Consider the following 42715-nt stretch of genomic DNA (forward strand, 5'->3'; position numbering starts at 1 on the left):
GAATAACCGGTAACTGTCAGATCAGGTCTGAGCTAATACACTTTATCCAACAAAAAATCAAGTTCCATCTGAATACCTCTCTCCTTTTTCTGTTTTTACTACCATTCTGTAATCGTTACTGAACCTCAGGATCAGCCAACTTTGTGTTTGATGACAGGACTGTTAGTCTCACGCATGAGAATTACCTCGTATTTTGTATAAGGTTTCGACACCCATATCACAACCGGTAACTTTCGGCCTTTCAAGACCACATGTCAGATCACGTCGCAACTGATACACGTAAGCGTACGGTAAACCCATTTATCAACCAGTTCCGTCAAGTTTGATTAAAGGCAGAGATTTGATTACTCCTGCATATTTTTTATGAAAATCACTTTGTCTTCATTGATAGCATAGTAATTGCGTATTCTTGCCTCATTGATGAAACCTTGCTTGCTATAAAAGGCACGAGCCGCGTTAAAATCGATAAGGCTCGATGTCTCCACTAATAATAATCTGGCATGTTTATTTCGCAATTCTTTTTCGATCCGGTTAATCAACGCCTGACCAACGCCCTGACGCTGATGGGAAGGACTGATCCATAGCATCAATAGATTCCAGACATCACTGGTCATTACTTCCGGTGCGCAATATGCAATGCCCGCTAAGCCTTCTTGTTCGGCGCTAAACCATAACTCATCTGATTCACCAGAGAAATAATTTTTGAGAGTGTCCCGTACATGTAATAACCCCTCATCATCAAACTGACCACTTTTCTGTAACATGTCGAGCAATGGTTCTACATCAGAAGGTTCGACTGGACGAATAATCATAGAAATTCCCTTTTACACAATAGAATTAAACGATCAGTTTCAATTGTATAGCAGATTGATGCCAACTTGAGTTAAACAGATTATCCGACACAAAATCCATACTCCAGCACTGATCGATATGGCTCAGGACCGGACGTTGCTGGCGATGTGCTGCACTGACATGTCTGCGGGGGCGCTTTCTGCGCAGGTTGAGGCCTTCCAGACAGTAAATCCNCCCGCCGCAGCTGGATATGAATACGCGGACAGCCATAGCGTATCCGGGTTTCCGCGATCTCCCGGATACGCAGGGTTATTGCTCTGTCATCAGCCAACTCTGCCAGTGGTATACGGTTCTGCTCTGCATCAATAGCCCGCATCCCCGGCGAATGCTTATACGATAAGCCTCCCGCAGGAAATGCACCGCCTGGCGCTTCTGAGCCGGCCTCAGAACTTTTGCTTCAGTACCTCCTGCAACATCTCCTTATCCAGACTCAGATCGGCCACCAGTTTCTTCAGCCGCTGATTTTCATCCTCCAGATCTTTGATTCTTTTAATATCGGCCGCTTCCATCCCGCCATACTTTGCCTTCCAGTTGTAATAGCTGGCTTCCGAAATAGCGGCCTCACGGCACACATCCTTGACGGTACGTCCTGCTTCGACGGACTTCAATACGGCGATGATCTGGTGTTCAGTGAATCGGATCTTGCGCATAGCGATCTCCTCAGGGGACATAATCAGTATGTCGGAAGATCTCTAAAAGTGAATGGTTCGTTTTGCCGGGATACTTACACTCCACAATGACGGGCATAGGCTGATTTACTCATTGATGTCATTTAAACCTCATATAAGGGGAATTTACTTAAGTAACATGGGCAGAAAAATGTTGAATATTTCAGCCTAACTATATAATTTCTTTCTAGTTATAGATTTTCTATTATAAGCCAAAAGGACTACTTATGATACTGACAACTTCGGAAAATAGCTTCAATGATGGTTTTACTGATGATTCAGATTTATTTAATAGAAAACCACTATTTGAGCAAATAATGAGAGTTACACTACAAGCTCCAGATGAAAATCTTGTATTAGCTTTAGAGGACAAATGGGGTAATGGAAAGTCAGCCTTTGTTAAAATGATGACTTCAGAAATAAATTTACGGCACGATGATTTAAATATTATATATTTTGATGCCTACGAAAATGATTATCAAACAGATCCTTTCATATCGTTATCATCAGTAATATATGAAATGATTGAGGGCGAAAAAACACTCGCCCCTAAGCTTGGTGAAAAACTATTGAATGCCAGTAAGAAAATAGGTGTCTCAGTACTTTCTCACTCTGCAAAATTTGCTATTTCCGCAGCCACAGCTAATCTTTTGACAGCCACAAGCTTAGAAAAAGCAACAGATGCATTAACTGATTCGTTATCAAACCCCGTAGAGGAATACATAGCAAATAAAATCAAATCAGCCAAGAATGAAAGAAACAACATCATTTATTTTAAGCAAACCCTAGAGGAATTCTTCACTAAAACAAATAAAAAAAACCTAATTGTGATTGACGAACTCGATAGAGCAAGACCAGATTATTCATTAGATTTACTGGAAAAAATAAAACATATATTCTCTGTGAAAGGATTCGTTTTTCTCCTTGTCGTTAATCGGGATCAATTTGAGAAGAGTATTGAGTGCCGTTACGGAAACATCGATTCCAGACTATACCTTAACAAATTCATTCATTACTGGTTTAGCTTACCTAAAGTCACACGTAATAATGAAAGAGTAAAAGAGGGATATCAACAGTCAACAATGGAGCAGTATTTACTGTCTATAGATAAAAAACAAAGACTTCTAACAAGAGGAGGTCCTCTCGTCAATACGTTATCCATGCTTCTGGAAAATAACGGATGTTCTCTCAGAGAGGCTGAGCGTTGCTACTCAGTTTTTTCCGTGATTGATAATAAACATTTGATAACTGAAATGCCAGGAACAGTTTTTCAAGTATCCTTGGCATTGGTATGTTTCCTTAAAGTCTGCAGCCCTGCATTACTCGAAAAATTGATTAAAAAAACAATCACAGCTGAAAGAGTCATATCATCCATAAACATCCCTCAGAATGAAATAAATAAAAGCGAGCATTTTTATAAATTAAATTGCATTATTAACTATCATCTACTGACTGATGATGAAATGCGAGAGAGAAGACGAATTCCTAACCCGAAAGATTCCTTACTGCAGGAAATCGAAGGCAGCAGAAGCAGACGAATAGAATATATTGACAGTATTTACACTTCATTTAACAACATGACTATTTCTGACTTTTAACAACTCCCCCCCATTAGAATGGGGGGAGTATTTTATAGCGAACTTTTTTTGCCCCCTCAATCTCCGCCTAACAAACATCATCATTTGTGAATGTATACTGTAGGTAAACATATCCCTGTGAAGAACTGTTCGCTCTGGCTTCGATAGAAATAGCACCAATATTATTTTTTAGCGGCGTTTCTTTTGTTCCCTTCCAGATGGCGAATAGGAAGCGCTCTTTTTTATTTAGCCCCATCATCCAGTCCTGAGGCTCTTTCCAGATAGAACAGCATATACCCCCGGATATACCCCCAAAATGATGTAGATTAGGGGTACTTCGCTAGACCTCAAAATAATGAGAAAGGGCTTGAAGCTAGAGTATAGAAGGGTTCTTGAGGACTTGAGTAGACTTTGAGAGATGCTTAAATGGTGCCGGTAATAGGAGTCGAACCTACGACCTTCGCATTACGAATGCGCTGCTCTACCAACTGAGCTATACCGGCTTTCAGAAACGCTCACGAACGTGAAGCGCGGTGTAAAAGGTTAAGTAAAAGCGGGTGATGCGTCAATGGCTGCCTGATTCAAGCGGCTATTTTTACATCACCCGCCATTCCGTTAAGCACGAATGGTGTTATCGCCGAAACCGATCCACTTGTAAGTGGTCAACGCCTCCAGCCCCATCGGGCCTCTGGCGTGCAGCTTCTGGGTACTGACCGCCACTTCGGCGCCAAGGCCAAACTGGGCGCCATCGGTAAAGCGGGTTGACGCATTTACATACACCGCCGACGAATCCACCTCATTCACAAACCGATCGGCATTGCGCAGTGTGCGGGTCAGAATCGCATCCGAGTGCTGGGTACCGTGTTCACGAATATGGGCAATGGCCTCATCCAGTGACTCCACCAGCCTGATGTTCAGATCCAGCGACAGAAACTCATCGTCATACTCATGCGCCTGTACCGCAACCACCTGCGCCGGCCCGCCCGTCAGGCGCGCCAGTACGTTTTCATCGGCATGCAGGGTCACACCGCTCGCCGCCATTTGCTGGCTCAGCGCCGGCAGGAAGCTATCCGCCACGCCCTTGTGCACCAGCAGCGTCTCCACGGTATTACAGGTACTGGGGCGCTGCGTCTTGGCATTGACGATAACCTTCAACGCCGGCTCAATTTCCGCTGTTTCATCAACAAAAATATGGCATACGCCGATACCGCCGGTGATCACAGGAATGGTCGACTGCTCACGACACAGCTTGTGCAGGCCAGCGCCGCCGCGCGGAATCAGCATGTCGATATACTTATCCATGCGCAGCATCTCATTCACCAGCGCCCGATCCGGGCTTTCAATCGCCTGCACCGCGCCGCCGGGTAAACCGCACTCCTCCAGCGCCTGCTGGATAACCTTTACCGTCGCGGCATTGGTGCGCCAGGTCTCTTTACCGCCGCGCAGAATCGCCGCATTACCGGTTTTCAGGCACAGCGCCGCAACATCAACTGTCACATTGGGCCGCGCCTCATAGATAACGCCAATGACCCCCAGCGGCACGCGACGGCGCTCAATACGCAGACCGCTGTCCAGCAAACCGCCATCAATCACCTGCCCCACCGGGTCCGCCAGATTACATACCTGGCGCACATCGCCGGCAATTGCGCTCAACCGCTCGACAGTCAGAGACAGACGATCGATCATCGCCTCGCTCAGGCCATCGGCGCGGGCCTGCGCCACATCCTGGGCGTTAGCCTGCAGAATCTCCGCCGCCTGCGCTTCCAGATAATCAGCGATTCTTTCCAGCACGCGGTTCTTCTCTTTCGCGGAGAGCTGCGCCAGTTGATAAGAAGCCGCTTTCGCCGCTTTGCCCATTTGTTCCAGCATTGGCCCGCTCCTTAATTCACAATCATGTCGTCACGATGGACAGCCACCGGACCATATTCGTAGCCCAGAATAGCATCAATCTGCTGCGAGTGATGCCCGGCGATACGCCGCAGCGCATCGCTGTTGTACCGGCTGACGCCGTGGGCAATATCCCGCCCTTCGGGACTGCGAATACGAATCACCTCCCCGCGGGAGAAATTCCCCGTGACGCTTTTAATCCCTTTTGGCAGCAGAGAGCTTCCACGCTCAACAATCGCAGTACGGGCGCCGTCATCCACCACCAGTTCACCGGCAGGCGGCGCGCCAAAGATCCAGCGTTTACGGTTTTCCAGCGGCGACTGCGGCGGATGGAAGCAGGTACCGACGGAGATCCCCTCCATCGCATCGCAAATCACCTCCGGACGGCTGCCGGCGGCAATGATGGTTTCGATCCCGGCGCGCCCCGCGACATCCGCAGCCTGCAGTTTGGTGCCCATCCCGCCGGTCCCGAGTCCAGAAACGCTGTCGCCGGCGATGGCGCGTAAGGCATCGTCGATCCCATAAACGTCTTCGATCAGTTCCGCCGTGGGATTGGTGCGCGGATCGGCGGTAAACAGCCCCTGCTGATCGGTCAGTAGCAGCAGTTTATCGGCGCCGGCGAGGATTGCCGCCAGCGCGGAGAGATTATCGTTATCCCCCACTTTGATTTCCGCGGTCGCGACGGCGTCGTTTTCGTTAATCACCGGCACTATCTGGTTGTCGAGCAGCGCGGTCAGGGTATCCCGGGCGTTGAGAAAGCGCTCGCGGTCTTCCATATCGGCGCGGGTCAACAGCATCTGACCAATATGAATACCGTAAATGGAGAACAGCTGTTCCCAGAGCTGAATTAACCGGCTCTGCCCTACCGCGGCCAATAGCTGTTTAGAAGCGATGGTCGCCGGAAGCTCCGGGTAGCCCAGATGCTCACGCCCGGCGGCAATCGCGCCGGAGGTCACAATTACAATCCGATGCCCGGCGGCATGCAGGCGAGCGCACTGGCGAACTAACTCCACGATATGGGCGCGATTCAGGCGCCGCGAGCCCCCGGTTAATACACTGGTTCCCAGCTTCACCACCAGCGTCTGGCTGTCACTCATGATTTTCTGCCGTTTCAATACACAAAGAGTAAAACGCTCTCCTGCGCCCCGGCGGATCCAACGCGGTAGCCGGCAAAGCGCAGAGAACAATGTCCAGATGACGTTGTAACAGGACTCGCCCTGCTTGCCAACTGGCGCGAAAAAAAAGCCCGGCAAAAGTAAAAAAACCGCTTAGCGTAGCGGCAAATGATGACTTTCCGATGACTGTTTCACTGAATGACAGATATTTCATCATTTTCTCAGTTTGTCATAAATAGTTCATTCCCGGCCGTTAAAACACCAGGTGAAATTTTCGTGGGCCGATGGCCCTGATGATTAGCGCGTTAGTAAATACAAAACGGAAACCCGAAATGAAAAAGCAGACTCTGGCATTAATGGTGATGGCTCTGATGGCGACAGCGCCGACACAGGCCGCGGAAGTGTTTAATAAGAACGGTAACAAGCTCGATTTATATGGCAAGGTGAAAGCCATGCACTATATGAGCGACGATACCGGTAAAGATGGCGATCAGACCTACGTACGCTTTGGCTTTAAAGGCGAAACCCAGATTAACGATCAACTGACCGGCTACGGCCGCTGGGAAGCCGAATTTTCCGGCAACAAAGATGAGAGCAGTTCTACCCAGAAAACCCGCCTGGCGTTTGCCGGCCTGAAACTGGCTAACGTGGGCTCCTTTGATTATGGTCGTAACCTCGGCGCGCTGTACGACGTCGAAGCCTTTACCGATATGTTCCCGGAACTCGGCGGCGACTCCTCGGCGCAGACCGACAACTTTATGACCAAGCGCGCCAGCGGCCTGGCCACATACCGTAATAATGACTTCTTCGGTCTCGTGGATGGCCTGAACCTGTCGCTGCAATATCAGGGTAAAAACGATCGCGCCTATAACAAAGCCAACGGCGACGGTTTCGGAACCTCGCTGAGTTACGATTTTGGCGGTAGCGATTTCACCCTGGCCGGCGCTTACACTAATTCGGACCGCACCGACGTTCAGGAAGCCAAAGCGCTGGGCAAAGGGAAAACAGCCGAAGCCTGGGCCACCGGCCTGAAGTATGACGCCAATAATATCTACCTGGCGGTGATGTACTCCGAAACCCGCAACATGACGCCGATTAACGGCAGCAGCGCGGCGCTGCAGGGCGCGGCGAACAAAACCCAGAATATTGAGGCGGTCGCTCAGTATCAGTTCGACTTTGGCCTGCGCCCTTCTCTGGGTTACGTGCAGTCAAAAGGGAAAAATATCGAAGGGGTCGGCGATCAGGATCTGGTGAAGTATATCGACCTTGGCCTGACGTATTACTTTAACAAGAATATGTCAGCATTCACGGAATACAAAATTAACCAGATTGATAAAACCCAGACCACCAAAAACATGAAGATCAGCGCCGATGATATTGTCGTCGTCGGTATGACCTACCAGTTCTGATCGAAAAGGCCCTTCAGTCTACCTGAAGGGCCTCTCTGTGCCGTCCCAAAACCCATCCCACTAAATAATGGCGCGAATGATCGATTTCAGGCGCGCAGCTTCACCGGCTGGTCGACATCCGCCGCCGGCAGTAAGCCTAGTTCCATTGATGCCAGCAGGCTGCGCAGGCGTTCGTGGAAATCCCGCAGCGTCTGAGCCAGTTTATCGTCGACCTCTTTATCCTTGATCGTCGTGGCTTTCCAGTTGCCTTCTTTATCAAACAGGCCGAACTGATAAACATAGGTGAAGTGTTTTTCCTGAGCCTCCAGCTCCATCCACCATCCCCAGAATTCGCGTTTTTCCGGCGCCGGCTTTACGTTCACACAAACCGCCAGGCAATCGAAGAAGAAACGGTTGTTTTCACACTGCTCCTCCCGAATGTAGGGGCCAAGCGCGTGGAATTTTTTCATCAGTCGGCTTTTCGGATGTCCACCTGGTAACGTCATTGCGATCTCCTGTTGTGAAGCAAATGTTTTACCAAACCCATAAAATTTATCAATCTATTAACTTAAATGATATTTAAGCCAGGAAGCAATCTCATTCAATGCTTTGTCAAAATTCTTATACACTGGCTGGAACGGAATCGATAGCAATTTACCGTCTGAAGATGACGAGGTGATTAAGCGTGATTCCGCTTCCGGGCTAAACGGATCGTTGGCCCAGTAGCCGGACAGCATTGGCGTCGGGCAGCGACGGCCCAGCAGACCCTGAGTCTTCAGAGAGTAGCGATTGAGCTCCACCCGTAGCGCATTGTCGGAGGCATCCGTCATCCCCAGACGGCTGGCCAGCACGTCAAGGTACATTTCCGGTACCCGCCCCTGCTGTAAAGGATCATTTAATAAACTGTGCACCACCGGCCCCAGACAGGCCACCGCCCTGAGGCGTGATGCTTCCAGATAGGCCAGCCGTACCGCCACATTCGCCCCGAAGCGAAAGCCGAAGGCCGCGACACGGGTATGATCGACCCATGGAATATCCGGCAGCGCATTCAACACATGCTGGTGTAACAGACTGGAATCCTGGGTGAGCTTCCACTTCACCGAATAACCCACCGATGGCATATCTATCGTCAGCATCGCAATGCCGGACGGCGCCAGATAGCGCTCAAACAAGGTGTGATAATCGCTCTGCAACGCATCCAGACCGCCGCATACCAATACCGTCGGACACGGCCCCTGCACGCCGGCGGGCAGATGCAGAAATCCGGTAATCGCCACGCCGCCAGGAATCGGAAATTCCAGCTGGCGCAGCTCGCCGGCCAGCCGCGGCGCGGCCTCTTCGTAGGCCCGATTGGCCAGCACCTGCGCCTGATCGGCCAGTTCATCGCCCTTGAGGTGTGGATAAGCGGCGATACTGTACAGGTTGGCCGCCATCAGCCAGTATTTACCACGCAGGGTTTGATCGTCTGTCTGATTAGCTTTCTGTTGCCAGGACATGGCCTGCTTCGACCACTCAAAAATCCAGTTGCCGCTGCGATAGCCGATTACCGTATCGTAGAGATCGTCATCGGTACGCTCCGCCGGGCTGCAAACGATACGCGCCTGAACATCCATGATTTCCCGGGGATCGACCCCGCGCCAGATCCACAGTAAACGGTTGATCAGCCGATACCAGTGGGGCACGGTTTCCCCGTCCAGAGTGGATTGTATCTTCGGCGTCCCCTGAGGTTGAAAACGGCGCACCAGCGTCGAAGTTTCCGGGTGCCTGAAACGGGGCTTGAACAGGGTTTCGCTGAGGTTTGCTTTGGACATCGTTTTCCGCCTCTATCAATACATCATCGTTGTATTGTACCTGCCCGGCGGCCAAAAAAAATAAACGCCCGGCACTGCCGGGCGTTTATCGCATTTATCATCCTGCTTAGCGGCCAGCCAGCGGCGGCACAAAGCTAACGCCCATATCCCAGGGCTGCTCAATCCAGGTGTTCTGCGGAATATCGATCACATAGTCATCAACCAGCGGCTTACCGGCCGGTTTGGCGAAAATCGTTACGAAGTGGGCTTTCGGGTACATTTCGCGGATAGCCACCGCGGTGCCCCCGGTATCCACCAGATCGTCCACGACGATAAAGCCTTCACCATCGCCTTCAGCGCGTTTAATCACATTCAGTTCGCGCTGATTATCATGGTCGTAGCTGGAGATACATACGGTGTCCACATGACGAATACCCAGTTCGCGCGCCAGCAGGGCGCCGGGCACCAGGCCCCCGCGGCTGACAGCGATAATGCCTTTCCACTGTTCAGCAGGCATCAGACGACCTGCCAGTTTACGGGCGTGAATCTGCAACATGTCCCAGGTGACAACGTATTTTTCGCTCATGTAAATATCCCAGCCTGTTAAAAACGGCTTAAAAAGTGTTCAGGGGAAACCAGGTTGCGCGAGATTATAGAGATCTGAGGGCGTAAAAACCAGTGTTGCGCAATCGCTGGCAGGGTTTTTACATGCCCCCTGGTCCATGCCCGGCAATAAAGTGGTATCCTCAAATTCATCGTACAAGCGTGGCTTGTGGTGTGTTTCATTCTGCTAACTCAGTGACCTGCAGCCCTGTTTTGCAGGCAAATCCGGGAGACTTATCGTGTCTGAACTGTCTCAACTATCTCCGCAGCCGCTGTGGGATATTTTCGCTAAAATCTGCTCCATCCCTCACCCGTCCTACCACGAAGAACAGCTCGCCGCGCATATTGTCGGCTGGGCGCAGGAAAAAGGTCTGCACGTAGAGCGGGACAGCGTCGGCAATATCCTGATTCGTAAGGGCGCCACCGCCGGTATGGAAAACCGCAAGCCGGTAGTATTACAGGCGCATCTGGATATGGTGCCGCAGAAAAATAACGATACTGTTCACGACTTCACCAAAGATCCTATCCAGCCTTATATCGACGGCGAATGGGTCAAAGCGCGCGGCACCACCCTGGGCGCCGACAATGGCATCGGCATGGCTTCCGCGCTGGCGGTGCTGGCCGATGACAGCGTGGCCCACGGGCCGCTGGAGGTGCTGCTCACCATGACCGAAGAGGCCGGTATGGACGGCGCCTTTGGCCTACAGGCCGGCTGGCTCCAGGCCGATATTCTGATCAACACCGACTCTGAAGAAGAGGGTGAAATCTACATGGGCTGCGCCGGGGGGATCGACTTTATCACCACCCTGAAACTGGAGCGCGAAGCGGTTCCGGCAGGCTATCAGGCTTTTAAAATCACCCTGAAAGGCCTGAAAGGCGGCCATTCCGGCGGTGAAATCCACTTAGGACTGGGCAATGCCAACAAACTGCTGGCTCGCTTTCTGTTCGACCATGCGGCAGAGCTGGATGCCCGCCTGGTGGACTTCAGCGGCGGTACGTTGCGCAACGCCATTCCCCGTGAAGCCTTCGCAACCCTGGCAGTGCCGGCGAACAAAGCAGCACAGTTGAAAACCCTGGCCAGCGCCTATCTGGACGTTCTCAAGAACGAACTGGCGGAAAAAGAGAAGAACCTGACGCTGCTGGTTGAAGAAGGCGCGGCGGACAAACCGGCGTTGAGCGCGAAAAGTCGCGATACCTTTATCAACCTGCTGAACGCCACGCCAAACGGCGTGATCCGCAACTCCGATGTCGCCAAAGGGGTGGTGGAAACCTCTCTTAACGTCGGCGTGGTGACCATGGATGACGGGCAGGCGGAAATCATCTGCCTGATCCGCTCGCTGATCGACAGCGGTAAAGATTACGTAGTCGGTATGCTGGAATCCCTCGGGCGTCTCGCTGGCGCGAACACCGCGCCGAAAGGCGGCTACCCGGGCTGGCAGCCGGACGCCTTTTCGCCGGTGATGCATCTGGTGCGGGAAACGTACCAGCGTCTGTTCAATAAAACCCCGAACATCCAGGTGATTCACGCTGGCCTGGAGTGTGGTCTGTTCAAGAAACCCTATCCGGAGATGGATATGGTGTCGATTGGGCCAACCATTACCGGTCCTCACTCCCCGGATGAGCAGGTGCATATTGAGAGCGTCGGGCACTACTGGACACTATTAACGGAACTGCTAAAAGCCATTCCGGCGAAGTAAGCGCTTAAGCGCTAACGAAAGCCCACCTGACGGTGGGCTTTTTAATAGATGATTATTTCACAGGTGTGAACCCTTCACCGTGAAATATCCGCTGCGGATTACCGCGCTCAATCTGATGGTGAAATAATCTGCGCTGCGCCTTCAGCGCCGCCTGCTGCTCCTGCCGGTGTTGTTCCAGACGATGCGCAATCAGCATTAACGCCAGCCTTTTATTGGCGTGCTGGCTACGCTCGCTTTGCACCCTGACGCTAATACCGGACTCAACGTGAGTGGCGCGAATCGCCGACTCGGTTTTATTCACGTGCTGGCCGCCAGGACCGGAGGCGCGCAGCGTGTCAAACCGAATCGTCCCATCCGGACCCTCTGCCGCCGGTGAAAACGCCGCCGCGCCGATAAACCAGTTTTTCCGCTGGCTTCCCGGTCGGTAAGGACTTTTGCACACCCAGAGCAGCGAGCCACACCATACCTCAGCCAGGTACTGCGCCTTAGCGCCTTCCAGAACCACCAGCGCCGAACGGAGCGTTCCCGACACCCGGCCGGGCAGTTCTTCCAGCACGGTTATCGCCACGCCATGGGTCCGGGCTTCCAGGCTCAGCCGCGCCAGCGCTTTACTGACCGCCAGACAGCACTCATCCGGCCCCTGGGCAGAAGAAAGTTGCAGTAATATCATGCACTTCTCTCCCCGCTGGTTTTCCAGGTCAGCAGCGGCCTGAGGCGCGCCACCGGCTTTGCCAGACCGGCCTGTACCAGGCAGTCCAGCACACTGTCCACCGACTTATACGCCTGAGGCGCCTCCTCATAAATCAACTGGCGATCGCGGCAGATAACCCGGCTACCCAGTGCGGTACGGCTAAGCTGCTGCGGCGAGAATTTTGCTGACAGCCGGCCTTTGCATTCGGTACGCATCCATTTTCGACCAGCGCCGTGCGCCAGCGACCACAGACTTTGTTCACAGGCTGTGGGCTGGAGCAGATAGCTATAGTCACCGCGCGACCCCGGCAGAATCACCAGTCCCTTATCAGATGGCGTAGCGCCTTTGCGATGTAAAATGCCCTGAATATCGCCCAGTTGGGCGGGCTCAAGCAGATTATGAAACAGATCGAGTAACCGCTCCCCCTGCGCCCGGAACTGTTCCAGCAAACGTCCGGCGATAAGCTGGCGATTCAGGCGGGCAAACGCCAGCGCGGCATCATGATCGCGCAGATACCGCTGCGCCTCCGGGCTACCGATTTCCAGCCCGTGGTGCGAAAAACGGGTTATATGATGCTGCAGGATATGCTGCCCGACGCCGCGCGATCCGCTGTGCACCAGCAATAACAGCTGGTGCACCTGCACCCCGGCCTGACTGGCGACATCGCTATCAAGCAACGTCTCAACCTGCTGGAACTCGGCAAAATGATTGCCGCCGCCGATAGAGCCCAGCGCAGCGCGAAACGGATGCCGGTAAAAATCGTCTTCCAGGCGTTCGTCAAGCCAACTGCTGGCGGCGATATCCGCCATCCCCTGCAGACGCTTTTCCAGTTTATCGAGGTTCAGCCGTCGCGCGACCAGGTCCGTTTGCCACAGCCCCATGCCGCAGCCGATATCATTTCCCACCAGCGCAGGATAAAAACGGCCAGCGGAAAAACAGGCCGCGCCTATCGGGTATCCCCGACCGGGGTGCAGATCCGGCATGCCAACCACGCGCAGCATGCCCGGTAAACTGGCGGTGTGATTTAGTTGTTGAAGTGCGGAACTTTCGATCCACAGATTTTCTGACGCAATCCAGGAGGCGACGTCAGATAAAGGACGAATAATATTGCCCATATACCAATCCATGTAAGGAATAGAGTGATAACCAAAGAATTGGCAGATTCTGCCAGGGCAATAGCGAAGCGAATTACTGCTGGCGAGATCTGCAAAGGGAAATCAGGTCATGTGTCATCATGGTGAACCTCCTTTGCTGTTGAATGGAAAGATAAAAAGTGCGCGTATAATAATCATCGCCCTGGTGAAAGGCAACCGCTAATCGCCGTTACGCTACAGGGAAGCCTTTTTCCATCGGGCATGGCCGGATACCACCGCCAGTGCTCCTCTGAGCGCGAAAATTTCCTCTTATAGCCCCAGCACCAACTGACGCTCAAGCTGTGGATCGAGCAGCGTCACGTGCAGACCAACCAGACGCACGCCCCGACCGGCGCGCCGCTCTTGCCAGGTTTTATAGGCAGTCGCCAGCAGGTCGGCTTTATTGAGTCGCGGCCAGACGTGCTCCTGGGTGGTGAGTTGAAAATCATTAAATTTCAGTTTTACCCCCTGGCGGGCGATCAGCAAGTCAGGCCGAAGCTTCGCCAGACGGCGTTCCAGCTCCGGGTAGAGCCGTTCAATCAGCGCCTCGCACTCCGACCATGAGTGAATATCCTCGGCCAGAGTACGCTCCACGCCGACCGACTTGCGCAACCGGTCATTATGCACTTCGCGTTCGTCAATGCCGTGGCAGCGTTCCCATAATATCCGCCCGAACTTGCCGAAGCGTTTCAGGAGCAAAGCCAGATCGCTCTTCTGTACATCGCCGCAAGTGCGCAGCCCGAGGTTCTCCAGTTTTGCGGCGGACACTTTGCCGACCCCGGGAATCTTCCCCAACGGCAACGTCTGAAGAAATGCCGGGACCTGCTGCGGAGTAATCACATACTGACCATTTGGCTTATTCAGATCGGAGGCAATCTTGGCCAGAAATTTCACCGGCGCCACCCCCGCAGAGGCGGTGAGCTGTAACTCCCGCCAGATACTCTGGCGAATCTCCGCCGCAATCAGCGTTGCCGAGCCGTGGCAATGTACGCTGTCGCTGACATCCAGATAAGCCTCATCCAGCGACAGCGGCTCAATACGCGAGGTATAGCGGGAAAAGATATCGCGGATATGGCTGGAGGCCTCTTTGTAGGCATCAAAGCGCCCCGCCAGCAGGGTAAGATGCGGGCAGAGTTTAAACGCCATCGCGGTCGGCATGGCGCTACGCACGCCATATTTGCGCGCCGGGTAGTTAGCGGTACTGATCACGCCGCGCTGCTCCCGGCTGCCGCCTACCGCCAGCGGGATATCACGCAGGGCCGGATTATCCCGCATCTCCACTGCGGCATAAAAGCAGTCCATATCGACGTGAATAATTTTGCGCATTCCAATCGGCCCGGAAAATAAACTGTATGCATATACAGTATAACGTAAATAATCGCCGCGACAATCTCCCCATAGTGCATTAACTGTCACATCGCTGTGTTACATCACAAAGCATGATTTTCAGGGCATATAAAACAGGAGGTTATTGATGAAATTTATTCTTGCACTATTAACAATGGTTGCCAGCTATTGTTCCGCGGCGCCCCAGCTTATCGCCCACCGCGCAGGCACCGCCGACGCGCCGGAAAATACCCTGCCGGCCATTCGCCTGGCGCTGGAAAACGGCGCCGACGCCATCTGGGTCACGGTCCAGCTCAGCAAGGACGGCGTGCCGGTACTGTATCGCCCCGCCGATCTCAGCGCTCTTAGCGCGCAGCGCGGACCTGTCTCCGGCTTCAGCGCGGCGCAGTTAGCCAGCGTCGACGTCGGTGAGACATTCACCGCCGACAGTCAGTCGTGGCGCGGTAAAGACGCCACTATTCCAACTCTCGACAGGGTACTTCGCGAGTGGCCGGAAACCTTTTTCTATCTCGATATCAAGTCTCCTGACGCAGACCCGCAGATGATGGCGAGCAGATTGCTCGACGTGCTGGAACAAACCCACAGCCTGAAGCGGGTCAGGGTCTATTCAACGGAGGATAAATATCTGCAGGCGCTGGCGCCATCAATCCCGCGCTTTGTCACTCGTAGCGAAACCCGTACCCGGCTGGCGGATATTTCCCTCTCCCACCATTGCCAGGCGCCGGCGACAGCGCAGACTGACTACTGGTATGGGCTGGAACTGAACCGTAAGGTAACGCTCGTGGAAAAATTCACGCTTGGCGAAGGCGCCTCACCGGCGACCCTGACCTGGGATAAAGAAGCTATGGATTGTTTTCGTTCGCAGGGCAACGCCCATATCCTCTTCTTTGGCGTCAATAGCCCCGGGGATTACCGCCGGGCCATCATGTTAGGGGCCGATGGCGTGATGGTGGACTCTCCACGCCAGTTTGCCGATCGCGCCAGATAAACTTTTTCTGGCAATTAAAAAGGCCGGGTGTTTCCACCCGGCCCTGACTGAATAACGCCAGTAATCACAAAATGCGATTGTGCTGTAACTTCGCCTGGCGTTCCGCCTCCGCCATACGCGCTTTACGCGCATCGCAGGGCTCCGGGCAATCACAGACTTTTTCCATACCCAGCGCCGAGATACCGCCGCAGCTCCCCTGAATACTTTTACGCTTTATCATCCAGCCAAGCGACATACCCAGAATCACCAGCAGAAAAATGACAAAGGTTGCCAGGAATACGGTCAGCATTGTTGCCTCCATCAGCCGCCAAAGTCATCGAGCATGATGTTTTCATCCTCCACGCCCAGGTCTTTCAGCATCTTGATCACAGCAGCGTTCATCACTGGCGGCCCACACATGTAGAATTCACAGTCTTCCGGCGCCGGATGGTCGCGCAGATAGTTCTCATACAGAACATTGTGGATAAAGCCGGTGTACCCTGTCCAGTTATCTTCCGGCAGCGCATCGGAAAGCGCGATATGGAAGGTAAAATTCGGGTTTTCCCGCGCCAGTTGCTCAAACTCATCTTCATAGAACATTTCACGTAGCGAACGCGCGCCGTACCAGAAGCTAATCTTCCTGTCGGTCTTAATACGTTTGAGCTGATCGAAAATGTGCGAACGCATCGGCGCCATACCGGCACCGCCGCCGATAAACACCATTTCCGCCTCCGTCTCTTTGGCGAAGAATTCGCCGAACGGCCCGGAAATCGTTACCTTATCACCGGCTTTCAGCGACCAGATATAGGAAGACATGATACCCGGAGGCGCATCCGGCGCCGAAGGCGGCGGCGTAGCGATACGCACGTTGAGCATGATCATGCCCTTTTCTTCCGGATAGTTAGCCATCGAGTAGGCGCGCACACACGGTTCAGTCACCACCGATTTATAACGGAACAGATTATATTTGTCCCAGTCGCCGCGATACTCTTCCGGCACATCAAAGTCGGCATAATCGACGGTATGCGGATCGCACTCAATCTGAATATAGCCACCGGCGCGGAACGGCACTTCTTCCCCTTCCGGAACGCGCAGTTTGAGCTCTTTGATAAAAGTGGCTTTGTTATCATTGGAGATAACCTCACATTCCCACTTTTTCACCCCGAAAATTTCTTCCGGCAGCTCAATTTTCATATCCTGTTTTACCGCCACCTGGCAGGCCAGACGGCAGCCTTCTTTCGCTTCACGCTTCGTGATGTGAGAAAGCTCGGTCGGCAGAATATCACCGCCCCCTTCCAGGATTTTCACCCGGCACTGGCCGCAGGAACCGCCGCCGCCGCAGGCGGAGGAGATAAAAATCCCCTGCCCGGAAAGGGTGTTGAGCAGTTTGTCCCCCGCCGGAGCGCGGAACTGTTTGTCGGCGTCGTCGTTAACTTCAATTAACACGTCGCCAGAGTTTACCAGCTTCGATTTGGCAAACAGGATCAGCACCGAAAGTGCCAGAACAATCAGCGTGAACATGGCCACGCCAAGCATAATTTCCATAACGTTCCGCCCTTATAGCTGCACACCGGAGAAGGACATAAAGCCCAGCGCCATCAGACCAGTGGTGATAAAGGTTATCCCTAAGCCGCGCAAACCTGCCGGCACATTAGCGTACTTCATCTTCTCGCGAATACCGGCCAGCGCCACAATCGCCAGCAGCCAGCCGATACCAGAGCCGACGCCATAAACGATGGATTCGCTGAAGTTGTAATCGCGCTGAACCATAAAGGAGACCCCGCCAAAAATGGCGCAGTTCACGGTGATCAGCGGCAGGAAGATCCCCAGGGCGTTATACAGCGCCGGGAAGTAGCGATCGAGGATCATCTCCAGAATCTGTACTAACGCGGCAATGACCCCGATAAACGTAATGAAGTTCAGGAAGCTCAGGTCAATCCCTTCAACTAACGCGCCATCGCGCAGGATCAGGTTGTAGACCAGGTTGTTAACCGGGACGGAAATCCCCAGCACCACCGTAACGGCAATCCCGAGACCGAATGAGGTCGCCACTTTCTTCGATACGGCGAGAAACGTACACATACCGAGGAAGAACGCCAGCGCCATGTTTTCGACAAACACCGCGCGCACAAACAGGCTAAGGTAGTGTTCCATCGATTACTCCTTTTCCTGCTGTGCGGGTTTGTAGGTACGAACCGCCCAAATCAGCAGACCGATAATAAAGAACGCGCTGGGCGCCAGCAGGAACATACCGTTCGGCTGATACCAGCCACCGTTTTGCACGGTTTCCATGACGGTGATACCGAACAGCTTGCCGCTGCCAATCAGTTCGCGCAGGAAGCCGACAATCAGCAGAATCACCCCATAGCCCAGACCGTTACCGATACCGTCCATAAAACTCGCCAGCGGAGGCGCTTTCATGGCATAGGCTTCAGCGCGCCCCATGACAATACAGTTGGTGATGATAAGCCCAACGAAGACCGACAGCTGTTTGGAGATCTCATAGGCATAAGCGCGCAGGATCTGATCCACCACAATAACCAGCGAAGCAATGATCGCCATCTGCACAATGATACGCACACTGTTCGGAATATGGTGACGAATCAGTGAGATAAACAGGTTGGAGAATGCCGTTACCACGGTCACCGCAATGGTCATTACAAACGCGGTTTCCAGTTTGGTGGTTACCGCCAGCGCCGAACAGACCCCAAGGATCTGCAGGGTGATGGGGTTGTTGTCCACCAGCGGGGAGACCAACACCCGCTTAATTTCTTTCATGTCGCCCATTTCAGCCATTATTGAGCACTCCTTCACGTACCTGCTTCAGGAAAGGACCAAATCCCATTTCGCCCATCCAGAAATCAAAACTATGCTGAACGCCATTTGCCGTCAGGGTCGCGCCGGAAAGCCCGTCCACGCCGTACTCATCGCCAGCGCGCGCACCGCCTTTCACCAGTTTCAGCGCCGGCATCCCCTGGTCATCAAGCAGCTTTTTACCCACCCACTGCTTACGCCAGTTGGGGTTTTCAATTTCACCACCCAGCCCCGGGGTTTCCCCCTGGTCATAGTAGGTAATGCCTTTCACGGTACGGCCATCCGGTTCAAGGGCCACAAACGCATACATCATGGACCACAGACCGTTACCGTATACCGGCAGAACCAGCTCCTGCACACGCTGTTGTTCATCGCGCACCAGGTAGATTTCGACGATATTGCTGCGCCGCTTAATGCCGGCGACATCCTGATTGCTGCTCAGGGCAATGCTTTGCTGCGGATCTTTCAGCGCCTGCCCCTGGTCGAACTTAGCGGGATCCTCATCCAGCAGAGCGCCGCTCTGCAGATTCACCAGCCGCGAGGTAATACGCGAATTGAAGGTTTCGCGTACCGCTTCGCCGCTCATTCCCGGTTGCAGCAAACCAGCGACATCCAGGATATTGCGCTGTTTATCCAGCAGTTTTTGCTCCTGCTGACGCGCTTTTAGCCCAACCGCCGAGCCAGCCACCACCACGGAGCAGACCAGGCAAAGTATCAGCACCACCAGCAGGGTTTTGCCGATGCTATCGTTACTTTTCATCTCAGCCACGCGACATCCTCCGCTTGATATTGGCCCGCACCACCAGGTAGTCAAACAGCGGTGCAAAGAGGTTGGCGAACAGAATCGCCAGCATCATCCCTTCCGGATAGGCCGGGTTGACCACACGAATCAGTACACACATCACGCCGATCAGTGCGCCATACCACCACTTTCCTTTATTCGTAAAGGAGGCGGAAACCGGGTCGGTCGCCATAAACATCATCCCGAAAGCAAAACCGCCCAGCACCAGATGCCAGTACCACGGCATCGCAAACAGCGGATTGGAATCGGAACCAATAAGGTTGAAGAGTGTGGCTGTCGCCACCATCCCCACCATCACCCCGGCCACAATGCGCCAGGAGGCCACGCGACCAAAGATAATGATGGCGCCGCCGATAAGGATCATCAGCGTGGAGACTTCGCCAATCGAACCCGGGATATTACCGAGGAAGGCGTCCATCCAGCTCACCGACTGCCCGGTGACTTCGTTGATCAGGCTGGCGCTACCGCCGCTGGCCCACTGGGAGAGAGGCGTCGCGCCGGAATAGCCATCCGCCGCGGTCCACACCAGGTCCCCGGAAATCTGCGCCGGATAAGCAAAGAACAGGAATGCGCGCCCCGCCAGCGCCGGGTTCAGGAAGTTACGCCCGGTACCGCCGAAAATTTCTTTGGCCACCACCACGCCAAAACTGATGCCGAGCGCAGCCTGCCAGAGCGGCAGAGTCGGCGGAACGATCAGCGCGAACAGAATCGAAGTAACAAAGAAACCTTCGTTAATTTCATGCTTGCGGATAATCGAAAACAGCACTTCCCAGAAGCCGCCGACCAGGAACACGGTCAGGTAGATGGGCACGAAGTAAATCGCCCCCAGCGTCATCATGCTCAGCCACCCGGCGTCCGGCGCGAAGCTGACGCCCAGCATCTGAGCGACGCTGTAGTGCCAGTCGCTACTGATAACCTGCTGTAACTGCTCCGCGCCGTACATTTTATTCAGCGCCGGAATCGCCTGCAGGCCCACGTTGTACATGCCCCAGAACATCGCCGGGAAGACGGCAAACCACACCAGGATCATCATACGTTTCAGATCGATGGCGTCGCGCACATGGGAAGCGCCGCGGGTGACATGCCCCGGGGTGTAGAATACCGTATAGGTCGCCTCAAACAGCGGGTAATACTTTTCCAGTTTGCCGCCTTTGGTAAAATGCGGCTCCAGTTTTTCAAACAGATGCTTTAAGCCCATCAGTTATCCTTCCTGCTCGATGCGGGTCAACACCTCACGCAGTACCGGACCATACTCATATTTTCCGGGACAGACATAGGTACACAGCGCCAGATCTTCTTCATCCAGCTCCAGACAGCCCAGCGCCTGAGCGCTGTCGGTATCACCGGCCAGCAGATCGCGCAATAACATCGTGGGCAGAATATCGAGCGGCATCACTCTCTCGTAATTGCCGATTGGCACCATGGCGCGCTCCCCGCCGTTGGTATCCGTAGAGAAGTTAAACAGTTTATGTTTCAGGAAATGGCCGACAGTGGTGCGGGTGACGGAGAATTTCTCGGCCCCTGGCATCACCCAGCCCAGCAGCTCTTTGTCGCGCCCCTCTTTCAGCGCTGTCACCTGCAGGTGGAAACGCCCGAGATAAGCATGGGGACCCGCGGCGCAAGTGCCGCTCAATACCGAACCGGAAATCACCCGGTTTTCCCCTTCAAGAAGCTCGCCGGCAGTCAGCGCTTCCAGCGATGCGCCGATACGGGTACGGATCAGGCGTGGATTTTTAACCTGCGGCCCGCCCAGCGCGACAACACGGTCGGTACACAGAATCCCTTCGACAAACAATTTGCCAATGGCGATAACATCCTGGTAATTGAGATGCCACACCCGTTTGCGCGGCCCCACCGGCTCCAGAAAATGGATATGGGTACCGACAAGCCCGGCCGGATGCGGACCGGCAAATTCATTGAACGCCACCTGGCGAATCGGATGGCCTCCGAGCTTACCGCCGCCGGCCTGACAAACGTGAACTTTACCTTCGGTGAGACGCGTCAGCACCGTTAACCCGGCATCGAACATGGCGCGCCGGGCGGCGATGATCGGCTGCGGATCGGCGGCCAGCGGATTGGTATCCATGGCATTGACGAAAATAGCCGCCGGGCGGGAACCTGGCGCCGGCGCTTTACTGAACGGCCGCGTGCGCAGCGCTGTCCACAAGCCAGAAGAAATCAGTTGCTGCTCGACAACTTCGGCGGACAGCGTCGCCAGCGATTCAGGAGCATGGCGGGGAAATGTTTCCTGGTCATCGCCTTCAACGGCGATAACCACCGACTGCAGCACCCGCCGCTCGCCGCGGTTGATCTCCGCCACTCGCCCGCTGGCGGGCGCGGTGTAAATGACCCCAGGGTTCTTTTTATCTTCAAATAGCGCCTGCCCTTTACGAACCAGGTCGCCTTCGCGAACCAGCATCGAGGGGCGCATACCCACGTATTCCTCACCCAGTAAGGCTACGCGATCAATGCCAGGCCCATCCTCGATATGCTGCGCGGGCACGCCAGATATTGGCAAATCCAGCCCTTTCTTTATTTTGATCATAAGGTTAGCACATTAAAAATTAGCATCATTAACGCCGGTCACTGTCGCACCGGCACGCGAGAAGATGAGCTGCTTGAGTTCACGGGAAGAAAGGCATGGCGTTCATTACATGGACTGATGGTCGCGCCCCGTAACACTTGCTCACAAAATTACGAAGGATAAGCGTCCTTTCCTGAAATTTTCCGCAGATCATCATCGGCCGGTAGTGTAGCATTATCGGCCGCCGGACGGGATATATCCGACAAATTCATCCGCGTTTCTGAGAACAGCCCCGCACTTTCGGAAACGTCGCCGTGTCAAGCGGTGTATAAAGAGTAAATGTAGTCTGTTTTATGCACTATTCACTTGCGAAAATTAACAGCGATGCTAATGTGAGCGCATCGATCCAGACTAATCTTATTGTAGGTTGCAGGGTCTCTATTTTTCGCCGTTCTGGCATTGTTACAGATTTATCAAGGATCAAGCAGTATGCGTAAAATCGCACTCCTTATTGCGATGCTTTTGATGCCGTGCCTGTCATTTGCCAGCCTGCTGAATGGAGGCAGTGTCAGCAGTTCGCCCTCAGTCAGCCCACAATTGAAACAACAGTTAATGGGCTCACCGGTTTATATTCAAATATTCAAAGAAGAACGTACCCTTGAGTTATTTGTAAAGGTCGGTGAACAATACCAATTACTCGACAGCTACCGGATTTGCAATTATTCCGGCGGGCTGGGGCCCAAGCGCCGCCAGGGCGACTTTAAAAGTCCGGAAGGCTTCTACAGCGTGGATCGCAGCCAGCTGAAACCTGATAGCCGCTACTATAAAGCGATCAATATCGGTTTCCCGAACGACTACGATCGCCAGCACGGCTATGAAGGTAAATACCTGATGATCCACGGCGCCTGCGTCTCAGTCGGCTGCTATGCCATGACCGATGCCGGTATTGATGAGATTTTCCAGTTTGTCACTGGCGCGCTGGTGTTCGGCCAGCCGCGGGTCCATGTCAGCATCTATCCGTTCCGCATGACTGACGCCAATATGGCGCGCCACAAGTACTCTTATTTTATCGATTTCTGGAAGCAACTTAAGCCGGGATACGATTACTTTGTCCAGCACCGCCAGCCGCCTGCGGTATCGGTTGTGAATGGCAGTTACGTCGTCAATAAGCCTGGCAGCAGCGGAGGTTTCCTCCAGTCGCCGCAACTGGCGTCAAACTACACGCTCTCCGAGACAAAATAACGCCCACTCGCCCGGCATGATTTTGTTCCAGCTCTCATTGCCGGTCAGCGGTTGAGTGGCGATAACCGAAACCACATCATTCGGCGTGGTTTCGGTCTGAAAATCAATTTCCACATCTCTGTCGAGTAGTTTCGCCACCCCGAACGGTGCCCGCCGCGTAATCCAGTACAGATTTGTCGAGCAAAACGCCATCACATAGCGGCCATCCGACAGCAGCATGTTAAACACCCCTTTGTTTCTCAGTTCGCCCGCCAGCGCCGCGATATAACGGAATACGCCCGTCATGTTGCCCGGCGTACGCGGGTAGCGCTGATTGAGCTGGTGCAACAGCCAGCAAAATGCAAACTCACTGTCGGTTTCGCCGACCGGACGAAAACGACCGGTATCAAGCGATTTATACCCTTTCAATTGCCCGTTATGGGCGTAGGTCCAGTTCCGCCCCCACAATTCGCGGGTAAAAGGATGGGTATTTTCCAGCGCCACCTCGCCGCGGTTAGCCTGGCGAATATGCGCGACTACCGAACATGACTTGATCGGGTAATCCTGGACTAGTCGGGCGATCGGTGAATTGAAACTGGGCTGCGGATCTTTAAACGTCCGGCACCCTTTGCCTTCGTAAAACGTGATCCCCCAGCCGTCTTTATGGGGACCGGTTCCTCCCCCCCGCTGTACCAGCCCTGTAAAACTAAAGCAGATATCGGTAGGCACATTGGCGCTCATCCCAAGCAGTTCACACATTTTTACCTCCGCAATGTGGCTGGCATCAGACGTTATCAGGGGGCACGAGGATGCCTGGCGGCATCCCCGGAAGAACAATCAGGCCGCTTTCGCCATCTCTTTTTCGATAAGCATGATCAGAATGTGGATCACTTTAATATGGATCTCCTGAATCCGATCGGCGTAACCAAAATGCGGCACCCGGATTTCAACATCGGCGCTGCCGGCCATCTTCCCGCCATCTTTACCCGTCAGGGTAATCACCTTCATGCCTTTAGCGCGAGCAGCCTCAATGGCTTTGATGACGTTGCCGGAGTTGCCGGACGTGGAAATCCCCAGCAGCACATCACCTTCGCGTCCTACTGATTCGACATAGCGGGAAAAGACGTATTCATAGCCAAAGTCATTACTGACACAGGACAGGTGGCTCACATCAGAAATAGCAATCGCCGGGTAGCCCGGACGGTTTTCGCGATAGCGCCCGGTTAACTCCTCGGCGAAATGCATCGCGTCACAGTGGGAGCCGCCGTTACCGCAGGAAAGCACTTTGCCGCCGGCCTTGAAACTATCAGCCAGCAGAACCGCCGCGCGCTGAACAGCGTGAATATTAGCGTCATCTTTCAGGAAGTTAGCCAGCGTTTCTGCGGCTTCATTCAGTTCACTACGAATCAAGTCCTGGTACATGAGGATATCCTTCAGCATTTAGGCAATAGACGTCAGGCAGTGTACCGGATCGTGAATAAAGCGAGAAGCATTCTGCCGACGAATCCTGGCGACGATTTCGCGTTCAGAACATTAACTCTGTGAGCCAGGTTGTAATTATTTTGTAAATACATTGCTAAAAGAAATGACATCCACTACAACCATATCATCACAAGTGGTCAGACCTCATACAAGTCAGGGAGCTTTTCTTTATGATGATTCTGAGTCTTATTGCAACCGTTGTTCTGCTCGGCGCGCTGTTCTATCACCGGGTCAATTTACTTTTCAGCAGCCTGATTTTACTGGCGTGGACGGCGCTGTTGGGCGTCACGGGTATCTGGTCGGTTTGGGTCCTGTTGCCGCTGGCGATCATTCTGCTGCCCTTCAACCTGACGTCGATGCGTAAATCGCTGATCTCTACACCGGTTTTCCGCGGTTTCAGAAAAGTGATGCCGCCAATGTCGCGTACCGAAAAAGAAGCCATTGATGCCGGCACCACCTGGTGGGAAGGCGATCTGTTCCGCGGCACGCCGGACTGGCAGAAGCTGCATAACTATCCGCAACCGCGACTCACCGCCGAAGAACAGGCGTTCCTCGACGGCCCGGTGGAAGAAGCCTGCCGGATGGCCAACGATTTCCAGATAACCCATGAACTGGCCGATCTGCCGCCAGAGCTGTGGGATTACCTGAAAGAGCATCGCTTCTTTGCGATGATCATCAAGAAAGAGTACGGCGGCCTGGAGTTTTCCGCCTATGCTCAGGCCCGGGTACTGCAAAAACTGTCCGGAGTTTCCGGGATCCTTGCTATCACCGTTGGGGTTCCAAACTCACTGGGCCCGGGGGAACTGCTCCAGCATTACGGTACCGATGAGCAGAAGAACCACTATCTGCCGCGCCTGGCCCGCGGCCAGGAGATTCCCTGTTTCGCGCTGACCAGCCCGGAAGCCGGCTCCGACGCCGGGGCTATCCCGGACATCGGCGTGGTGTGCATGGGCGAATGGCAGGGCGAGCAGGTACTCGGCATGCGCCTGACCTGGAACAAGCGCTATATCACGCTGGCTCCTATCGCCACTGTACTGGGTCTGGCGTTTAAACTGTACGACCCGGAACACCTGCTGGGCGATGATGAAGAGCCGGGGATCACCTGTGCGCTGATCCCTACCAGCACGCCGGGCGTGGAGATCGGTACCCGCCACTTCCCGCTTAACGTGCCTTTCCAGAACGGTCCGACCCGCGGCGAGGATATCTTCGTTCCTATTGATTACATTATCGGCGGGCCGAAAATGGCCGGTCAGGGCTGGCGGATGCTGGTGGAATGTCTGTCGGTAGGCCGCGGTATTACCCTGCCCTCCAACGCCACTGGCGGCCTGAAGAGCGTGGCGCTGGCCACCGGCGCCTATGCCCATATCCGCCGTCAGTTCAAAATCTCTATCGGTAAAATGGAAGGGATCGAAGAGCCGCTGGCGCGCATTGCCGGTAACGCCTATGTAATGGACGCCGCTGCCTCATTGATCACCTACGGCATTATGCAGGGTGAAAAGCCGGCGGTGCTGTCGGCGATTGTTAAATATCACTGTACCCACCGCGGCCAGCGCGCCATTATCGACGCGATGGATATCACCGGCGGTAAAGGGATTATGCTCGGAAACGGTAACTTCCTGGCCCGCGCCTACCAGGGTGCGCCTATCGCCATCACCGTTGAAGGCGCCAATATTCTGACGCGCAGTATGATGATCTTCGGCCAGGGCGCTATCCGCTGCCATCCATATGTGCTGGAAGAGATGGCCGCGGCGCAGAATAACGATGCCGACGCCTTCGATAAGCTGTTGTTCCGCCATATCGGCCACGTCGGCAGCAATAAAATGCGCAGCCTGTGGCTGGGGCTGACCCACGGTCGCACCAGCGCCGCGCCGACCCGGGACGCGACCCGTCGCTACTACCAGCAGATGAACCGGCTGAGCGCCAACCTCGCGCTGCTGTCTGATGTCGCTATGGCGGTGCTGGGCGGTAGTCTGAAGCGTCGGGAACGAATCTCCGCACGCCTCGGCGATATTCTCAGCCAGCTGTATCTGGCGTCCGCGGTACTGAAACGCTATGAAGACGAAGGGCGTAATGAAGCGGATCTGCCGCTGGTTCACTGGGGCGTTCAGGACGCGCTCCACCAGGCCGAGCAGGCAATTGACGATCTGTTGCGTAACTTCCCGAACCGTTTTGTGGCCGCCGCGCTGCGGGTAGTGATTTTCCCCACCGGTCGTTACCACAAAGCGCCGTCGGATAAGCTGGATCATCAACTGGCGAAGATTCTGCAGATTCCTTCCGCCACCCGTACCCGCATCGGTCGCGGTCAGTACCTGACGCCGAGCGACCACAACCCGGCCGGCCTGCTGGAGGCAGCGCTGCAGGATGTGATGGCCGCCGAGCCGATTCATCAGCGCCTGTGTAAAGCGCTGGGTAAAAACCTGCCGTTCACCCGCCTCGACGAACTGGCGAAGCAGGCACTGGCAGACGGGCAGATTAATCAGGATGAAGCGGCGATTCTGACCCGGGCGGAAACCAGCCGCCTGCGCAGTATCAATGTCGATGAGTTTGAGGCCGATGCGCTGGCGACCCAACCGGTAAAGCCATCAAAAAAGACGCCGCAAAAAGTCACCAGTGTTGAAGCGGCCTAAACGCCGCGTTAGATAGCAAAGGCTCCTTCGGGAGCCTTTTTTACGCTTACTGTTACTGATAGTTAAACGCATCCGGATGGTTTCCCAGACTACCGCTCAGTGCGGCAAACAACACCGTTTTACCGTCAATAGACAGTTCATCGCTGATATTTAACCACTGTAACGTCTCACTGCCTTTTTCATCATTCACAGTAGAGAAAACACCGGACAGCGTTTTGTCCTGCGGCGAATAGATCACCGCCATGCGTTCGCTGCCGCAATCGTGAGGTTTACAGGACTGTAAAACCTGGTACTCCTTGCCGTCTATCTTCACGGCCCTGGCAGGAGTACTGGTCGCCCCCTGCGTCACCCACGCAGGCAGAGAATGCCCTTTCACCATAGTTGCAAAAGCGCCCTTTGTAGCGCTGTCGCTTGCCAGAGAGTAAATCGTCAGCTCATCCTGCGCCTGGACGGCAAACGCCGCCATCATCAGTAACCCCATCACTGACATCTTCTTCATGGTCTTCTCCTGTTATCCGGACCGTTCCGGAATCATTCACAAAACTAATATTTTATGTTGTGCCACGCTCTCCAGGAATGCAAATTTCCCCCTTCCATTGCTGCGCCGGCCTGCTGTAAAGCAACACAGCCATCAATGACGTGCTACAGTGTTCAAAATCTCTTGATGAGGAATTCAACGGTGTCTGGCCTTAAAATATCGCTTCTGCAACAGCCTCTGGTATGGATGGATGGCGCCGCCAATTTGCGTCATTTTGATGTTCTGCTGGAAGAGATCCAGGACCGCGATCTGATTGTCCTGCCGGAAATGTTCACTACCGGATTCGCCATGGAGGCGGCGCAATGCTCAATGGCGCAGGAAGAGGTGATAGCCTGGATGCAGGACAAAGCTGCGGCTTGCAAAGCGATGATCGCCGGCAGCGCCGCCCTGCAAACCGAGCGCGGCCCGGTCAACCGCTTTCTGCTGGCGCAACCAGACGGCCACGTGCATTTTTATGATAAACGCCACCTGTTCCGTATGGCCGACGAACATCACCACTACCAGGCCGGCGATCGGCGAATTGTGGTGGAATGGCGGGGCTGGCGCATTCTGCCGCTGGTGTGCTACGACCTGCGTTTTCCGGTGTGGTCGCGGTGTCGCAATGATTATGATCTGGCGCTATATGTCGCCAACTGGCCAGCGCCGCGCTCACTACACTGGCAATCGCTACTGGTGGCCAGAGCGATAGAAAACCAGGCATGGGTCGCCGGATGCAACCGGGTAGGCACCGATGGCAATGGCCATCACTATCGCGGTGACAGCCGTATCATTAACCCACAAGGGGAAATTGTTGCCGAAGCGGCGCCGCATCAGGCGACCCGACTGGAGGCCGAGCTTTCCCTCAGCGCACTCCGGGAGTACCGGGAAAAATTCCCCGCCTGGCGCGATGCCGACTCATTTTCTTTGTGAATTATTGCTCGCCGGCCGGAAAACGGCTGGCGCAATAAAACTGACCCGCTCTGAAACGACGAAAGCCTGAATCATTGCTGATTCAGGCTTTCTGAATAGTGGCGGAACGGACGGGACTCGAACCCGCGACCCCCTGCGTGACAGGCAGGTATTCTAACCGACTGAACTACCGCTCCGCGTTGTGTTCCCCGCGAAGGGAACGAGGCGAATATTACGGATTGCGCCTCACAGCGTCAATGCTTTTTTCTCATAAACAGAATCAGTTGCTGTAAAAATCGACCAACTGGATTCTTTTCCATCAACCGGCACAATCAGACGCGCCACATACAACTGCCGCCCTTCTTGTTCACCAGGTCGAGACGCTGCTCATGGGCCATTAATTCTTCATCGCTGGCGGTGATCACCCGCAGGCCGGAAGCGCGCCGGACAATGCGCTGAATAGCGTTTTCCTCCCCCGCCTTCTGCTGGACCTCCCCCTCCATCGCAAACGCCATCGAGGTTTGCCCGCCGGTCATGGTCAGGTAAACATCCGCGAGGATCTGGGCATCGAGCAACGCCCCGTGCAGCGTTCGCTTACTGTTATCTATTTCATAGCGGGAACACAACGCATCCAGGCTATTACGTTTGCCCGGGAACATCCGGCGCGCCATTGCCAGACTGTCGGTGACCTTACAGAAGGTTTCGGTCTTCGGAATATCCCGGTTGAGCATCCGGAATTCATAGTCCATAAAACCGATATCAAACGATGCGTTATGGATAACCAGCTCCGCGCCGCGAATGTACTCGATAAAATCATCCACCACATCACCGAAGGTGGGCTTATCAAGCAGGAATTCATCGGCAATGCCGTGAACCATAAAAGCGTCCGGATCCACCAGCCGATCGGGTTTCAGATAGACGTGGAAATTATTGCCCGTCAGGCGCCGGTTGATCACCTCGACGGCGCCGATTTCAATGATCCGGTGTCCTTCATAGTGGGCACCGATCTGGTTCATACCGGTGGTTTCCGTATCAAGAACAATCTGTCGTGTAATTGCAGTGCTCATAGCGCTCGTTTATGTCAGACTTGAGGTTTTCATCACAGGAAGTCTACCAGAGATGCGCAAACAGGTAGAAATTTTCACCGACGGTTCCTGTCTGGGTAACCCGGGACCCGGCGGCTATGGCGCCATTCTACGCTACAAACAACACGAAAAAACCTTCAGCGCGGGATACCGTCTGACCACCAATAACCGCATGGAGCTGATGGCGGCCATTGTCGCCCTTGAAGCCCTGCGCGAGCACTGCGATGTCGTCCTCAGTACGGATAGCCAGTACGTGCGCCAGGGCATTACTCAGTGGATTCATAACTGGAAGAAGCGCGGCTGGAAGACCGCTGAAAAAAAACCGGTGAAGAATGTCGATCTCTGGCAACGACTGGATGCTGCACTCAGCCAGCACCAGATTCGCTGGGAGTGGGTAAAAGGCCACGCCGGCCACCCGGAAAACGAACGCTGCGACGAACTGGCGCGCAGCGCGGCAACCCATCCTACTCAGGAGGACGAGGGTTATCTTCCTGAGGGAGCAACGCCTTAACCGGTTTACGGTACTGACGCGTAGCGCCAACCGCAGGCCTGAGCTGAGTTTTTTCCTTATGTTTTTTCATCGGGTTCAGCGTCAGCGGGATTGTACGCTTGCGGGCGACAATCATCTGAACCGTACCCAGCGCCGGCAAGTGGGTACTCAGCAGACGCCCTCCCTGTCGGTGCCAGGGGAGCACCTGAAAACGCGCCTGGTGAAGTACTTCAAAATTGAGCAATGACAGCCAGTCCAGTTGGCGCATCAGGGTAAACATCCGGCAGTGATAAGGCGCCAGGCGGCGCAGGCCAGGCAGCACCTTCCCGGCCCCCAGCAGGCTCACCGGGTTAAAACCGCTAAGGATCAGCCAACCATCATCAATAAGTACTCTGTCGGCTTCGCGCAGGAGACGATGAGGATCCTGACACCATGGCAGAACATGCGCCAGCAAACAGGCATCTACCGATTTAGCGGCAAAAGGCAGCGCCAGTGGACTGGCTCTGACTTGCAACTGCTCGCCGCTGGTCGCCACATTAACCTGGTGCGCAATGGCGCATTCAGAAGTATCAATTTCAGCGCTGAGATGGCCAATCTTCAGTAAATGAAAACCGAACATTTTCGCCAGCCACGGCTGAAGTTGCCGTTCCAGCGATTCGCGGTAGTATTCTCCCCAGGGTAATTCAGCCCAGTGGTCGGGGGGAGTAAAAGAACGAGGTATCCTTGCCGGTTTCATTACAACCTTCTATAACGCAACGAGAGGTGTTCTATGAATCTTAACAGTATTCCCGCCTTCCAGGATAACTACATCTGGGTACTCAGCGACGATCAGGGAAAATGTCTGATTGTCGACCCCGGCGAGGCGGCCCCGGTTTTAGAGGCGATCAACACCCACGGCTGGCAGCCGCAGGCGATTCTTCTTACCCACCATCATCGAGATCATACCGGCGGCGTTGGGGAAATTCTCAGCCATTTCCCGGCACTCACGGTCTACGGTCCCCGGGAGACCCGGGACAAAGGTGCGAATTATCTGGTAAACGATGGCGATCGCTTGACCGTACTCGGCCTCGATTTCGCGGTGATAATGACGCCCGGTCACACTTTGGAACATATTTGCTACTTCAGTCACCCTTATCTTTTTTGTGGCGACACCATGTTCTCGGGCGGATGCGGGAGGCTGTTTGAAGGTACACCTGAGCAAATGTATGATTCTTTTCAGAGACTTAACATGTTGCCAGAAGATACATTAATTTGTTGCGCACATGAGTACACGCTAAGCAACATAAAGTTTGCATTAAGTATTCTTCCGGAAGATCGGCACTTACAGCAATATCTCCATAAAGTGAATGAGTTACGTACCAAAAATCATAAGACCTTACCTTCAACGCTGGCAACAGAAAGGCAAATAAATATTTTTTTACGAACTGATGATCCTGATTTAATTAAGGAAATTTCAAAAGAAACAAACTTGCAACAATCTGTGCAAAGATTTGCCTGGTTGCGGGCAAAGAAAGATCTATTCTGAATTTTCCGCCTTGCACAGCCTACGCTTCGCCTGTATGATTGCTCGTCTTTTAAGCAACTATTGACACACACATGAAGGCAAAAGCGATATTACTCGCCTCTGTTCTGCTTGTGGGATGCCAGGCGTCGAAGAACGACGTTAACGTCCAGCAACATGCACAGAGCCTTTCTGCGGCAAGTCAAGGTGAAGCAGGCAAGCTCATGGGCCGAGCGAGCGCCGCGCGATGGATGGACGATGGAACCTTCCTCGCGCAAGATCAAGACCTGTGGAGCTTCATTAGCGACGAGCTGAAGATGGGTATTCCGGAAAACGACCGGATACGCGAACAAAAACAGAAATACCTGAAAAATAAGAGCTATCTCCACGATGTAACTTTACGGGCAGAGCCGTATATGTACTGGATAGCCGGGCAGATTAAGAAACGTAATATGCCTATGGAGCTGGTACTACTACCCATAGTGGAGAGCGCTTTTAACCCCCACGCCACATCACACGCCAATGCCGCCGGCATCTGGCAGATTGTGCCGAGTACGGGGCGTAACTACGGTCTGAAGCAGACCCGCAATTACGATGCGCGCCGTGATGTGGTGGCTTCCACCACAGCAGCGCTGAACATGATGCAGCGTCTGAACCAGATGTTTGACGGCGACTGGTTGTTAACCGTCGCGGCTTACAACAGTGGTGAAGGTCGCGTCATGAAGGCAATGAAAGCCAATAAAGCCCGTAGTAAATCCACTGACTTCTGGTCACTTTCGCTGCCGCAGGAAACGAAGCTCTATGTGCCGAAGATGCTGGCGCTGAGCGACATCCTCAAAAACAGTAAGCGCTATGGCGTACGTTTGCCGACGCCGGATGAAAGCCGCGCGCTGGCGCGCGTGGAAGTCGACAATCCGGTAGATATGTCCCAGCTCGCGGAAGTGACGGGCATGTCGTTGACCAAGCTGAAAGCGTACAACGCCGGTTTCAAAGGCACTACAGTGGGCACCAGCGTGGGGCCGCAGTATGTTATGGTGCCGCAAAAACACGCGGCGCAACTGCGTAGCTCACTGGCGTCCGGTGAAATCGCCGCGGTACAGCCGACAGCCAGTATGCTGGCGGATGAGGAAATCACCGTTACCCGCAGCAGCGCGCGGACTTACAAAGTGCGCTCCGGCGACACGCTGTCTGGTATTGCGTCGCGTATGAAGGTTTCGACCCGCGATCTGCAGAAGTGGAATAACCTGCGCAGCGCGCAGATTAAACCAGGCCAGACGCTGACCATCGGCGGCAACAGCGCAGGCGCAACCCGGCTGGCGAATAACAGTATTACGTACAAAGTGCGTAAAGGCGATTCGCTCTCCAGCATCGCATCACGCCACGGCGTTGGAGTGAAGGATTTAATGCGCTGGAATAACAGCACCAACAGTTCCCTGAAGCCAGGAGACCAGTTGACGCTGTATGTGAAAAACAATAATACGCCGGACACCTGATGTTCAATGCGTAAAAAGGCACCTTTTCAGGTGCCTTTTTTATGGGCGGCGTCTGACTACCTGCGCCCGGACATCCAGATAGTATCGCTGGTGAATGAGCCATCTTCCTGCAGCTCAAAATAGTCCTTCACCTCATCTGCCGCGCTCTGCTGATACAGACGAATAGCCTCCACCAGCGGTTGCGGGGTTCGCATACGCGCCACCCAACTGGAAAATTCCAGATGCAGGCGATCGCAGGCAATCTGTTCAATCGCCAGGCCAGCATCATTAAAGAAAGCCCCCCACTGCGCGGCAGAGTAATCGCGAACGTGAGAGGTATCGCGCAGCGCTTCCACGGTCTGCAGCCAGATATCGCGCAGCACGTGCCCTGGCGACATCACATCCATCAGGATAAACACCCCGCCGGGCTTCAGCACACGCCTGACTTCCCGCAGCGCCTGCCCGACATCGTGCCAGTGATGAGCGGAGTAGCGGCTAATCACGATATCAAACTCCTCGCCGCCAAACGGCAGCGCTTCCGCATATCCCTGGCGGGTGGCTATATTGTGCAGTCCTTTTTCCCGGGCAGCGCTCGTTACTACTTCCAGCATCTGTGCGGATAAGTCATAGGCCACCACTTCAGCCACCCGCGGTGCCGCCGTAAAGCTGGCATGGCCGGCGCCGCACCCCATGTCCAGCAGCCTCGCGTTAGCGTAGGGGGCCAGGTATTCGCCCAATCGTTCCAGATCGCGCCCGGCGGCGTGTACCTGGCTGGTTAAGTAGGCGCCGGCCCGGGAGCTGAACTGCTGGCTGACATTGTCATGATGGGACTGTGTTGTCATGGTGTTGTCCTTGCGGTTGAGAGAAAGAAAGGGCAGCACGGGTCTGCCCTGCGGCAGACCTGACACACCTATCTTCGTTCAGGTTTGCCGGGACTGAATTCGACGAGTAGCGGATTATGATCGGAAGCGCGGGTCACCAGCACGGAGGCTTCGGAGACGTTAAGACCGCGATAGAACACAAAATCCAGCGGGCGGCCAAACGCGCGGCGGCGGTGGTCGTCCATAAAGCGCACCTCACGCAACGACATCTCGCGCGCAAAGCGATACAGGGCGTTCATGCGCGGACGGCTCCAGGTATTGAAGTCGCCGGCCATAATAACCGGCCCGGCGTGATGGCTAATCTGATCGCCTATCGGCCCCAACTGTTTGCTGTACACATCCACGCCAATACTGAAATTCACCGCATGGATATTAATCACCATCAGCAGACGCCCATCCGGCAAAGGGTAAACGGTAACCAGAGCGGATTTAGCCAGCCGCAAAATCGGCTCGCGCTCGCGCAGAGGGCAGCAATAGACAGGATGCGCCGCCGCCAGGGTCATCACACCGGAATGGTGTTGCGGCAAGATAATGGCCGGAACCTGATCGGCGGCCAGGTAATGTGAAGTCGCGAAATTAATCAGTTCCGGGGAACTCTGCGCTTCCTGCAATAACATCAGGTGGGCGCCTTTCCCGAAATTCTGCAAAACCGACAGCCAGTCAGCACGCTGCTGCTTAAAAATATTCCATACCAGAATGCGCAGTCTTTCATCACCGGGCAGAGGCTCCCCGGGAGGTAATGCATGACCTGCCGCCCGGAATGGGCCCGGCGGGAGGATACGCTCTGCGGGCTGCCCCGCGACATAGCGCATCGCATAAGTTCGTTTTCGCACGTTTCGCTACTGCCCTCTGTGACTTACCTGCCCTTCTCTGCAAGGGCTTATTCTGTTATAGGGGTTTTAGCGCCCGGTTTCAACGACAGTGACAGCATTTCTCTCTGCCCATGCGCCCCGACCAATGGCATCTTCTGTTTTCCCGTGGTTAAATGACAAAATCATCCATAATCCCGGCCGGGATTTGTTGAAGGCGCAAAAATGAAAGCCAGTTCCGATGAGTTGATCACCTTTGTCAGCGTGGTGGAAAGCGGCAGTTTTAGCCGCGCCGCAGAACAACTGGGGCTGGCCAATTCCGCGGTGAGCCGTACCGTTAAAAAACTGGAGATGAAGCTGGGGGTCAGCCTGTTGAACCGCACCACGCGCCAGTTAAGCCTGACCGCCGAAGGCGAACGCTACTTCAGACGCGTCCAGCAAGTTCTGCAGGACATGCTGGCGGCAGAAAATGAGTTAATCGAACATCAGCTTACCCCCAAAGGTCTGCTGCGCATTGATGCCGCCACGCCGGTAGTGCTCCACCTGCTGACGCCGCTGATTAAACCGTTTCGCGAACGTTATCCGGATATCACCCTGTCACTGGTCTCTTCGGAAACCTTTATCAACCTGATCGAGAGAAAAGTGGATATCGCCATTCGCGCCGGCAACCTTACCGACTCCAGCCTGCGAGCCAGGCCGCTATTCACCAGCTACCGCAAGATTATCGCCTCCCCCGCCTATCTTGAACAGCACGGCGTACCGCAAACTGTCGAAGAGCTGGCAAACCATATTTGCCTGGGATTTTCTGAACCGGTCACGCTAAATCGCTGGCCGGTGGCGCAGGAAGATGGACAACTCTATGAAGCCATCCCGGACATTACCTCCAACAGCGGTGAAACCCTGAAACAGCTTTGTCTGGCAGGGAATGGCATTACCTGTTTGTCGGATTTTATGATTAATAAAGAGATGAGCAGCGGGGAATTGATCGAGATTTTTGTTGAGCAAAGGCTCCCGGTGGAGATGCCTTTCAATGCGGTGTATTACAGCGATCGGGCCGTCAGCACCCGTATTCGGGCATTTATTGACTTCCTCATTCAGCAGGTCAATCTGGCGCAACAGGAAAACCCGCTGTAACGCCGCGGCCCCATGATCAGACGTTGTTCTCCGGCGCAGTCAATGATTTCAGTAACGCCAGGCTAGCGCTCAGTTCCTGTTTGTGATTGCCCGCCAGCCGCTCCAGCCCGGCGACAATGAATGAAATCAGGTAACTGCAGGCCTCTTCTTTATTTTCTGTGCTACAAAGTCCTTCCGACAACCCGCCGATACGGTCCACTTCGGAAAAAGTGTTACACATCACGCCGACCATAAAATCAAATCCCCACTGGATGCTGGCCTCATCCGCTTCGGGCATAGTGCGACGCATCTCCTGCTGGAATACCCTGGCGCCGCCGTCAAACTGCTCCTGCAGTAACGCCAGGTTATAGCCGAGCAGCGTCGATACAATACGAGCATAGCTGCGCCAGCCCTCACCACCGTTAAGGTGCCAGAACAGGTAGGGCATAACGAAGGCATGAACAATTTGCTCAATCTGCAAAGGGCGCTCGTCATTTTGCTGGCGGAAATGCGCCAGCAACTGCAGGCGAGACTGGCTTAACTGACCGATACGGCGCTCGATAACAGCATTAAAAAGCGCCTCTTTAGTACCAAAGTGATAGTGCGCCAGCGCCAGTTTAACATCTGCTTTATTGGTGATTTGCCGGATGGAGACAGCGTCATAGCTGCTCTGGGCGAAAAGCTCTTCAGCGGCATTGAGGATTTTTTCGGATGTCGATATCTGCATGTGTGTTCCGTCAAAGCACCTGGCGCTCAGGATACCAGCGCGCGTGGTGAAGCATCGTCAGCGAATTCATTCTGGCAGGCATTATATAAGCCCCTGGCGCAGGAATGCGTTAAATTTTGTGCGACTATCGTTTTAGCCGCTAAAAAAGCCAAATTTACCAACATATTAAAAACATTCACCTTACACATCCGGTTAATTTTCGATCCTCTTCACGATCCCGACAAAACAATTTGGACGATTGTCTAAATTAATTATAGGTTGGACGTACGACCAATAAATTAATTGAAAACGAGGGACTCTATGAAGATTATCGATCTGAGCGTCGCGATTGAAGACCATACGCCCTGTGATCCACCGTCAATGCCCACCCGTATCGACTACTGGGGACATGATAAAGGTGCCGAACATATGCGCCAGTTCTTCCCGACAGCGACAGAGAAAGACCTGCCCGGCGGGCTGGGCTGGTCCATTGAATACGTCCAGCTCACCACCCACAGCGGCACCCACCTTGATGCGCCGTGGCACTATCACCCGACCATGAACCAGGGCGAACCGGCGCGCACCATCGACCAAATTCCCCTGGAGTGGTGCTTTTCCGATGGCGTAAAGCTCGATTTTTCCGACATTCCCGGCGAAGGCGGCAAAATTACTGTTGAACACCTGGAAGCCGAACTGGCGCGCATTGGTTACACCCTGAAACCGCTGGATATCGTGGTGATTCACACCGGCGCGATGAAACACTGGGGTACCGCCGCCTACACCAATGCCGGTTGTGGTATGACCCGCGAAGCAACCCTGTACTTACTGGATCGCGGTATAAAAGTCGTGGGTACTGATGCCTGGAGCTGGGATCGTCCGCTATCGCTGATTGCCGAAGAGTTTGCACAAACCGGCGATGCCTCGCTGATCTGGGAAGGTCATTTCGCCGGTATTGAGCGTGAGTACTACCACATGGAGAAGATGAACAATCTGGACCAATTACCGCCGTTCGGCTTCCGGATCGCCTGCTTCCCCATCAAGATTAAGGCCGCCAGCGCCGGATGGTGCAGGCCGGTCGCCATGTTCGACCTCTGACGGGAGATAACGCTATGACGCAATCTCATGACAGCGCCGCAGGTAACTCACGGGTGAAATGGCACGTGCTGGCTGGCGGCTTTTTCGGCTATATGTTTGACGCCGTAGACATCCTGCTGCTGGCGGTGGCGATGCCGGTAATTATCGCCGACCTCGGTATTTCAAAAGCCGACGGCGGACTGCTGGCGACCGCGACAATGGTGGGAATCGGGCTGAGCAGCATTGTCGTCGGCTGGTGCGCCGATAACTACGGGCGCCGCAAAACCCTGTTCTGGAGCCTGATGTTGTTCAGCATTCTGACGGCAGCGATCGCCTTCACCAGCACCTGGTTTGAAATTCTGGTACTGCGTTTCCTGGCGGGTCTCGGGCTGGGTGGTGTGTGGAGCATCATTGTCGCATATATTGCGGAAACCTGGCCGCCGAAACAGCGCGGCCGGGCCGCTTCCTTTGTCCTGAGTTCATTCCCGGCTGGCGCCGGACTGGCGGCGTTTCTCGCTTATCTCATCATCCCCGCCTACGGCTGGCGCGCCCTGTTTCTGTGCGGCGCGGGGGCGATTCTCGCTGCGGTCTATTTCCTTGTCTTTGTTCCGGAATCCGAAAGCTGGAAAAAGCAGAAAGAGGCGCAGAAAAATAAAGGCGAGAAAGTGCGTATCGGCGAGATCTTCTCCAGAGAGCTGGCCCGCAACACGCTGCTGGCCACCGTGGTCGCCAGCTTCGGCCTGATCGGCTACTGGGGGTGCACCACCTGGCTACCGCTGTTTCTGACCCAGGATCGCGGGCTGAGCATTGAAACCATGTCGCTGTTCTTCGTCGTCCTGAATGTGGGCATGTTCATCGGCTATAACGTATTCGGCATCCTGGCAGACAAAGCCGGGCGCCGTAAAGCGCTGGTGATTTCATTTATCGGTACCGCGATCACCCTACCGATATACGTCAACATGACCGGACACACGGCGCTGCTGGTGATGGGGCCGGTATACGCATTTTTTACTGCTTTCGTCGGGCTGATGGGATCCTATTTCCCCGAACTGTTCCCAACCCGGGTACGTACGCTGGGGGCCGGATTCTGCTTCAACATCGGCCGCGGCGTCTCCGCTTTCGCGCCCTTCGCTATGGGCTTCATCGCCCAGAGCTATGGCCTTACCACCGGCATCATGATTTGCGCCATCTTCTTCTGCCTCGCCGGGCTAATGATGTTCGCGCTACCCGATATCGACCAGCAAACACAGCCGACTGCCGCCCTGCGGCCTGAAGTTCAGGGAGAAAACTCAAAATGAATAATAAAACAATTATTACCGTCGCCACGACCGGCGCTTTTCCGACCAAACAAGATAACCCCAATATTCCGCTGACGCCGCAAGAGATCGCCGACGACGTCTACGAGTGCTGGCAGGCTGGCGCCGCCATCGCTCACCTGCATATGCGCGACGACGCAGGCAGAGGCACGATGGACATCGAAAAATTTCGCGAGACGGTGGCGCTGATCCGCGAGAGATGCGACATCGTGCTCAACCTGACGACCTCCGGCGATCTCAACGCCACCGACGAGACGCGCATGATGCATGTGGCGGCGCTGAAACCAGAACTGGCTTCCTACGACTGCGGCTCGATGAACTGGGCGCACAGCGGCCTGTTTATCAACCATCCGGCGTTTCTGGAAAAGCTCGGTCAGTTGATGATCGACAGCGGCGTGCGACCGGAAATCGAAGTGTTCGACGCCGGGATGTTTTACAACTCGCTCCACTACATCAAAAAAAATCTGATTAAGACCCCGGCTTATTACCAGTTAGTGCTCGGCGCAGCGGGAGGAACAGCGGCGACGGTCGAAAACCTGGTCTATCTCAAAAGCCTGTTACCGGCAGACGCCCACTGGTCGGCATTCGGCATCGGTCGCGGCCATATGCCGATCCTGCTGGCGACACTGGCGCTGGGCGGACATGTGCGCGTCGGCATGGAAGACAACGTCTACTACAGCAAGGGACGGCTGGCGCAATCCAACGCCGAGTTTGTCGAACGGGCGGTGCGGCTGGCGACAGAGGCAGGTCGCGATCCGGCGACACCTGATGAAGCGCGCCAGATCCTTAATTTACAGAGGGCTAAATGATGAATGACATCGTGATTGTCAGCGCGGTACGCACCGCGATCGGTAGCTTCGGCGGTTCCCTTGCCGGGATCAGCACTCCACAACTGGGCGCCATTGTGGCGAAAGAAGCCATTATGCGGGCGGGGATAGTGCCCGGCGCCATAGACGACGTCATTCTCGGCAACGTGCTGCAGGCTGGACTGGGGCAAAACCCGGCGCGCCAGACGGCCATCAAAGCCGCTATTCCCGAAGCGGTTCCCGCCAGCACGATTAATGTGGTCTGCGGGTCGGGGTTAAAAAGCGTGATTATCGCCGCGCAGTCGATCGCCGCCGGCGATGCGCAGATGGTGCTGGCGGGGGGTATGGAGAATATGTCCGCTGCGCCCTATCTGCTGGACAAAGCCCGTTGGGGCTACCGCATGGGCAACGGCGCACTTACCGACAGCGTGCTGCACGACGGGCTGAGCTGCGCCTTTAACCGGTACCATATGGGTATTACGGCGGAAAACGTCGCCCGGCATTATGGCATCAGCCGCGAAGAACAGGATGAGGTGGCGTTACGTTCGCAGCAACGCGCGCTGGCGGCGACAGAGCGCGGCGCTTTCAGAGATGAAATCGTGCCAGTGGCCTTCATGCACAAGAAAATGGAACGTATTTTCGACCGCGACGAATACCCGCGCGCTGACGCCAACGCTGAGGCGCTGGCCAGGCTACGCCCGGCCTTTTCTGAAGCGGGAACAGTGACCGCCGGCAATGCATCCGGCATTAACGACGGCGCGGCAGCGCTGATTGTGATGTCGGCGCACAAGGCGAAGGCGCTTGGCCTGACGCCGCTGGCGCGTATTCGCGGTTACGCAACCGCCGGCGTCGACCCATCGGTGATGGGGATCGGGCCGGTGCCTTCGACGCTGAAAGCGCTGGAAAAGGCGCGACTCGGCATCAAAGATCTTGACCTGATTGAAGCTAATGAAGCCTTTGCCGCCCAGTTTATCGCCGTGGGTCGCGAACTCTGCTTTGACATGGAAAAAACTAACGTTAACGGCGGCGCCATTGCGCTGGGCCACCCGATCGGCGCATCGGGCGCGCGGATTCTGGTCACGCTGCTGCACGCGCTGCGCGCCCGGGATAAAACCTTCGGGCTGGCGACGCTGTGCGTCGGCGGCGGCCAGGGTGTGTCTGTCGTGGTAGAACGCCTGTAAGCCATCAGGGAGGAAAAACAATGAAGTCTAAAGTCACCGCCCGGCAGGAAATCACCCGTCACTTTCGCGACGGCATGAGTGTGATGTTTGGCGGGTTTATGGGACAGGGAACGCCTCCTGCGCTGGTACAAATGCTCCTTGATTCCGGCGTCAGGGAGCTGACGCTGATCGGCAACGACACCGGCACGCCGGGAAAAGGCGTCGCGCCGCTGGTAGAAGCTGGTAGAGTACGTAAGGTCATCGCATCGCACATTGGGCTGCATCCGGAAACCGGCCGCCGGATGATTAGCGGTGAAATGGAGGTCGAACTGGTGCCGCAGGGCACGCTGGCCGAGCGGATCCGCGCGGGCGGTGCCGGGCTGGGCGGCTTCCTTACGCCAACCGGCGTCGGTACTGTGGTGGAAGAAGGCAAGCAGAGAATAACCATCGACGGTCGCCACTACCTGCTGGAAATGCCGCTGCGCGCCGATCTGGCGATTGTCTACGCCAGACGCGGCGACACAGCGGGTAACCTGTACTATCGCCGCTCGGCAAGAAACTTTAACCCGCTGGTCGCGCTGGCGGCCAGACAGGTCTTCGCGGAAGTGGCGGAACTGGTGACGCCTGGCGCCATCGACCCCGACAGTATTATGACGCCCGGACTACTGGTCAACGGCGTGTTTCAGGGAGGTATCGAATGAGCCTGAAAGCCTTTATCGCCCGCCGCGTGGCGCTGGAACTGAACGACGGCGATGTGGTCAATCTGGGGATTGGCCTGCCGACGCTGGTCGCCCATTATCTGCCACAGGGAGTCGATATCGTTTTACAGTCGGAAAACGGCTTTGTCGGTCTCTGCCCGGCGGATGCGGAAAATCCCGATCCCGATGTAGCCAACGCCGGCGGCCAACCATGCGGGATTATTCCCGGCGGGGCGACCTTTGACAGCGCTTTCTCTTTTGCGCTGATCCGCGGCGGCCATGTAGATGCCTGTGTACTGGGCGGCCTTGAGGTGGATCAGCACGGCAACCTGGCCAACTGGATGATCCCTGGCAAAATGGTGCCCGGCATGGGCGGGGCGATGGATCTGGTTACCGGCTCACGAAAAGTGATTGTGGCGATGGAGCACTGCGCCAAAAATGGCGCCCCAAAGATCCTGCGCAATTGTACGCTTCCTCTGACGGCGCTCGGATGCGTCTCCACCGTGGTGACCGAACTGGCGGTGTTCCGCTTTATCGATGGCCAATTGACGCTCACCGAATACGCGCCGGGCGTAAGTATTGAGCTAATCCGCCAAAAGACCAGCGCGGAATTTGTAGTATCGCCGCAACTACGGGAAATGCCGATCCGGGAGTGAGATCTGGCGCGAACCAAATTTATTTCCCTGACCTTCAGAAACCTCACTCTCTGCGTGAGGTTTTTATTTACTTTACTGAAAATACTTTTTGGGAATACCCATCAGTATGAATATGCACGATCGGTCGTGCGGAAGAATTGACAGATAGCGAAAGTTATCAACAAAAATATGGATAGTGAAACGTTATTCACAGCCAGGTTTTTCATTGAGAAACCAGAAATAAAAAAACCACATCTGCTCAATACAGTGTGGTTTCTTTAACTTTCTGACTTTTAAAAGGCAGAGAAAAATAAGTGGCGGAACGGACGGGACTCGAACCCGCGACCCCCTGCGTGAC

General features: G+C 54.7%; 41 protein-coding genes, 2 tRNA genes and 2 pseudogenes. 17 read left to right on the forward strand and 28 right to left on the reverse strand.

Going from position 1 to position 42715, the window contains the following annotated elements; genetic code table 11:
• Positions 1-344: 344 nt before the first annotated feature.
• The 3 genes and pseudogenes from AQ981_RS12040 to AQ981_RS26910 all read right to left on the reverse strand — a co-directional run.
• Positions 345-812 carry a GNAT family N-acetyltransferase gene (locus AQ981_RS12040; RefSeq protein WP_058911995.1) on the reverse strand — a complete coding sequence of 156 codons (468 nt, stop codon included), beginning with the start codon at positions 810-812 and terminating at the stop codon, positions 345-347.
• 70 nt (positions 813-882) lie between these two features.
• A pseudogene (locus tag AQ981_RS28105) lies at positions 883-1025 on the reverse strand (IS3 family transposase); the annotation flags it as partial.
• A 1-nt stretch (position 1026) separates the two neighbouring features.
• Positions 1027-1502 (reverse strand): annotated as a pseudogene (locus AQ981_RS26910) (transposase); the annotation flags it as partial.
• Between the two features lie 245 nt (positions 1503-1747).
• Here AQ981_RS26910 and AQ981_RS12055 point away from each other — a divergent pair.
• Entirely contained in the window at positions 1748-3118 is a 1371-nt protein-coding gene (locus AQ981_RS12055; protein ID WP_058911997.1) for a KAP family P-loop NTPase fold protein, read from the forward strand.
• A 406-nt stretch (positions 3119-3524) separates the two neighbouring features.
• Here AQ981_RS12055 and AQ981_RS12060 read toward each other — a convergent pair.
• The 3 genes from AQ981_RS12060 to proB form a co-directional block, all read right to left on the reverse strand.
• Positions 3525-3600 (reverse strand) — tRNA-Thr (locus AQ981_RS12060).
• A gap of 112 nt (positions 3601-3712) precedes the next feature.
• Positions 3713-4966, reverse strand: coding sequence for a glutamate-5-semialdehyde dehydrogenase (proA, locus tag AQ981_RS12065; protein WP_058911998.1), 1254 nt, complete (start codon positions 4964-4966; stop codon positions 3713-3715).
• An 11-nt stretch (positions 4967-4977) separates the two neighbouring features.
• Positions 4978-6081, reverse strand: coding sequence for a glutamate 5-kinase (gene proB, locus AQ981_RS12070; protein ID WP_058911999.1), 1104 nt, complete (start codon positions 6079-6081; stop codon positions 4978-4980).
• A 350-nt stretch (positions 6082-6431) separates the two neighbouring features.
• Between proB and phoE the strand changes: the two genes are divergently transcribed.
• Positions 6432-7508, forward strand: coding sequence for a phosphoporin PhoE (phoE, locus tag AQ981_RS12075; RefSeq protein ID WP_058912000.1), 1077 nt, complete (start codon positions 6432-6434; stop codon positions 7506-7508).
• 86 nt (positions 7509-7594) lie between these two features.
• Here the strand turns inward: phoE and crl are convergent, their stop codons facing one another.
• The 3 genes from crl to gpt form a co-directional block, all read right to left on the reverse strand.
• Positions 7595-7993: a sigma factor-binding protein Crl gene (crl, locus tag AQ981_RS12080; protein ID WP_058912001.1), complete on the reverse strand. Its 399-nt coding sequence runs from the start codon at positions 7991-7993 to the stop codon at positions 7595-7597.
• A 57-nt stretch (positions 7994-8050) separates the two neighbouring features.
• A complete protein-coding gene (frsA, locus tag AQ981_RS12085) occupies positions 8051-9298 on the reverse strand; it encodes an esterase FrsA (protein WP_058912002.1) in 1248 nt (415 codons plus the stop codon).
• Between the two features lie 106 nt (positions 9299-9404).
• The gene (gene gpt / locus AQ981_RS12090) at positions 9405-9863 is read right to left on the reverse strand and encodes a xanthine phosphoribosyltransferase (RefSeq protein WP_058912003.1); all 459 of its coding nucleotides are present in this window, start codon (positions 9861-9863) and stop codon (positions 9405-9407) included.
• A gap of 256 nt (positions 9864-10119) precedes the next feature.
• Between gpt and pepD the strand changes: the two genes are divergently transcribed.
• Entirely contained in the window at positions 10120-11577 is a 1458-nt protein-coding gene (gene pepD / locus AQ981_RS12095) for a cytosol nonspecific dipeptidase (protein ID WP_058912004.1), read from the forward strand.
• Between the two features lie 52 nt (positions 11578-11629).
• On the opposite strand, the gene prfH is transcribed toward pepD, so the two are convergent.
• The 3 genes from prfH to dinB all read right to left on the reverse strand — a co-directional run bounded on the left by prfH (position 11630) and on the right by dinB (position 14727).
• Positions 11630-12247, reverse strand: coding sequence for a peptide chain release factor H (gene prfH / locus AQ981_RS12100; protein WP_058912005.1), 618 nt, complete (start codon positions 12245-12247; stop codon positions 11630-11632).
• On the reverse strand, positions 12244-13383 hold the full coding sequence (locus tag AQ981_RS12105; protein WP_058912006.1) for an RNA ligase RtcB family protein: 1140 nt from the start codon (positions 13381-13383) through the stop codon (positions 12244-12246). Before AQ981_RS12105 ends, prfH begins: the two co-directional genes overlap by 4 nt.
• Before the next feature lie 288 nt (positions 13384-13671).
• Positions 13672-14727, reverse strand: coding sequence for a DNA polymerase IV (gene dinB / locus AQ981_RS12110; RefSeq protein WP_058912007.1), 1056 nt, complete (start codon positions 14725-14727; stop codon positions 13672-13674).
• 145 nt (positions 14728-14872) lie between these two features.
• Between dinB and AQ981_RS12115 the strand changes: the two genes are divergently transcribed.
• The gene (locus AQ981_RS12115; RefSeq protein ID WP_249226310.1) at positions 14873-15736 is read left to right on the forward strand and encodes a glycerophosphodiester phosphodiesterase family protein; all 864 of its coding nucleotides are present in this window, start codon (positions 14873-14875) and stop codon (positions 15734-15736) included.
• Positions 15737-15800: 64 nt separating this feature from the next.
• Here AQ981_RS12115 and nqrM read toward each other — a convergent pair whose 3' ends face one another.
• The 7 genes from nqrM to AQ981_RS12150 are packed head-to-tail and all read right to left on the reverse strand — an operon-like array spanning position 15801 to position 21876.
• Positions 15801-16025 carry a (Na+)-NQR maturation NqrM gene (gene nqrM, locus AQ981_RS12120; protein ID WP_058912009.1) on the reverse strand — a complete coding sequence of 75 codons (225 nt, stop codon included), beginning with the start codon at positions 16023-16025 and terminating at the stop codon, positions 15801-15803.
• An 11-nt stretch (positions 16026-16036) separates the two neighbouring features.
• Positions 16037-17260, reverse strand: a complete 1224-nt coding sequence (nqrF, locus tag AQ981_RS12125; protein WP_058912010.1) for an NADH:ubiquinone reductase (Na(+)-transporting) subunit F — start codon at positions 17258-17260, stop codon at positions 16037-16039.
• A gap of 12 nt (positions 17261-17272) precedes the next feature.
• Positions 17273-17869 carry an NADH:ubiquinone reductase (Na(+)-transporting) subunit E gene (nqrE, locus tag AQ981_RS12130; RefSeq protein ID WP_058912011.1) on the reverse strand — a complete coding sequence of 199 codons (597 nt, stop codon included), beginning with the start codon at positions 17867-17869 and terminating at the stop codon, positions 17273-17275.
• Positions 17870-17872: 3 nt separating this feature from the next.
• Positions 17873-18511, reverse strand: coding sequence for an NADH:ubiquinone reductase (Na(+)-transporting) subunit D (locus AQ981_RS12135; RefSeq protein ID WP_161969166.1), 639 nt, complete (start codon positions 18509-18511; stop codon positions 17873-17875).
• Positions 18504-19298: a Na(+)-translocating NADH-quinone reductase subunit C gene (locus AQ981_RS12140; RefSeq protein ID WP_058912012.1), complete on the reverse strand. Its 795-nt coding sequence runs from the start codon at positions 19296-19298 to the stop codon at positions 18504-18506. Before AQ981_RS12140 ends, AQ981_RS12135 begins: the two co-directional genes overlap by 8 nt.
• Positions 19291-20529, reverse strand: a complete 1239-nt coding sequence (locus tag AQ981_RS12145; protein ID WP_058912013.1) for an NADH:ubiquinone reductase (Na(+)-transporting) subunit B — start codon at positions 20527-20529, stop codon at positions 19291-19293. The genes AQ981_RS12140 and AQ981_RS12145 overlap by 8 nt, the downstream gene beginning before the upstream one ends.
• A 3-nt stretch (positions 20530-20532) precedes the next feature.
• Complete coding sequence (locus AQ981_RS12150; RefSeq protein ID WP_058912014.1) at positions 20533-21876, reverse strand: Na(+)-translocating NADH-quinone reductase subunit A; 1344 nt, start codon at positions 21874-21876, stop codon at positions 20533-20535.
• Between the two features lie 468 nt (positions 21877-22344).
• Between AQ981_RS12150 and dpaA the strand changes: the two genes are divergently transcribed.
• Positions 22345-23097 carry a peptidoglycan meso-diaminopimelic acid protein amidase gene (gene dpaA, locus AQ981_RS12155; protein WP_058912015.1) on the forward strand — a complete coding sequence of 251 codons (753 nt, stop codon included), beginning with the start codon at positions 22345-22347 and terminating at the stop codon, positions 23095-23097.
• Here the strand turns inward: dpaA and AQ981_RS12160 are convergent.
• Positions 23068-23835 (reverse strand): class II glutamine amidotransferase, encoded by a 768-nt coding sequence (locus AQ981_RS12160; protein WP_058912016.1) that lies wholly within the window; start codon positions 23833-23835, stop codon positions 23068-23070. The genes dpaA and AQ981_RS12160 overlap by 30 nt on opposite strands.
• Positions 23836-23913: 78 nt before the next feature.
• Complete coding sequence (gene lpcA / locus AQ981_RS12165; RefSeq protein ID WP_058912017.1) at positions 23914-24498, reverse strand: D-sedoheptulose 7-phosphate isomerase; 585 nt, start codon at positions 24496-24498, stop codon at positions 23914-23916.
• A gap of 230 nt (positions 24499-24728) precedes the next feature.
• On the opposite strand from lpcA, the gene fadE reads away from it, so the two are divergent.
• A complete protein-coding gene (fadE, locus tag AQ981_RS12170) occupies positions 24729-27185 on the forward strand; it encodes an acyl-CoA dehydrogenase FadE (RefSeq protein ID WP_058912018.1) in 2457 nt (818 codons plus the stop codon).
• Between the two features lie 52 nt (positions 27186-27237).
• Here the strand turns inward: fadE and ivy are convergent, their stop codons facing one another.
• Positions 27238-27684, reverse strand: coding sequence for an Ivy family C-type lysozyme inhibitor (ivy, locus tag AQ981_RS12175; RefSeq protein WP_058912019.1), 447 nt, complete (start codon positions 27682-27684; stop codon positions 27238-27240).
• A gap of 180 nt (positions 27685-27864) precedes the next feature.
• Here ivy and AQ981_RS12180 point away from each other — a divergent pair, with 180 nt between their 5' ends.
• On the forward strand, positions 27865-28632 hold the full coding sequence (locus AQ981_RS12180) for an amidohydrolase (RefSeq protein WP_058912020.1): 768 nt from the start codon (positions 27865-27867) through the stop codon (positions 28630-28632).
• A 99-nt stretch (positions 28633-28731) separates the two neighbouring features.
• Here the strand turns inward: AQ981_RS12180 and AQ981_RS12185 are convergent.
• Together AQ981_RS12185 and dnaQ are read right to left on the reverse strand one after the other, a co-directional pair.
• Positions 28732-28808: transfer RNA gene (locus AQ981_RS12185), tRNA-Asp, on the reverse strand.
• 135 nt (positions 28809-28943) lie between these two features.
• Positions 28944-29678: a DNA polymerase III subunit epsilon gene (gene dnaQ / locus AQ981_RS12190; protein ID WP_058912021.1), complete on the reverse strand. Its 735-nt coding sequence runs from the start codon at positions 29676-29678 to the stop codon at positions 28944-28946.
• Positions 29679-29730: 52 nt separating this feature from the next.
• Here dnaQ and rnhA point away from each other — a divergent pair, with 52 nt between their 5' ends.
• Positions 29731-30207, forward strand: coding sequence for a ribonuclease HI (gene rnhA, locus AQ981_RS12195; RefSeq protein ID WP_058912022.1), 477 nt, complete (start codon positions 29731-29733; stop codon positions 30205-30207).
• Here the strand turns inward: rnhA and AQ981_RS12200 are convergent.
• Entirely contained in the window at positions 30161-30922 is a 762-nt protein-coding gene (locus AQ981_RS12200) for a class I SAM-dependent methyltransferase (protein ID WP_058912023.1), read from the reverse strand. The two genes, rnhA and AQ981_RS12200, sit on opposite strands and share 47 nt — an antisense overlap.
• A 33-nt stretch (positions 30923-30955) precedes the next feature.
• Here AQ981_RS12200 and gloB point away from each other — a divergent pair, with 33 nt between their 5' ends.
• Together gloB and mltD are read left to right on the forward strand one after the other, a co-directional pair.
• The gene (gloB, locus tag AQ981_RS12205; protein ID WP_058912024.1) at positions 30956-31711 is read left to right on the forward strand and encodes a hydroxyacylglutathione hydrolase; all 756 of its coding nucleotides are present in this window, start codon (positions 30956-30958) and stop codon (positions 31709-31711) included.
• Positions 31712-31782: 71 nt separating this feature from the next.
• Positions 31783-33180 carry a murein transglycosylase D gene (gene mltD / locus AQ981_RS12210; RefSeq protein WP_058912025.1) on the forward strand — a complete coding sequence of 466 codons (1398 nt, stop codon included), beginning with the start codon at positions 31783-31785 and terminating at the stop codon, positions 33178-33180.
• A 56-nt stretch (positions 33181-33236) separates the two neighbouring features.
• Here mltD and AQ981_RS12215 read toward each other — a convergent pair whose 3' ends face one another.
• Positions 33237-34001, reverse strand: a complete 765-nt coding sequence (locus tag AQ981_RS12215; RefSeq protein ID WP_058912026.1) for a class I SAM-dependent methyltransferase — start codon at positions 33999-34001, stop codon at positions 33237-33239.
• A 68-nt stretch (positions 34002-34069) separates the two neighbouring features.
• Positions 34070-34873, reverse strand: a complete 804-nt coding sequence (locus tag AQ981_RS12220) for an endonuclease/exonuclease/phosphatase family protein (RefSeq protein WP_071608884.1) — start codon at positions 34871-34873, stop codon at positions 34070-34072.
• A gap of 201 nt (positions 34874-35074) precedes the next feature.
• On the opposite strand from AQ981_RS12220, the gene yafC reads away from it, so the two are divergent.
• Positions 35075-35983: a DNA-binding transcriptional regulator YafC gene (gene yafC / locus AQ981_RS12225; protein WP_058912028.1), complete on the forward strand. Its 909-nt coding sequence runs from the start codon at positions 35075-35077 to the stop codon at positions 35981-35983.
• A 16-nt stretch (positions 35984-35999) separates the two neighbouring features.
• On the opposite strand, the gene AQ981_RS12230 is transcribed toward yafC, so the two are convergent.
• Positions 36000-36689, reverse strand: a complete 690-nt coding sequence (locus AQ981_RS12230; protein ID WP_058912029.1) for a TetR/AcrR family transcriptional regulator — start codon at positions 36687-36689, stop codon at positions 36000-36002.
• 300 nt (positions 36690-36989) lie between these two features.
• On the opposite strand from AQ981_RS12230, the gene AQ981_RS12235 reads away from it, so the two are divergent.
• From AQ981_RS12235 to AQ981_RS12260, 6 genes are read left to right on the forward strand one after another with little or no spacing between them, the layout of a single operon-like run.
• The gene (locus AQ981_RS12235; protein ID WP_058912030.1) at positions 36990-37763 is read left to right on the forward strand and encodes a cyclase family protein; all 774 of its coding nucleotides are present in this window, start codon (positions 36990-36992) and stop codon (positions 37761-37763) included.
• A 14-nt stretch (positions 37764-37777) separates the two neighbouring features.
• The gene (locus tag AQ981_RS12240; protein WP_058912031.1) at positions 37778-39040 is read left to right on the forward strand and encodes an MFS transporter; all 1263 of its coding nucleotides are present in this window, start codon (positions 37778-37780) and stop codon (positions 39038-39040) included.
• Positions 39037-39867, forward strand: coding sequence for a beta-keto acid cleavage family enzyme (locus AQ981_RS12245; RefSeq protein WP_058912032.1), 831 nt, complete (start codon positions 39037-39039; stop codon positions 39865-39867). Before AQ981_RS12240 ends, AQ981_RS12245 begins: the two co-directional genes overlap by 4 nt.
• Positions 39867-41045: an acetyl-CoA C-acetyltransferase gene (locus AQ981_RS12250; protein WP_058912036.1), complete on the forward strand. Its 1179-nt coding sequence runs from the start codon at positions 39867-39869 to the stop codon at positions 41043-41045. The genes AQ981_RS12245 and AQ981_RS12250 overlap by 1 nt, the downstream gene beginning before the upstream one ends.
• A gap of 20 nt (positions 41046-41065) precedes the next feature.
• On the forward strand, positions 41066-41725 hold the full coding sequence (atoD, locus tag AQ981_RS12255; protein WP_058912033.1) for an acetate CoA-transferase subunit alpha: 660 nt from the start codon (positions 41066-41068) through the stop codon (positions 41723-41725).
• Entirely contained in the window at positions 41722-42378 is a 657-nt protein-coding gene (locus tag AQ981_RS12260) for a 3-oxoacid CoA-transferase subunit B (RefSeq protein ID WP_058912034.1), read from the forward strand. The genes atoD and AQ981_RS12260 overlap by 4 nt, the downstream gene beginning before the upstream one ends.
• Positions 42379-42715 lie beyond the last annotated feature (337 nt).

Origin of the sequence: Entomohabitans teleogrylli, from assembly GCF_001484765.1 — a bacterium.
GTDB classification, from domain to species: domain Bacteria; phylum Pseudomonadota; class Gammaproteobacteria; order Enterobacterales; family Enterobacteriaceae; genus Entomohabitans; species Entomohabitans teleogrylli.

Coding starts and splice junctions, on each gene's coding strand:
- ivy (WP_058912019.1), bottom strand. CDS start 27,684: ATGAAGAAGATGTCAGTGATGGGGTTACTGATGATGGCGGCGTTTGCC.
- AQ981_RS12250 (WP_058912036.1), top strand. CDS start 39,867: ATGAATGACATCGTGATTGTCAGCGCGGTACGCACCGCGATCGGTAGC.
- AQ981_RS12040 (WP_058911995.1), bottom strand. CDS start 812: ATGATTATTCGTCCAGTCGAACCTTCTGATGTAGAACCATTGCTCGAC.
- crl (WP_058912001.1), bottom strand. CDS start 7,993: ATGACGTTACCAGGTGGACATCCGAAAAGCCGACTGATGAAAAAATTC.
- fadE (WP_058912018.1), top strand. CDS start 24,729: ATGATGATTCTGAGTCTTATTGCAACCGTTGTTCTGCTCGGCGCGCTG.
- AQ981_RS12200 (WP_058912023.1), bottom strand. CDS start 30,922: ATGAAACCGGCAAGGATACCTCGTTCTTTTACTCCCCCCGACCACTGG.
- frsA (WP_058912002.1), bottom strand. CDS start 9,298: ATGTCCAAAGCAAACCTCAGCGAAACCCTGTTCAAGCCCCGTTTCAGG.
- AQ981_RS12230 (WP_058912029.1), bottom strand. CDS start 36,689: ATGCAGATATCGACATCCGAAAAAATCCTCAATGCCGCTGAAGAGCTT.
- phoE (WP_058912000.1), top strand. CDS start 6,432: ATGAAAAAGCAGACTCTGGCATTAATGGTGATGGCTCTGATGGCGACA.
- prfH (WP_058912005.1), bottom strand. CDS start 12,247: ATGATATTACTGCAACTTTCTTCTGCCCAGGGGCCGGATGAGTGCTGT.
- AQ981_RS12245 (WP_058912032.1), top strand. CDS start 39,037: ATGAATAATAAAACAATTATTACCGTCGCCACGACCGGCGCTTTTCCG.
- AQ981_RS12145 (WP_058912013.1), bottom strand. CDS start 20,529: ATGGGCTTAAAGCATCTGTTTGAAAAACTGGAGCCGCATTTTACCAAA.
- AQ981_RS12240 (WP_058912031.1), top strand. CDS start 37,778: ATGACGCAATCTCATGACAGCGCCGCAGGTAACTCACGGGTGAAATGG.
- mltD (WP_058912025.1), top strand. CDS start 31,783: ATGAAGGCAAAAGCGATATTACTCGCCTCTGTTCTGCTTGTGGGATGC.
- gpt (WP_058912003.1), bottom strand. CDS start 9,863: ATGAGCGAAAAATACGTTGTCACCTGGGACATGTTGCAGATTCACGCC.
- nqrF (WP_058912010.1), bottom strand. CDS start 17,260: ATGGAAATTATGCTTGGCGTGGCCATGTTCACGCTGATTGTTCTGGCA.
- AQ981_RS12135 (WP_161969166.1), bottom strand. CDS start 18,511: ATGGCTGAAATGGGCGACATGAAAGAAATTAAGCGGGTGTTGGTCTCC.
- AQ981_RS12235 (WP_058912030.1), top strand. CDS start 36,990: ATGAAGATTATCGATCTGAGCGTCGCGATTGAAGACCATACGCCCTGT.
- lpcA (WP_058912017.1), bottom strand. CDS start 24,498: ATGTACCAGGACTTGATTCGTAGTGAACTGAATGAAGCCGCAGAAACG.
- dpaA (WP_058912015.1), top strand. CDS start 22,345: ATGCGTAAAATCGCACTCCTTATTGCGATGCTTTTGATGCCGTGCCTG.
- proA (WP_058911998.1), bottom strand. CDS start 4,966: ATGCTGGAACAAATGGGCAAAGCGGCGAAAGCGGCTTCTTATCAACTG.
- atoD (WP_058912033.1), top strand. CDS start 41,066: ATGAAGTCTAAAGTCACCGCCCGGCAGGAAATCACCCGTCACTTTCGC.
- gloB (WP_058912024.1), top strand. CDS start 30,956: ATGAATCTTAACAGTATTCCCGCCTTCCAGGATAACTACATCTGGGTA.
- AQ981_RS12160 (WP_058912016.1), bottom strand. CDS start 23,835: ATGTGTGAACTGCTTGGGATGAGCGCCAATGTGCCTACCGATATCTGC.
- yafC (WP_058912028.1), top strand. CDS start 35,075: ATGAAAGCCAGTTCCGATGAGTTGATCACCTTTGTCAGCGTGGTGGAA.
- nqrM (WP_058912009.1), bottom strand. CDS start 16,025: ATGCTGACCGTATTCCTGGCAACCTTTGTCATTTTTCTGCTGGTGATT.
- AQ981_RS12260 (WP_058912034.1), top strand. CDS start 41,722: ATGAGCCTGAAAGCCTTTATCGCCCGCCGCGTGGCGCTGGAACTGAAC.
- proB (WP_058911999.1), bottom strand. CDS start 6,081: ATGAGTGACAGCCAGACGCTGGTGGTGAAGCTGGGAACCAGTGTATTA.
- rnhA (WP_058912022.1), top strand. CDS start 29,731: ATGCGCAAACAGGTAGAAATTTTCACCGACGGTTCCTGTCTGGGTAAC.
- nqrE (WP_058912011.1), bottom strand. CDS start 17,869: ATGGAACACTACCTTAGCCTGTTTGTGCGCGCGGTGTTTGTCGAAAAC.
- AQ981_RS12105 (WP_058912006.1), bottom strand. CDS start 13,383: ATGGGCAATATTATTCGTCCTTTATCTGACGTCGCCTCCTGGATTGCG.
- AQ981_RS12215 (WP_058912026.1), bottom strand. CDS start 34,001: ATGACAACACAGTCCCATCATGACAATGTCAGCCAGCAGTTCAGCTCC.
- dnaQ (WP_058912021.1), bottom strand. CDS start 29,678: ATGAGCACTGCAATTACACGACAGATTGTTCTTGATACGGAAACCACC.
- AQ981_RS12055 (WP_058911997.1), top strand. CDS start 1,748: ATGATACTGACAACTTCGGAAAATAGCTTCAATGATGGTTTTACTGAT.
- AQ981_RS12150 (WP_058912014.1), bottom strand. CDS start 21,876: ATGATCAAAATAAAGAAAGGGCTGGATTTGCCAATATCTGGCGTGCCC.
- dinB (WP_058912007.1), bottom strand. CDS start 14,727: ATGCGCAAAATTATTCACGTCGATATGGACTGCTTTTATGCCGCAGTG.